Annotated in this window: 52 protein-coding genes (2 of these 52 cut by a window edge); 22 read left to right on the top strand and 30 right to left on the bottom strand. The window is 65.3% G+C overall.

The features are described 5' to 3' along the window. Window positions 1-223: the end of a substrate-binding periplasmic protein gene (locus LRS11_RS06915; protein ID WP_260496127.1), read on the top strand. The gene continues 527 nt to the left of window position 1, outside the view; 223 of the gene's 750 nt are visible here — the last part of the coding sequence; the start codon falls outside the window, past its left edge; it ends in the stop codon at window positions 221-223. Here LRS11_RS06915 and LRS11_RS06920 read toward each other — a convergent pair. The 5 genes from LRS11_RS06920 to LRS11_RS06940 all read right to left on the bottom strand — a co-directional run bounded on the left by LRS11_RS06920 (window position 220) and on the right by LRS11_RS06940 (window position 5,854). Continuing rightward, window positions 220-1,029: a hypothetical protein gene (locus LRS11_RS06920; protein WP_260496128.1), complete on the bottom strand. Its 810-nt coding sequence runs from the start codon at window positions 1,027-1,029 to the stop codon at window positions 220-222. The two genes, LRS11_RS06915 and LRS11_RS06920, sit on opposite strands and share 4 nt — an antisense overlap. A 57-nt stretch (window positions 1,030-1,086) precedes the next feature. Further along, entirely contained in the window at window positions 1,087-1,560 is a 474-nt protein-coding gene (locus tag LRS11_RS06925; protein WP_260496129.1) for a GNAT family N-acetyltransferase, read from the bottom strand. Window positions 1,561-1,636: 76 nt separating this feature from the next. Further along, the gene (locus tag LRS11_RS06930; protein ID WP_260496130.1) at window positions 1,637-2,158 is read right to left on the bottom strand and encodes a demethoxyubiquinone hydroxylase family protein; all 522 of its coding nucleotides are present in this window, start codon (window positions 2,156-2,158) and stop codon (window positions 1,637-1,639) included. Window positions 2,159-2,480: 322 nt separating this feature from the next. Further along, on the bottom strand, window positions 2,481-4,823 hold the full coding sequence (locus LRS11_RS06935) for an AAA family ATPase (protein ID WP_260496131.1): 2,343 nt from the start codon (window positions 4,821-4,823) through the stop codon (window positions 2,481-2,483). Next, window positions 4,772-5,854: a metallophosphoesterase gene (locus LRS11_RS06940; RefSeq protein ID WP_260496132.1), complete on the bottom strand. Its 1,083-nt coding sequence runs from the start codon at window positions 5,852-5,854 to the stop codon at window positions 4,772-4,774. Before LRS11_RS06940 ends, LRS11_RS06935 begins: the two co-directional genes overlap by 52 nt. Before the next feature lie 548 nt (window positions 5,855-6,402). Between LRS11_RS06940 and LRS11_RS06945 the strand changes: the two genes are divergently transcribed. Further along, entirely contained in the window at window positions 6,403-7,263 is an 861-nt protein-coding gene (locus LRS11_RS06945; RefSeq protein ID WP_409519786.1) for an HDOD domain-containing protein, read from the top strand. A 107-nt stretch (window positions 7,264-7,370) separates the two neighbouring features. Continuing rightward, window positions 7,371-8,273, top strand: a complete 903-nt coding sequence (locus LRS11_RS06950) for a type 1 glutamine amidotransferase domain-containing protein (protein ID WP_260496134.1) — start codon at window positions 7,371-7,373, stop codon at window positions 8,271-8,273. 135 nt (window positions 8,274-8,408) lie between these two features. Here LRS11_RS06950 and LRS11_RS06955 read toward each other — a convergent pair whose 3' ends face one another. The 3 genes from LRS11_RS06955 to yccS form a co-directional block, all read right to left on the bottom strand. Beyond that, on the bottom strand, window positions 8,409-10,205 hold the full coding sequence (locus LRS11_RS06955; RefSeq protein WP_260496135.1) for a diguanylate cyclase: 1,797 nt from the start codon (window positions 10,203-10,205) through the stop codon (window positions 8,409-8,411). Between the two features lie 196 nt (window positions 10,206-10,401). Continuing rightward, window positions 10,402-11,586 (bottom strand): NAD(P)/FAD-dependent oxidoreductase, encoded by a 1,185-nt coding sequence (locus tag LRS11_RS06960; RefSeq protein WP_260496136.1) that lies wholly within the window; start codon window positions 11,584-11,586, stop codon window positions 10,402-10,404. Between the two features lie 291 nt (window positions 11,587-11,877). Next, the gene (gene yccS, locus LRS11_RS06965; protein ID WP_260496137.1) at window positions 11,878-14,070 is read right to left on the bottom strand and encodes a YccS family putative transporter; all 2,193 of its coding nucleotides are present in this window, start codon (window positions 14,068-14,070) and stop codon (window positions 11,878-11,880) included. A gap of 249 nt (window positions 14,071-14,319) precedes the next feature. Here yccS and LRS11_RS06970 point away from each other — a divergent pair, with 249 nt between their 5' ends. Beyond that, on the top strand, window positions 14,320-15,057 hold the full coding sequence (locus LRS11_RS06970; RefSeq protein ID WP_260496138.1) for an ABC transporter substrate-binding protein: 738 nt from the start codon (window positions 14,320-14,322) through the stop codon (window positions 15,055-15,057). Window positions 15,058-15,083: 26 nt separating this feature from the next. Here LRS11_RS06970 and dbpA read toward each other — a convergent pair whose 3' ends face one another. Further along, window positions 15,084-16,460 carry an ATP-dependent RNA helicase DbpA gene (gene dbpA / locus LRS11_RS06975; protein WP_260496139.1) on the bottom strand — a complete coding sequence of 459 codons (1,377 nt, stop codon included), beginning with the start codon at window positions 16,458-16,460 and terminating at the stop codon, window positions 15,084-15,086. 130 nt (window positions 16,461-16,590) lie between these two features. Here dbpA and torT point away from each other — a divergent pair, with 130 nt between their 5' ends. After that, window positions 16,591-17,622 (top strand): TMAO reductase system periplasmic protein TorT, encoded by a 1,032-nt coding sequence (gene torT, locus LRS11_RS06980; protein WP_260496140.1) that lies wholly within the window; start codon window positions 16,591-16,593, stop codon window positions 17,620-17,622. A gap of 8 nt (window positions 17,623-17,630) precedes the next feature. Here the strand turns inward: torT and LRS11_RS06985 are convergent, their stop codons facing one another. Next, window positions 17,631-18,518, bottom strand: coding sequence for an acyltransferase (locus tag LRS11_RS06985; protein WP_260496141.1), 888 nt, complete (start codon window positions 18,516-18,518; stop codon window positions 17,631-17,633). Between the two features lie 170 nt (window positions 18,519-18,688). Between LRS11_RS06985 and LRS11_RS06990 the strand changes: the two genes are divergently transcribed. The 9 genes from LRS11_RS06990 (at window position 18,689) to LRS11_RS07030 (ending at window position 25,671) form a co-directional block, all read left to right on the top strand. Further along, entirely contained in the window at window positions 18,689-19,933 is a 1,245-nt protein-coding gene (locus LRS11_RS06990; protein WP_260496142.1) for an HD-GYP domain-containing protein, read from the top strand. Between the two features lie 69 nt (window positions 19,934-20,002). Next, window positions 20,003-20,683 carry a two-component system response regulator CreB gene (gene creB, locus LRS11_RS06995; RefSeq protein ID WP_260496143.1) on the top strand — a complete coding sequence of 227 codons (681 nt, stop codon included), beginning with the start codon at window positions 20,003-20,005 and terminating at the stop codon, window positions 20,681-20,683. Between the two features lie 166 nt (window positions 20,684-20,849). After that, window positions 20,850-22,274 carry a two-component system sensor histidine kinase CreC gene (gene creC / locus LRS11_RS07000; RefSeq protein WP_260496144.1) on the top strand — a complete coding sequence of 475 codons (1,425 nt, stop codon included), beginning with the start codon at window positions 20,850-20,852 and terminating at the stop codon, window positions 22,272-22,274. Window positions 22,275-22,423: 149 nt separating this feature from the next. Next, window positions 22,424-22,858 (top strand): CBS domain-containing protein, encoded by a 435-nt coding sequence (locus LRS11_RS07005; protein WP_260496145.1) that lies wholly within the window; start codon window positions 22,424-22,426, stop codon window positions 22,856-22,858. A gap of 209 nt (window positions 22,859-23,067) precedes the next feature. Beyond that, window positions 23,068-24,417, top strand: a complete 1,350-nt coding sequence (gene creD, locus LRS11_RS07010) for a cell envelope integrity protein CreD (protein ID WP_260496146.1) — start codon at window positions 23,068-23,070, stop codon at window positions 24,415-24,417. Between the two features lie 42 nt (window positions 24,418-24,459). After that, window positions 24,460-24,762 (top strand): hypothetical protein, encoded by a 303-nt coding sequence (locus tag LRS11_RS07015; protein WP_409519787.1) that lies wholly within the window; start codon window positions 24,460-24,462, stop codon window positions 24,760-24,762. After that, window positions 24,759-24,890 carry a hypothetical protein gene (locus tag LRS11_RS07020; protein WP_260496147.1) on the top strand — a complete coding sequence of 44 codons (132 nt, stop codon included), beginning with the start codon at window positions 24,759-24,761 and terminating at the stop codon, window positions 24,888-24,890. Before LRS11_RS07015 ends, LRS11_RS07020 begins: the two co-directional genes overlap by 4 nt. After that, window positions 24,881-25,150, top strand: a complete 270-nt coding sequence (locus tag LRS11_RS07025; RefSeq protein ID WP_260496148.1) for a hypothetical protein — start codon at window positions 24,881-24,883, stop codon at window positions 25,148-25,150. Before LRS11_RS07020 ends, LRS11_RS07025 begins: the two co-directional genes overlap by 10 nt. Next, entirely contained in the window at window positions 25,126-25,671 is a 546-nt protein-coding gene (locus tag LRS11_RS07030; protein WP_260496149.1) for a hypothetical protein, read from the top strand. Before LRS11_RS07025 ends, LRS11_RS07030 begins: the two co-directional genes overlap by 25 nt. Here the strand turns inward: LRS11_RS07030 and LRS11_RS07035 are convergent. From LRS11_RS07035 to LRS11_RS07060, 6 genes are all read right to left on the bottom strand, one after another. Next, the gene (locus LRS11_RS07035) at window positions 25,668-26,291 is read right to left on the bottom strand and encodes a glutathione S-transferase (protein WP_260496150.1); all 624 of its coding nucleotides are present in this window, start codon (window positions 26,289-26,291) and stop codon (window positions 25,668-25,670) included. The two genes, LRS11_RS07030 and LRS11_RS07035, sit on opposite strands and share 4 nt — an antisense overlap. Before the next feature lie 146 nt (window positions 26,292-26,437). After that, window positions 26,438-27,910: a flavin-containing monooxygenase gene (locus LRS11_RS07040; RefSeq protein ID WP_260496151.1), complete on the bottom strand. Its 1,473-nt coding sequence runs from the start codon at window positions 27,908-27,910 to the stop codon at window positions 26,438-26,440. A 66-nt stretch (window positions 27,911-27,976) separates the two neighbouring features. Continuing rightward, complete coding sequence (locus tag LRS11_RS07045; protein ID WP_260496152.1) at window positions 27,977-28,141, bottom strand: hypothetical protein; 165 nt, start codon at window positions 28,139-28,141, stop codon at window positions 27,977-27,979. Beyond that, window positions 28,138-29,265: a PepSY-associated TM helix domain-containing protein gene (locus LRS11_RS07050; RefSeq protein ID WP_260496153.1), complete on the bottom strand. Its 1,128-nt coding sequence runs from the start codon at window positions 29,263-29,265 to the stop codon at window positions 28,138-28,140. Before LRS11_RS07050 ends, LRS11_RS07045 begins: the two co-directional genes overlap by 4 nt. Window positions 29,266-29,612: 347 nt before the next feature. Beyond that, window positions 29,613-30,320: a PolC-type DNA polymerase III gene (locus tag LRS11_RS07055; RefSeq protein ID WP_260496154.1), complete on the bottom strand. Its 708-nt coding sequence runs from the start codon at window positions 30,318-30,320 to the stop codon at window positions 29,613-29,615. Further along, entirely contained in the window at window positions 30,317-32,245 is a 1,929-nt protein-coding gene (locus tag LRS11_RS07060) for a DUF294 nucleotidyltransferase-like domain-containing protein (RefSeq protein ID WP_260496155.1), read from the bottom strand. The genes LRS11_RS07055 and LRS11_RS07060 overlap by 4 nt, the downstream gene beginning before the upstream one ends. 389 nt (window positions 32,246-32,634) lie before the next feature. Here LRS11_RS07060 and LRS11_RS07065 point away from each other — a divergent pair, with 389 nt between their 5' ends. Beyond that, a complete protein-coding gene (locus LRS11_RS07065) occupies window positions 32,635-33,684 on the top strand; it encodes a nitronate monooxygenase family protein (protein WP_260496156.1) in 1,050 nt (349 codons plus the stop codon). Window positions 33,685-33,740: 56 nt separating this feature from the next. Here LRS11_RS07065 and LRS11_RS07070 read toward each other — a convergent pair whose 3' ends face one another. Further along, entirely contained in the window at window positions 33,741-33,947 is a 207-nt protein-coding gene (locus LRS11_RS07070; protein ID WP_160491784.1) for a tautomerase family protein, read from the bottom strand. A 33-nt stretch (window positions 33,948-33,980) separates the two neighbouring features. Then, the gene (locus LRS11_RS07075; RefSeq protein WP_260496157.1) at window positions 33,981-34,721 is read right to left on the bottom strand and encodes an SDR family NAD(P)-dependent oxidoreductase; all 741 of its coding nucleotides are present in this window, start codon (window positions 34,719-34,721) and stop codon (window positions 33,981-33,983) included. Between the two features lie 143 nt (window positions 34,722-34,864). On the opposite strand from LRS11_RS07075, the gene LRS11_RS07080 reads away from it, so the two are divergent. Then, window positions 34,865-35,788, top strand: coding sequence for a LysR family transcriptional regulator (locus tag LRS11_RS07080; protein WP_260496158.1), 924 nt, complete (start codon window positions 34,865-34,867; stop codon window positions 35,786-35,788). Window positions 35,789-35,847: 59 nt separating this feature from the next. Here LRS11_RS07080 and LRS11_RS07085 read toward each other — a convergent pair whose 3' ends face one another. From LRS11_RS07085 to LRS11_RS07095, 3 genes are read right to left on the bottom strand one after another with little or no spacing between them, the layout of a single operon-like run. Next, the gene (locus tag LRS11_RS07085) at window positions 35,848-36,252 is read right to left on the bottom strand and encodes a phosphate ABC transporter substrate-binding protein (protein WP_260496159.1); all 405 of its coding nucleotides are present in this window, start codon (window positions 36,250-36,252) and stop codon (window positions 35,848-35,850) included. Window positions 36,253-36,263: 11 nt separating this feature from the next. Beyond that, a complete protein-coding gene (locus tag LRS11_RS07090; RefSeq protein WP_260496160.1) occupies window positions 36,264-37,403 on the bottom strand; it encodes a porin in 1,140 nt (379 codons plus the stop codon). A gap of 23 nt (window positions 37,404-37,426) precedes the next feature. After that, window positions 37,427-39,049, bottom strand: a complete 1,623-nt coding sequence (locus tag LRS11_RS07095) for a methyl-accepting chemotaxis protein (protein WP_260496161.1) — start codon at window positions 39,047-39,049, stop codon at window positions 37,427-37,429. 262 nt (window positions 39,050-39,311) lie between these two features. Between LRS11_RS07095 and LRS11_RS07100 the strand changes: the two genes are divergently transcribed. Genes LRS11_RS07100 through LRS11_RS07110 form a run of 3 tightly spaced genes read left to right on the top strand, consistent with a single transcriptional unit; the run spans window position 39,312 to window position 42,495 of the window. After that, window positions 39,312-40,991 carry an ABC transporter substrate-binding protein gene (locus tag LRS11_RS07100; RefSeq protein ID WP_260496162.1) on the top strand — a complete coding sequence of 560 codons (1,680 nt, stop codon included), beginning with the start codon at window positions 39,312-39,314 and terminating at the stop codon, window positions 40,989-40,991. Then, window positions 40,978-41,688 (top strand): ABC transporter substrate-binding protein, encoded by a 711-nt coding sequence (locus LRS11_RS07105; protein WP_260496163.1) that lies wholly within the window; start codon window positions 40,978-40,980, stop codon window positions 41,686-41,688. The genes LRS11_RS07100 and LRS11_RS07105 overlap by 14 nt, the downstream gene beginning before the upstream one ends. A gap of 54 nt (window positions 41,689-41,742) precedes the next feature. Beyond that, on the top strand, window positions 41,743-42,495 hold the full coding sequence (locus tag LRS11_RS07110; protein WP_260496164.1) for a glutathione S-transferase family protein: 753 nt from the start codon (window positions 41,743-41,745) through the stop codon (window positions 42,493-42,495). Here the strand turns inward: LRS11_RS07110 and LRS11_RS07115 are convergent. The 4 genes from LRS11_RS07115 to LRS11_RS07130 all read right to left on the bottom strand — a co-directional run bounded on the left by LRS11_RS07115 (window position 42,492) and on the right by LRS11_RS07130 (window position 46,395). Beyond that, window positions 42,492-43,583: a M14 family metallopeptidase gene (locus LRS11_RS07115; protein ID WP_260496165.1), complete on the bottom strand. Its 1,092-nt coding sequence runs from the start codon at window positions 43,581-43,583 to the stop codon at window positions 42,492-42,494. The genes LRS11_RS07110 and LRS11_RS07115 overlap by 4 nt on opposite strands. A 161-nt stretch (window positions 43,584-43,744) precedes the next feature. Beyond that, window positions 43,745-43,900, bottom strand: coding sequence for a hypothetical protein (locus LRS11_RS07120; RefSeq protein ID WP_260496166.1), 156 nt, complete (start codon window positions 43,898-43,900; stop codon window positions 43,745-43,747). Between the two features lie 17 nt (window positions 43,901-43,917). Then, window positions 43,918-45,216 carry an MFS transporter gene (locus LRS11_RS07125; RefSeq protein WP_260496167.1) on the bottom strand — a complete coding sequence of 433 codons (1,299 nt, stop codon included), beginning with the start codon at window positions 45,214-45,216 and terminating at the stop codon, window positions 43,918-43,920. 3 nt (window positions 45,217-45,219) lie between these two features. Beyond that, entirely contained in the window at window positions 45,220-46,395 is a 1,176-nt protein-coding gene (locus LRS11_RS07130; RefSeq protein ID WP_260496168.1) for a M20 aminoacylase family protein, read from the bottom strand. Window positions 46,396-46,552: 157 nt separating this feature from the next. On the opposite strand from LRS11_RS07130, the gene LRS11_RS07135 reads away from it, so the two are divergent. Next, complete coding sequence (locus LRS11_RS07135) at window positions 46,553-47,020, top strand: OsmC family protein (protein ID WP_260496169.1); 468 nt, start codon at window positions 46,553-46,555, stop codon at window positions 47,018-47,020. 87 nt (window positions 47,021-47,107) lie between these two features. On the opposite strand, the gene LRS11_RS07140 is transcribed toward LRS11_RS07135, so the two are convergent. From LRS11_RS07140 to LRS11_RS07155, 4 genes are all read right to left on the bottom strand, one after another. Further along, window positions 47,108-48,034 carry a LysR family transcriptional regulator gene (locus LRS11_RS07140; protein ID WP_260496170.1) on the bottom strand — a complete coding sequence of 309 codons (927 nt, stop codon included), beginning with the start codon at window positions 48,032-48,034 and terminating at the stop codon, window positions 47,108-47,110. A 154-nt stretch (window positions 48,035-48,188) separates the two neighbouring features. Further along, the gene (locus LRS11_RS07145) at window positions 48,189-49,565 is read right to left on the bottom strand and encodes a DUF1329 domain-containing protein (RefSeq protein ID WP_260496171.1); all 1,377 of its coding nucleotides are present in this window, start codon (window positions 49,563-49,565) and stop codon (window positions 48,189-48,191) included. A gap of 11 nt (window positions 49,566-49,576) precedes the next feature. Continuing rightward, window positions 49,577-51,394, bottom strand: coding sequence for a DUF1302 domain-containing protein (locus tag LRS11_RS07150; protein WP_260496172.1), 1,818 nt, complete (start codon window positions 51,392-51,394; stop codon window positions 49,577-49,579). 431 nt (window positions 51,395-51,825) lie between these two features. Beyond that, a complete protein-coding gene (locus LRS11_RS07155; protein WP_260496173.1) occupies window positions 51,826-54,003 on the bottom strand; it encodes a malate synthase G in 2,178 nt (725 codons plus the stop codon). Window positions 54,004-54,182: 179 nt separating this feature from the next. On the opposite strand from LRS11_RS07155, the gene LRS11_RS07160 reads away from it, so the two are divergent. Next, a complete protein-coding gene (locus LRS11_RS07160; protein WP_260496174.1) occupies window positions 54,183-54,632 on the top strand; it encodes an N-acetyltransferase in 450 nt (149 codons plus the stop codon). Between the two features lie 102 nt (window positions 54,633-54,734). Then, window positions 54,735-55,253, top strand: coding sequence for a glycine cleavage system protein R (locus LRS11_RS07165; protein WP_260496175.1), 519 nt, complete (start codon window positions 54,735-54,737; stop codon window positions 55,251-55,253). Between the two features lie 653 nt (window positions 55,254-55,906). Here LRS11_RS07165 and rarD read toward each other — a convergent pair. Beyond that, on the bottom strand, window positions 55,907-56,239 hold the 3' portion of the coding sequence (gene rarD, locus LRS11_RS07170) for an EamA family transporter RarD (protein ID WP_260496176.1). Its footprint extends 561 nt past the window's final position; only the last 333 of its 894 coding nucleotides appear in the window; the start codon falls outside the window, past its right edge; the stop codon is at window positions 55,907-55,909.

Below are 56,239 nucleotides of genomic sequence, written 5' to 3' on the forward strand. Positions count from 1 at the left end.
CAACGTCACCCTGGTCAGCCTGCTCGCCCTGGGCGAACTCAAGCCGGAGGATGTCGAACCCTTGCACAGTTTTCTGCATAGCTATGCCTACATCGCCTTCTCACCATCGACCGACGATGCGCTGATTGCGCAGTGGCAGGCGACACTGAATGCGATGAAGGCCGACGGCAGTTTCGCCACGATCTACCAACGCTGGCTGCCAGGGCAGGAGATGCCGGACTAGCCCTTGCAGTCGCGCAGGCGCATGAACTCGGCGCGGCTGATGCGCTGGAAATCCTGGCTCCCGTAGTCATAGTCGTCGGCCGGGCTGAAGCTAAGCGTCACGCGGTAGAAGCCAAAACGCGGGGAGATGGTCAGCGGATGATGCGCCTTGGCTGTCAGCGTCAGGCTCAGGCCCCGTGGCTGGGCGCTGTAGGCGCTGAGGCAGCGCTGGTGCAGACGAACCTCGCCACGCTGCGGCTGCGACCAGTTGGCCTGCAGATCCTGCAGCTCGGTGGCGTAGGAGTCGCGGCTCTGCACGCTGGCAATCAGGCCCATATCCGCGCGGTCGGGGGCGATGACCTGCTCATCTTCCAGGGCGTAGTCATACTGCGGGCTGCCATGCACATCGAGCACCACCACCCGATCGGGCAGGCGCACCTGGTAGTCGGTGTCGCCCAGCAGCTTGTCCCACACCGTGATGCGTTCTTCGAAGCGCCAGTTGTCCCAGTAGCTGACCGAGGGGCGGAAGCGGGCATAGTCATGGCGCAGCTCGCCCAGGTCGGCATACACCTGCGGGTAGGCATAGGCCACGGCGGTATTGGCCAGCTCGACCTGATTGACCCGGCCGAGATGGCGCCAACTGAAACCATAAAGGGCACCCAACTCCCACACCGCCACACTGACGCACAGCAGCACGCTCAGGCCATAACGGCGCAGAGCCAGCGCCCAGCCGCGGCGGGCCCCGCACCAGGGGAACAGCAACAGCCCGCGCACCAGTACGGCAAGCGCCAACAGCGCACACAGCAAGAGTCCCAACATCATCAGCATTGCCCGTCCTCCTCGGTGAAGGCCGGCAGTCTGCGGCGCCAGGATGGAGGTGCTGGGTCAGGCCTGTGGAGATTGTGTGGAGCTACGGCGCATGCCGATATGCGGGATGCCGTCGTCCAGATAGACCTCGCCGACCGGGGCGAAGCCATAGCGGCCGTAGTAGCCCTGCAGGTGCGCCTGGGCCGATAGATAAATTGGCCGGCCCGGCCAGTGCTCGGCGCAGGCCAGCAGTGCGCGCTCCATCAGTGCATGACCGAGGCCCGTGCCGCGCGCCTCAGGCGCGACCGCCACGCGGCCGATCACCACATCACCGCCCTGCGTCGCTGGGTCGAGCAGGCGCAGATAGGCCACCAGCACATCGCCCTGCCAGGCCAGCAGGTGGCAGGTAGCACCGAGCAGGTCCTGCCCATCCACATCCAGATAAGGGCAGTTCTGCTCAACCACGAACACCTGCGCGCGCAAGGCGAGCAGGGCGTAAAGCTCGTGGGTGGAGAGGTCGGCGTGATGGCGGACAAACCAGGTGATGGGCATGAGGGTGGCTCTGTGGTGCAAGGTTGCAACGGGGTGAAGGTGCGTAGCGAACGACTTTAACCGGTTGCTGGGCAGTTCATAACTTCCGCGAAAGCCAGATAGCCATGGATGTACACGAAGAGACCACGGCCCAAATAAGCCAATTGGCTCTAACTGGCTCACCACCATTGTCCAGCGCGTGCTCAAGGTGGGATTTCTCGTCTGCCTCAATCGCCTTGACGGCCAGCCAGGCCGCCTGGTCATGCTGCTCTAGAAAGTGAAGCTGCTCTTGCAGGTGCTTGTAGACGGTGCTTTCGACGGCGGCCGTGCATGACCAGATGGCTTTCGGCCCGAGCAGGGCTGTGATCAGGCCCAGGGTTGCACCGCCCAGGTTCCACAGGGGGAGGGCATAACAGGTGCGCGCATGCCTTTTTCGCAGTTCTGACTCGAATGTCCGGTAGTGCGATTTCTCATGCGCCAACATTTCTTCAAGGGCAGGAACACAGCTTGGCCACAGGCGCCTGGAAACAGCGATTTGAGTTGTATAGATACTGATAGCGCCACGCTCTCCGGCATGGTCGACGCGCAGGATGCGTTCGACTTCTTTTTGCGTAGCCACTGAAACTCCTATAAGGGATTAGCGTTTTGCTTAAGGGGCCGCGGGATGTGGTCCGGAACGATCGAGGCGGGTGACTTAAACCCGTTGTTAGAGGCGGGCAGATGCTTCCCATTGAGGCGTGTCCCGACTGCGGAGCTAATGAATGAGCTGTACATAGCTAATCACGAGAGCTACTGGGATGACATACGCGCCACTGACTAGTGCGGCCCAGAACGCTGGACGGGGCCGGCTCCGAGACAATGCGAGCAACAACCCGGAGAGCGCCAAAGCGGCAAGTGCGAGCTACCACTCACTTTTTTGATGTTTGTGATAACTCGACAGGTTAGCCATGCGTGGTCTGCTGCAACATGCTGGCTCGGATGGTTTGCGTGTAGTCATCGGTGGCGCCGTTCTTGTCTGCCAAATCAAGAATTTCCAGTGCGCCCTCGGTGTCGCCCGCATGTAGCCGCGCCTTGGCCTCATCGTTGTAGAACACCGCACTACGGCTGCGGGCGTTGATCTGCGCCATGCGCAGGGAAGCGGCTTGGGCGGGATTGCTTATCTGCAGCGCGGTGGCGCGAATAGCTAGCGTGTAGTCACTGGCGACGCCGTACTTGTCAGCCAAATCAAGGATTTCCATTGCGCCCTTGGTGTTGCCCGCATCTAGCCGCGCCTTGGCCTCATCATTGTAGAACGCTGCATTGCGACTGCGGACGTTGATCTGTGCCATGCGCAGGGAAGCGGCCTGAGCGGGATTGCTTATCTGTAATGCCTTGGCGCGAATAGCTAACGTGTAGTCATTGGCGACGCCGTACTTGTCAGCCAAAGCAAGTATTTCCAATGCGCCCTCGGTGTCGCCTGCATCTAGCCGCGCCTTGGCCTCATCGACGTAGAACACAGTATCGCGGCTGCGGGTATTGATCTGCGTCATGCGCAGGGAAGCGGCCTGGGCGGAGTCGCCCACTCTCTGAAGACAATCCGATTGGATTGCGCGTACGAAACCATTTATGGCTTGCGGGCAATTTTGCTCGAGCGCGGTCAGTCGCTGGAGAAAATCCCGCGCTCCAGCCTCGCCTTGCGCTAGCAGGGTGCGCCCGAGGTTCGCCCAGTATTGCGGGAAATCGCGGCGCAGCGCACAGGCTGCTTCAAAACACCTGAGCGCTTTGGCGCTTGAATTTCCTTCTTTTTTTGCCCAGCACTCGCCCAGAAAGCGTTGCACTGTGTGATTCTCTGGATCAAGCACGGCCCGGTATTCGAGCACTTTAAGGAGCTGGTCATTGGGCGCCTTGGCTCTATGCAGATGATCCCCCAGCGTTTTCATTCGCTGCTTCGCCCACTCCAGATTTCCGGTGATCAGTTCTACCGCAATCCTGTGTATGCGGTCAGCATCGCCCGCCGAGATTAGATGATGGAACGCCTCCAGTGCGCGCTCGATATTAAGGTTTGTGGCTTTTTGGCTGGAACCAAGTTGTTGCAGCCAACACGTGGCGATCATGGCGTGCAGATGGTGTGCGTGTTGCTGTACGTCTTCACTGGTCGCCTCGGCAAATTCGGCTGCACTGTCTTCGCTGTGACCGACATAGCCGAGCTGGTGGGTGCGCAGCCAGGCGGCGATAAAGCTGTGCAGGTAGAACTTTGAATGATCGGCGCTCGCGGAAAGCAGACAGCGGCGATCCAGGCCATCCCATGCACCGAAAACTTCCAGGTTCTTCTCCAGTTGTTCCAGATGATCATGCGGGATCGCCGACCGATATAAAGCCAGAGTCTGGATCAGCTGCCGTTCCGTAGCACACAGAACATTGCGATAGAGGTCGTCTATCAATACATCTTCGACCTTTTTCTCAAAGTCTCCGATATGGCGTTCAAGTACATTGAGAGGCGTTTCGTTGCGTCCGCGTGCAACTTCGATTAAGAGCTGGATGGCAAGCGGGTGAGCCTGATTGCCATGACCACCGCCCAGCCAGCCGTAAATGCGCTTCAGCTGACCACCGCTGTAGCGCCATTCAGCTGTTTGATCTTGCGGTGCAGCTTCAGCTAAGCATGCGCGCAGACTATCCTTGTCAAGACCGGGTATTTCGATCGGGGCAGCAAGGCTACCAAACAATCCTTTTGGTGGGCGTTCGCGCAGTTCGAGAACCCAATGCCATCGTGTTCCCAAGGCGGTTTGCAAGCCGGTCAGCAGATGGTAAATGTCGCTGCGAAATCCATCTGCGCCGAGCAAATGATGTGCTTGGTCAAGCCAAATCCAAGCCGGGCGCGGGTTCGGATAGCGGCGCTGGATTTCCGTAGTGATCGCCTCCGTATTGCCTTGTGGCGCCTTGGGCAGTTCGGTGGTATCGCCCAGTAACCTGGCAACCTGGCGAAACAAATAATCCGGGGTGATTGCCGGGTCGAGCACGATGCGGATCAGCTCGGTCCCTTGCAATGGCGCATTCTCTCCAAGCGCTTTGATGAATTCGGTCTTGCCGTTGCCGCGCATTCCATAAATCAGCACGAATGGGTAGTTATGTAATTGCTTTGCTGCTTCCTGCAGCAGCTTTTCACGCCCGTACAGTTTGATTGTGCGCGGGGCAGCCTGCGGTAAGGTTGTCCGCGTGACGAGGGCCGGACTGGGGGCAGCAACCGGGGGGGCTTTCAGCGTGCGTAGTGCAAGAGCTTCTGCTGCGGTGCCCTCATCTGCTTCCAAATGGCAGTTTTGGTTGTCGGAAACAAACCGCCAGCCGCTGGGCTTGTTGGTGGCGACACGCGGCCAGACTCTGAGGTTGGCCCCCCCCCCTGTGCAAACTCAATCTTGCCAACGGCGTATCCGTGGCTGCGCATCAGCGTTGGCGGGTCACCGAACTTTTCCATACCGAAAACAGAGCTGCCTTGGCACAAGCGGCTGGCGTGGGGGCTTCCGCCGTTGCGGATGTACTGGAGAGAGTGTTCATGCATGTGCCCAAACAGATGAAGAGCGAAGCGCCCGGCGGGTGAAATTTCACTATCACCATGTGTTCGGGCGGCAGGCGTCAGCCAGTCCGGGCCCTGATGGGTCAGTAACAAGCATAGCGAATGGCGCTTCAGCCAATCGTCCACCGCGCCACCACACACTGTGCTTAATTGCTGCACATTCCAGATCAGCTTGCCTTTAAAATTGCCGGCCTTTAGCTGCAGGAACGCGGTGTTCAGGCCGATGATGCCGATGCGGTGTGGGCCGCGTTCCAGTGTAAACGCAAAATCTCCGGGGAGTTCCCCTGCGATTAACTCCTTGGGGCGATATGGTGAGGTACTCCACCATTGCGTGTATCCGGCGAATGCATCGTCAATGACCTTGCGATAACCGTTCGCTGAATTGGCCCAGAACTTCTCTGCGATAGCGCTAAAACCGTGGTCAGCCAAGAGCGTATCCGCAGCCGGGTTGTCGGCCTTTGGATCGGGGCGACACAAGTCATGATTGCCAGGCACGGCTAATAATCTGGCATCGCCTGAGCCAAGTTCGGTGAGCTTCTCCCAAAGCCTGTCCAGAACTTCCTTCTGCAGCTCCTCGAACTCTTTCGACTTGCCTTGTTGAACCAGGTCGCCGGTAAAGAGCACGGTATCCCAGGGGCCTGTTTTTTCGTGCAGATTCGCCAGGTCGTCGAGAAATGGCTGGCGTAGGTTCGGCCAGAGATTTTTTTGCCCCTGAAGGCCGAAATGAAAGTCTGTGAGATGGAGCCATGAGAAGGAGAGAGTTGTCATAATTGTCCGCTGCTAACTCAAAAAGGTATGCTCGATAAAAATTAAAAGGCATGTAAGCAATAAGCCCAGATGGCTTGTCTTTCTAAAAACCCAATATAACCAACTTCCGCAAATAAATACCCCTTGTTTTCCCTGGTTAAACCTGCCAGGGGTGCTGGGTAAAGTCTATAGAGTGATGACTCAAAACTCTCGTAATTACACCCGGGTGGAAGCTAGGCCAAGCATGATTTATATATTTAAATGGCAGTCAGTAAAGTTTTCCTAACGGTAAATATGCGCCATAAGTTTCGTTATATTTTGCGCCGTTATTGTTGGTTACTATTCCTTGCCAGACCTTGATCGTTTTCTGTCTAGCGGCTGCCATAGTTAATGCGAAAGCCTTGGGAGAAGCCGCGACGGGATCAGCGCCCTCGGCTCCCGAGCATCGCCCCGAGCAATTCAGCCGAAGCTACTGACTCCCCCCTGACCTGTCCACCGCGTAACGCTGTGCCTTTGTCTCACCACCCGCCGAGCGCCACCTACACTGCAACGGAAGTGCGCGGAGGTGTGTGTTGGTCAATGAGACGTCCGATTATTCGATCTACCGCCGGGTGGTGTCGCAGTTGATGCAGGGTCAGGAGCAGTTGCCCAGCCTGCCGACCATTACCCTGGATATTCGCCGGGCCCTGAGTGACGAGCGGATGACGGTGCCGGCGCTGGTGCGCCTGGTCAGCCGTGATCCGGCGTTGAGTGCGATTCTGATGAAGCATGCTTCCTGTGCGCTGTACCGGCATGCGCTGGTGCCCAAGACGCTGCATGAGGTGATCACCCTGCTCGGCATGGCCGAGGTGGATCGCATCACCATGGTGCACAGCATTCGCAGCCTGTTCACCCTGCACAGCGCGGCGCACAAGCGGTTGTTCGTCGAGGTGTGGGAGCGCCTGGTGCTCAAGGCCAGCACCAGTGCCATGCTCGCCCGCCTGCTCGGCCATGTGGCGCCGGAGCATGCCTTGCTGGCCAGCCTGCTCAGCGAGGTGGGCACCCTGGCAGTGTTGTCGGCGTTCAAGGATGAGGCGCAGATTCCTTCCGGCGAGCTGTATTACAAACTGTGCCGCGAGTACAGCAAGTCGCTCGGGGTGATCGTGCTGAAGAAGTGGGCGGTGGACGACGAGTACATCGGGGTGATCCGCAACGCCGGCAACTGGAGTCTGTGTGAAAGCCGCGAGCTGGGGCTGATCGATCTGGTCAACCTGGCGCTGTTCCATGCGATCAAGGAGCAGAACCCGCAAGCCGAGCTGCCGCTGCTGGTGGAGCTGGCGGCTTACCACAAGCTGTTGCCGCCGCTGAATTTCGTCAGTGCCAATGGCGAACTGGAGCTGGTGCTCAATCACCAGGCGGATATCCATGCGATTGCTGCCACGCTGCGCTGAGTGGCCGGATTGGCAGCCCTGGCCGTGATCGCTGGCACGCTAGGCCACGGTTTGGCGTGCGCTGAGCTGCTATGGTCGAGCCTTCGCCGCCTACCGTGAGACCGCGCATGCCCGCACCCTGTGTCGTTATTCCCCTGCCGTGCCGTGACTACGACCCCAGTGAAGCCGCCCTGAGCTGGCGCCTGCTGCGCCAGGCCGGCTACCGCGTGTGTTTCGCCACCCCGGACGGCCTGCCGGCACAGCCGGACCCGCTGATGCTGAGCGGTGAAGGGCTCGATCCCTGGGGCCGGATTGCCGGCCTGCGCCGCTTCAAGCTGCTTGGCCTGCTGCTGCGCGCCCGTGGCGATGCGCGCGAGGCCTGCGCGCAGATGTTGGCCGATCCTGATTATCGTCAGCCGCTGCGCCACGAGCGTCTGCGCGTCGAGGACTTCGCCGGGGTGGTGGTGCCGGGTGGGCACTGGGCGCGCGGCATGCGCGAGTACCTGGAAAGTCCGGCGCTGCAGGCCTTTATCGCCGCCTGGATGGCCGCCGACAAGCCGTTGGCCGCGGTCTGCCATGGCGTATTGCTGGTGGCGCGCAGCCGCGCGGCGGATGGTCGATCGGTGCTGCACGGGCGCAAGACCACCGGGCTGACCTGGCAGATGGAGAAGACCGCCTGGGACCTGACGCGCTTCTACGGGCGTTGGTGGGATCGCGATTACTACCGCACCTATCGGGAGGCGCCGGGTGAGGCGGCCGGGCATATGAGCGTGCAGGGCGAGGTCGGGCGCCTGCTGGCCAGCCCGGCGGATTTTCTCGATGTGCCCAAGGATGCCGCCGACTACTGGCGCAAGACCAGCGGCCTGCACCGCGACAGCGCCAGCGACAGTCGCCCGGCCTGGGTGGTGCGGGACGGTAACTACGTGTCGGCGCGTTGGCCGGGCGATGTGCACAGCTGGACGCGGAGCTTTATCGAGTTGCTGCCGCAGAGTACGGGGGCGCCACCCTCTCCCCCGGCCCCTCTCCCGTAAACGGGCGAGGGGTGACTAATCTTTCGCTCCGGGGACTAACGGCGCCGTAGCGCGGCTTGTAGACCCCATTCCTACACCGGGGAGAGGGGGATTTTCGCGATTACGGGGGGACGCTTGGCCGCGTCCCCGCGCCCTTCAGGCCGGCATGACCTCATGCAACTGCACGCGGTTGCGGCCGCTGGCTTTGGCGGCATACATGGCGGCGTCGGCGCGGCGGATCAGCAGGGTGCCGCTTTCCTCGCCGCGACTGAGGGCGATGCCGATACTGGCGCCGACCTGCACGGTCAGCTGATCCAGTTCGATGGGCAGGCTGATCTGCTCGAGAATCCGTTGCGCCACCTGCTCCGCGTGCTGGGGCGAGCTGATGGTCTCGCACACCAGGACGAACTCATCGCCACCCAGGCGCGCCGGCAGGTCGGTTTCGCGGGCGCAGTGCTGCAGGCGCCGGGCGATGGCGGTGAGCACCTGATCGCCGAGGGCATGGCCGTGCTGATCGTTGATCGGCTTGAAGCCGTCCAGGTCGATCAGCATCACGGCCAGCAACTCCTGGCGCCGCTGCGAGCGACGGATGGCCAGCTCCAGCTGGGTCTGCAGGGCGGTGCGGTTGGCCAGGCCGGTGAGCGGGTCTTTCATGGCCAGGCCGCGCAGGCGCTGGTTGGCCTCTTCCAGGGCCTCGGTGCGCTCGGCCACGCGCAGCTCAAGCTGCCGTTCCTGTTGCTGCTGGGCCTGCTCCTTCTGCCGCTTGAGCTCGTTGAAGCGTGCGGCGAGGGCGAAGGACAGCAGGATCATCTCCAGCGACGAACCGATCTGCATGGCGTGGATGGTGAAGAAGTTCGACGGAATCAGAGCGAAGTTGCGCAGCGCCAGCAGGGCGGCGCCGACCAGCAGCATGCTCCAGGCCAGGGCGAAGATGCCGGCGCTCGGCACACGATTCTTCAGGCAGACAAAGGCGGTGCCGAGCAGGGTCAGGCACATGGAGATCCCGGAAATCGACATGATCTGCAGGGCCAGTTGCACTGGTAGCAGCAGGGTAGCCAGGGCGCAGCAGGCTTCGACGACGAAGGCCAGGCGCAACCAGCGGTCGCCACGCGGCAGCCATTTAGGTGTATCGAGGAAGCTGCGCGCGAAGAGGATGCCGATGGCCGCTGCGCCATTGATGCCGAACGGCAGGGCGCGGTTGGTCCACCAGCCGGCCTGCGGCCAGAGGAACTGCGCGCCGAGGCCGTTGAGGCCGAGGATGCCGATGGCGAACACGCCGACGAACAGCACGTAATAGAAGAATGGGCGCTCGCGCAGGGCGAGGAACAGCAGCAGGTTGTAGCAGCCGAGGGCGAGCAGGGTGCCGCCGTAGAGCGCCTGCGCCACGTAGCCCTGGATGCTGTGCAGTTCGTGGGCCTGCCGCGAGTAGAGGCTGGCGCCGAGGGTCATGCTGCCTTCGGAGCTGGCGCGCAGGTACAGGGTGCGGCGCTCGCCGGGTTGCAGATGCAGGTCGAACACCGGGTTGCGGTTGCCGACGCTGCGCTCCGTGAAGGGCAGCATGTCGCCGGCCTGGCTGTGGCGCACGCCGTCTGCGCCGACATCGTAGAGGTCGACCCGATCCAGCGAGGGATAGCCGATTTCCAGGCGCCAGTCGCGTGCCTGGCTGGCCGCGGACTCGACCTGCAGGCGCAGCCAGATGGCGCCGTGGACATAGCCGAAGCTCAGGTCGCGGCGCCCGGCGCTGCTGTGGAAACGCTCGGGGCTGGCGAGCAGCGCCTGCAGTTGCAGCGCGCCGGTCGGATCGGTGAGGTAGTCGACCTGGCCGAGCAGGGCCGCGGGCGGGCTGGCATCGTGCAGCACCAGGGCGGCCCGCGCAGGCAACGTCAGCAGGCTCAGCAGCAGGGCGAGCAGCATCAGCAGGGGCAGCGAAGGATGGTGACGGGCGCCAGGCATCGGGATACTCGGGTGATCTGCGCCGCGTGGCGCCATCTGCCAATACTGGCAGAGTGCCAATAAGGCTGCCCAGCCTTGCTCCACGTTTTTAAGGTCTTTTGGCGGCTTGTCGGTCTGCTGTTCAGGCTGATGAGTGCGCCTTTTCCCCCTCTCCCACACGTGGGAGAGGGGCGTTTTCGCGCTCCGTGGCTGGTGCTTAGACGAACTGCGCCGCCGCATGGGCCGAGGCCCAGGCCCACTGGAAGTTGAAGCCGCCGAGGTGGCCGGTGACGTCGAGCACCTCGCCGATAAAGTACAGCCCCGGCGATTTCAGCGACTCCATGGTCTTCGACGATACCTCGCGGGTGTCCACGCCGCCGAGGGTGACTTCCGCCGTGCGGTAGCCCTCGGTGCCGGCCGGGATCAGCGTCCATTCGGCCAGGCGCGTGGCCACCGCATTCAGCTCGGCCGGGGTGTACTGCTTGAGCGGCTTGGAGGCGAACCACTGCTCGGCCAGCAGGTTGGCCATCTTCTTGGTGAACAGCTCGCCAAGCACGGTCTTCAGCTCGCTATTCGGCCGCTCGCGCTGCTGTTCGGCCAGCCACTCGGGCAGGTCGAGGTGCGGCAGCAGGTTGATCTGCACGCTGTCGCCGGGCTGCCAGTAGGAAGAAATCTGCAGGATCGCCGGGCCGCTGAGGCCGCGGTGGGTGAACAGAATGTTTTCCTTGAAGCTCTGGCCATTGCAGCTCACCAGGCAATCTTCCACCGAGGTACCGGACAGCTCGGTGCACAGCTCTTTCAGCTGTGGCTCGGTAATGGTGAACGGCACCAGGCCGGCGCGGGTCGGCAGCAGCTCGTGGCCGAACTGGCGCGCCACCTGGTAGCCGAAGCCGGTGGCGCCGAGGGTGGGGATCGACAGGCCGCCGGTGGCGATCACCAGCGATTCGCAATCGAAGCTGCCGGCGCTGGTGAGCAGGCGGTAGCCGGCATCCAGCTTATCGATCTGCTCGATCTTGGTGTCCAGGCGCAGGTCGACGCCGACGGCATCGCACTCGGCCAGCAGCAGGTTGAGGATGTCGCTGGCCTTGTTGTCGCAGAACAGCTGGCCGAGTTTCTTCTCGTGGTAGGGCACGCCGTGCTTGGCCACCAGGCCGATGAAGTCCCACTGGGTGTAGCGGGCCAGGGCCGATTTGCAGAAGTGCGGGTTGCCGGAGAGGAAGTTGCCCGGCTCGCTGTACATATTGGTGAAGTTGCAGCGCCCGCCGCCGGACATGAGGATCTTCTTGCCCGCCTTGTTGGCGTGATCGAGCAGCAGCACCTGACGCCCGCGCGCACCGGCTTGCGCCGCACACATCAGGCCGGCGGCGCCGGCGCCAATGATGATGACCGGGAAGAAGGACACGGGTGAACCTCGGATAAGTCGCAAAGGCGCGCATTCTAGCGGAAAGCGCTGGCGGGCTTGTGGGCGGTCGTCGGGCGAGCGAGGCAGGCGCGGTCGTAGCTCGGATGCAATCCGGGAATGCAGGCAGCTCCGGCCCCGGATTGCATCCGGGCTACGGCCCTCTCCCCAGCCCTCTCCCATAAATGGGAGAGGGGGCAGGAGCGGCTCCGTGCATCCGCCAGTTTGCGGCGCTGTGGGTTAGTCACCCCTCGCCCGTTTACGGGAGAGGGGCCGGGGGAGAGGGGCTTTGTATCAGGCCACCTTAGCCACCACCGCCTCCGGCTGCTGCTTCTGCAGGTGTGCCACCAGGGTGCGCAGCGGCGCCAGCTGGCGGCAGATCAGGCCGAGCTGCACTTGCACCAGGCGGTGGCCTTCGTCGATCTCTTCCGGCAGCTGTTCCAGCTCCTCGGCCAGGGCCTGGTCGGCTTCGCTGTACACCGCTATCGGCTGGTTGTCGCGCAGGCTGCTGGCGATGCTGTCGAGGGTCGCGCTGATATGCGCCACGGCGCGGTCATGTAGGGCGTCGCTGGCATCGTCGGCCAGGCTCTCACGGTGCGCGCCGAGGGCTGACAGGTAGCTGAGCAGGGTGTTCGACAGCACCAGGAAGCGGAAGCCGGTCTCGGCGTCCTTCCTGAAGTGGCCGGGCTCCATGAGCATGTTACTCAGGGTGGTCGACAGCGCCGCATCGGCGTTGTGCGCGTTGCGCCGGGCCAGGCGGTAGCTCAAGTCGTCGCGCTTGCCGGAGCTGTACTGCTGCATGATCTGCAGCAGGTAGCGGCTGTTGCTGCTCAGGGTACTGGCCAGCACCTGGTTGAGCTTGCGCCCCTGCCAGTCGGGCATGATGAAGAACACCGCCAGACCGGCGATCACCGTGCCCAGCACGGTATCCACCAGGCGCGGCCAGATCACCGCATAACCGTCGCTGACCTGGTTGAAGCAGAGCACCACCACCAGGGTCATGGCGCTGGTGGCCAGGGTGTAGCGGTCGACCCGGTTGGTGAAGAAGGCCACCCCGGCGACCACGGCGAACAGCGACTGCAGCAGCGGATCGGGGAACAGGCTGATCAGCGCCCAACCGACCACCAGGCCGAGCAGCGTGCCGCTGACCCGCTGCACCAGGCGCAGGCGGGTCGCACCATAGCTGGGCCGGCAGACGAACAGGGTGGTCAGCAGAATCCAGTAGCCCTGCTGCGGATGAATCCAGTGCAGCAGGCCGTAGCCAGCGAGCAGAGCAAGCGACAGGCGCAAGGCGTGGCGGAACACCAGCGAGGTCGGCGAGACATGCTGGCGCAGGCGCTCGAAAGCGTCCTTGAGGCTTTGCGGCGAGCGGTCGAGCAGCGTGCTGTCCTGCTCGTCGGCCAGGGCGTCGGGGTTGCTGGCGCTGGTCAGCTTGCGTTCCAGGGTTGCCAGGTTGCCGGCCAGGGCGGCCAGTGAGCGCAGCAGGCGGCGCCAGGCCGGGTTGTTCTGCTCGCGCAGATAGGCCATGGAGGCGTTGAGATCGGCCATGGCCTGGCTGTTGTCGTTGTAGTCGAACGGCTGGCGCATGCGGATGGCCGTGCCGAGGGCCTGGCAGGCCTTGCCCTGCTGGCTGAGCAGGCGCCCGCAGCGGAACATCACGTCGCTGTGGAAGAAGGCCTCGGCCAGGGCGTTGTACGGGTGGTGCGAGGAACTGGCGCGCTCGTGGATGTCCTGGGCGATGAAGTACAGCTTGAGGTAGCGGTTGGTCTTCTGCCCGCTGCGCTTGCGGCTCATGCGGTTGAGGATGATGTCCTTGGCCTGGTTCAGGGCCTGCACCACCTGGCCGTTCTGCTTGGCCACGGCCAGGCGCCGGCCCTCCACATCCAGCTGGCGCAGCGGCTCGAACAGCGCGGCTTTCAGGCGCAGGAACGCGCCCAGCTCGATGAACACCCGCGCCAGCGCCTGCTGCACCGGCTGCTGGCTGAACAGCGCGCTCCAGATCACCCCGAGCAGGCCGTACCAGGCGGCCCCGGCGATCAGCAGCAGCGGCTCCTGCCAGAAACTGCCCATGCCGCCGCCGCGGTGTTCCAGGCCGATGGCCGTGTAGATCGCCAGGATCAGGGTGGCCGAGGCCACCGCCGCATAGCGCTCGCCGATGCCACCGAGCAGGGTCATGGCGAAGGCGGCCAGAGCCAGGCCGATGCCGAACAGCCAGGGGTAGGGGAACAGCAGTTGCACCGCGGTGGCGGTGGCGGCGAAACAGGCCAGGGTCACCAGCAGCGCCTGCAGGCGGCCGCGCCAGTGGTCGTCGCTCTCGGCCAGGGCGCTGGCGATGCAGCCGAGGAACAGCGGGATGACCAGGGCGATCTTGTCCAGGTACCAGCACAGCGCCATGGAGCCGGCCAGGGCGATGAACACGCGGATGCCGTAGGTGAATTTTTCGCGGGCCCACAGGCTGCGCAGGGTGAAATCGAGCGATGAAGGCATGGGCGAACGGCTACCCGCCGGGTGATGAAGTAAAAGGATGGATACCGGGGAAAGACGGTTGCACCCGCGCGTGAGGCACGCGGTTGTCGACCGACTGATCAAAAATAGCAGGTCGCGGCTGCGGCTTCTGCAGCTGAATGGGCGAGCCGCGGCGCTGGAAGGAAATTGTCACGTTTTCCGCGTGCCGGTTTGGCGAGAAAACTGCAGTGGCTGACTACGCTTGAATGATTCGCTGCGCCAGAGGCAGGCATGAGCCGAGTTCGTCGTATTGCATTGCTGCTTGTGCTGCTCACAGGGATGCCCGCCAGCGCCGAACACCTGCGCCTGGCCGGTGACGCCTGGCCGCCGTTCACCGATCAGAAACTGGCCGACAACGGCCTGGCGGTGGATCTGGTCAGTACCGCCCTGCGCCGCGCCGGTTACTCCAGCGAGTATGTCGAGGTGCCCTGGGCGCGGGTGTTGCGCGGTCTGGAACAGGGCGACTACGACATCATCGTCGCCGCCTGGTACAGCGCCGATCGTACCCGTTTCGGCCTGTTCTCCGAACCCTACCTGGTCAATCGTATCCGCTTCCTCAAGCGCAAGGGCGCGCCGCCACAGGCCTATACCAGCCTGGCCGAGCTGCGTCCGTACAGTATCGCGGTGGTGCGCGGTTACAGCTATGCGCCGGCGTTCGACCAGGAACCGGGGTTGACCCGGGTGCCGGTGCTGGAGTTCGGCATGGGCGCGCGCATGCTGGCCGCCGGGCGGGTGCAACTGACCCTGGAAGATGAACTGGTGGCGCAGTACCACCTCAATCGCGAACTGACGGAAGTGCACAACGCCCTGGAGTTCCTGCCGGGGGCGCTCAGCGAGAGCCCGCTGCATATCCTGGTGCGGCGCAGCCATCCGCAGCACCAGCAAATCGTCGAGGACTTCAACCGGGCCATCGAACAGATGCGTACGGATGGCACCTACCAGCGCATCTACCAGCGCCACGGCTTGTAGGTCGGGGCGGGCTGAACGGCCGTCTGCTAGAGCGGACGCACGCGCAGCGAACGGCCCTTGATCTTGCCTTCGCTGAGGCGCTTGAGCGCCAGCTTGGCCACGTCGCGCTCGACGGCGACGAAGGCCTGGTAGTCGAACAGGGCGATCTTGCCGATCTTCGCCCCGGGCAGGCCGGCCTCGCCGGTGAGGGCGCCGAGGATGTCGCCGGGGCGCAGCTTCTCCTTGCGTCCGGCACCGATGCACAGGGTGACCATCGGCGGTTGCAGCGGCTCGCCGCTCTGCACCTTGAGGCTGCTTAGCGGGTGCCAGTTCAGCGGGCTCTTCTGCAGGGTTTCGATGGCCTGGGCGCGATGGCCTTCGGCCGGGGCGACCAGGCTCATGGCCATGCCCTTGGCACCGGCGCGGCCGGTACGGCCGACGCGGTGGATGTGGATTTCCGAGTCACGCGCCAGCTCGACGTTGATCACCATGTCCAGGGCGTCGATATCCAGGCCGCGGGCCGCCACGTCGGTGGCCACCAGCACCGACAGGCTGCGGTTGGCGAACATCGCCAGCACCTGGTCACGGTCGCGCTGTTCCAGGTCGCCATTCAGCGCGGCGGCGGAAATGCCGTTGGCCGTCAGGTGATCGACCAGCTCCTGGCACTGCTGCTTGGTGAAGCAGAACGCCACGCAGGACTCCGGGCGATAGCTGTGCAGCAGCTTGAGCACGGCATCCATGCGCTGCTCGGGGGCGATCTCGTAGAAGCGCTGTTCGATCTGCGCATCGTCGTGCAAAGCCTCGACCTTGACCTGCTGCGGGTCGCGCATGAAGGTCGCGCTGAGCTGCTTGATACCGGTCGGGTAGGTGGCGGAGAACAGCAGGGTCTGCCGCTTGGCCGGGGTCTGGTTGATGATCTCGGCGATGCTGTCGTAGAAGCCCATGTCGAGCATGCGGTCGGCTTCGTCGAGCACCAGGCAGTTGAGGCCGTCGAGCTTGAGGGTGCCTTTCTTCAGGTGTTCCTGAATGCGCCCCGGGGTGCCGACGATGACGTGGGCGCCGTGCTCCAGCGAGCCGATCTGCGGGCCGAACGGCACGCCACCGCAGAGGGTGAGGATCTTGATATTGTCGGCGGCGCGGGCCAGGCGGCGCAGTTCCTTGGCCACCTGGTCGGCCAGCTCGCGGGTCGGGCACAGCACCAGCGCCTGGCAGCCGAAGAAGCGCGGGTTGAGCGGGCTGAGCAGGCCGATGCCGAAGGCCGCGGTCTTGCCGCTGCCGGTCTTGGCCTGGGCGATCAGGTCCATGCCCTTGAGAATCACCGGCAGGCTCTGCGCCTGGATCGGCGTCATCTCGGCATAACCGAGGGCGTCGAGGTTGGCCAGCATGGCGGCGGAAAGGGGCAAGGAGGAGAAAGCGCTGTTCACGGGAGAAGCCTGCAAGAAGGAATGAGGCGAAGTGTATCAGGCGCGCTTGCCCTCCCTCGTAGGAATATCCAGCACCAGCGCCTAAGCTGCTGGGAAACCACTCGGCTGTCACCGGCTAAGGCTCGTCTCGATGCGCGCGCTCAAGGGGCTGTTGCTCTGTCTCTGCCTGACCAGTCTGCCGGCTGCGGCCGACTGGTATCCGGTGGCTGTCGAGGCCGACGGTCAGCCCCAGCAGTACCAGCCATTGCCCCGCGCAGCGCGGCCCTGGCGCATCTGTGCGTTGCTGCCGCACGGCAAGGATCGCTACTGGTGGGGCGTGGCCTGGGGCCTGGATGACGAGGCAGCGCGCCAGGGCGTGCGACTGGGCATCTACGAAGCCGGTGGCTACGAGAATCCGCAGACGCAGATTGCGCAGCTGCAGGCGTGCCGCGAGCAGAAGGCCGATGCCTATGTGATCGCTTCGATCAACACCACGGATCTGTGCCCGCAGATCGCCCAACTGCGGAGCGAAGGCAAGCCGGTCATCGACCTGGTCAACCGCCTGGATTGCCCGGACCTCACCGCCCGCTCGCAAATAGACTTCGCCGAGATGATGCGTGCCGTGCTGGCCTATATCGAAGGCAGTCGCGCGCCCGGCCCGTTCAGTATCGGCTGGCTGCCGGGACCACAGGGTGCCGGCTGGGTGGCAGATGGCGAGAACAGCCTGCGCCAGGCTTTGCAGAACCAGCCGGTGACGCTCTATCACGGCGGCTACGGCCCGGTGGATCGCGCCAGCCAGGCGCAATTGGTGCGCCGTTTGCTGAGCGAGCATAGCGAGGTCGACTACCTGCTGGGCAATGCCGAAGCCGCCGGTTTTGCCGCGCAGCTGGTGCAGACCTCCGGCAACCGCTATCGCGCCCAGGTGCTGGCGACCTACACCACCGAGCGCATCATCGAGCAGATCCGCGACGGCTTCATCCTTGCCGCCCCTACCGATTCACCCGTGCTGCAGGCGCGCATTGGCATCGACCTGGCGGTGCGCGCCCTGGAGGGCAAGCCGCATCCCGCGCTGGTCAGGCCGCTGATCGAGATGCTCGACCAGCGCAGCCTGCCGCGCTTCGATATCAGCCGGCTGATGCCGCCGGAAGGGCACTGGATGATCCGCCGCGACCTGCCGCAGTAGCCATTCACTCACAGCTGGCGCTTCAGCTCGACGATCCGCGCATCTTTCTCTGCCCATAGCCCGCTGACCCAGCCCTGCACCAGTTGGCGGAATTCGGCGTCGCTCTCGTAATCGCCGGCCCACAGCTGCGGGTCCAGCTCCAGGGTGCGAATATCGACGATGACCTTCTCCAGTTGACCACTGAGCAGCGCCCAGAAACCCGGTGCGCGGTGGCCGGGATAGACCACCGTGACATCCAGCAAGGCATCCAGTTGCGGGCCGAGTGCGGCCAGAGTGAAGGCCACGCCGCCGGCCTTGGGTTTGAGCAGGTGCTGGTAAGGCGAGCCTTGCTGGGCCTGCTTGGTCGGGGTGCAGCGGGTGCCTTCGAGGTAGTTGACCACGGTCACCGGCAAGTCCTTGAAGCGCTCGCAGGCGGCCTTGGTGATCTCCAGATCCTTGCCTTGCATATGTGGATGCCTGGCCAGGTAGGCCTTGGAATAGCGTTTCATGAAGGGGTAGTCGAGGGCCCAGAAGGCCAGGCCGAGGAACGGCACCCAGATCAGCTCCTGCTTGAGGAAGAACTTGAAGTAGGGCGTCTTGCGGTTGAAGGCCTGGACCAGCGCCGGGATGTCGACCCAGGACTGGTGGTTGCTCACCACCAGGTACGAGCGATCGCTGCGCAGCCCGGCGCCGCCACGGATATCCCAGACGGTGGGGGTGAGCCAGGCGAAGATCAGCTTGTCGATTTCCGCCCAGGTCTCGGCGACCCACATCACCCCGCGCGAGAACAGGGTGCGCAGGCGCCGGTTTGGCGCGGTCAGCTTGAGCAGGGCGATCAGCAGCAGCGGGCCGATCAGGGTCAGGGTATTGAGCAGAAGCAGCAGGATGATGCTGCTGGCGGTCAGCAGTCGACGCATGGCAAGTCCTTGTCGCCCTCGTGGAGGGTGGATGATAACCGCTCGTCTGTTGGCTGCATCCGTCCCGACTAAAGACGTTGCCATTGACTGATGTCAATGTGCCTCTGCGGCGATCTATCGCATATGCTGGGTAGGTCGTTGCATTTCTCCTACCTGCCCTGGTTTCTACCGTGCTGAAGCGCATTGCGGTTTCCGAGCTGTGTCTCGGTATGTATATCCACGAATTCTGCGGCTCATGGATGGACCACCCCTTCTGGAAAGGCCGTTTCCTGCTCGACAGCGAACGTGACCTGCTGCGTATCCATGCCAGCGAAGTCAGCGAGGTGTGGATCGACGTCGGCAAGGGCCTCGACCTGGCGCCTGGCCAGGCCAGCAAGACGGTCGAGGAAGTCGCGGCGGAAACCGAAGCGCGCCTGCTGGCCGCCGAGAGCAAGACGCCGCCGGCGCGGGTCAGCCTGGAACAGGAAGTGACCCAGGCACTCAAGCTCTGTGCGCGTTCCAAGGCGGCCGTGGTCGAGATGTTCAGCGATGTGCGCATGGGCCAGGCGGTCGAGCTGGAACATGTGGCCGAGCTGGTGGAAGAGATTTCCGACTCGGTGCTGCGCCACCCCAATGCGCTGATCAGCCTGGCACGGCTGAAGACCTCCGACGAATACACCTATATGCACTCGGTAGCGGTGTGTGCGCTGATGATCGCCCTGGCCCGCCAGCTCGGCATGGCCGAGGAGCAGGTGCGTGAGGCCGGCATGGCTGGGCTGCTGCACGACATCGGCAAGATGGCGATTCCCGATGCCATCCTCAACAAGCCGGGCAAGCTCACCGACGCCGAGTTCGGCACCATGCGCCGCCATCCGGAGGCAGGCGGCAAGATGCTGCGCGACATCCAGCAGGTCAGCGCGCTGGTGCTGGATGTGTGCCTGCACCACCACGAGAAATTCGATGGCACCGGCTACCCGCATCGCCTGGTTGGTGAGCAGATCAGCCTGTTCGCGCGCATGGGCGCGATCTGCGACGTGTACGACGCGATCACCTCGGACCGCCCCTACAAACAGGGCTGGGACGCCGCCGAGTCGATCCGCAAGATGGCCGAATGGAAAGGCCATTTCGACGAGAAGGTGTTCCAGGCCTTCGTCAAATCGGTCGGCATCTACCCGGTCGGCGCCCTGGTACGCCTGGAGAGCGGTCGACTCGGCGTGGTCATGGAGCAGCACGAGAAATCGCTGCTGACGCCACGGGTCAAGGTGTTCTTCTCCGCCCGCTCGAAAGTACCGATCGCCCAGGAAATCGTCGATCTGGCCAAGCTGGTCGGCCGCGACAAGATCGTCGGCCGCGAATCGGCCGAGGACTGGGGCTTCAAGAACATCGAGGAACTCTGGTCGGGCATCCCGGCGCGCAGGGGCTCGTACTTCGACTGAGAAGCGGATTGACGCAGCGCCCGTTGCTGCGGCACCGTGCCGGCATCAGCCCCTGCCCGCACGGACGCCATGCCGCACATCCTGATTGTCGAAGACGAAGCTGCCATCGCCGATACCCTGGTCTACGCCTTGCAGGCCGAGGGTTTCACCACCACCTGGCTGCAACTGGCCGAACCCGCCCTGGCCCTGCAGGAACGCAGCCCGGCCGATCTGCTGATCCTCGATGTCGGCCTGCCGGATATCAGTGGCTTCGAGGCCTGCAAACGGTTGCGGCGCTTTTCCGAGGTGCCGGTGATCTTTCTTACCGCACGTGACGCCGAGATCGATCGGGTGGTCGGCCTGGAAATCGGTGCCGACGACTATGTGATCAAGCCCTTTAGTCCGCGCGAAGTGGCGGCGCGGGTCAAGGCCATCCTCAAGCGCATGGCGCCGCGTGTGAGCGCTCCGGTCGAGGCGGCGAGCGGCCCGTTCCAGCTGGATGCCGAACGGGTACAGATCCATTACCACGGCCAGTTGCTGGCCCTGACCCGTCACGAATTCCGCCTGCTGCAGACCCTGCTCGGCCAGCCGCAACGGGTGTTCTCCCGCGAGCAGTTGCTCGATGGTGTTGGCGTGGCGGCGGATGCCGGCTACGAGCGCAATATCGACAGCCACATCAAGAGCCTGCGCGCCAAGCTGCGCCAGGTGGCCGCCGATGTCGAGCCGATCCAGACCCATCGGGGGTTGGGCTATAGCCTTAAGCTGGTTTAACAAGCTGTTGCGTATCTTTTTGCAGCGCCATAACGGCGTGTAGAGCGGGTAAGGAGCGCTTCTGCCCCCTCTCCCGTTTACGGGAGAGGGTTGGGGAGAGGGGAGTTGCCGAGGCCCGCGACAGACTCTGGCTATGGCGTCACAACAGTTTCCAAGGTGCTCAGCAATGCCTCTAGGCGTACGGATTTTCCTGGTCTACTTCCTCTTCGTCGGCCTGGCCGGCTGGTTCGTGCTGAGCACGGTGATGGACGAGATCCGCCCTGGCGTGCGCCAGAGCACCGAGGAAACCCTGGTCGACACCGCCAACCTGCTGGCGGAAATCCTGCGTGACGAGGTCAAGGCTGGCAGCCTGGCGCAGGGTCGCCTGCCCGAGCTGCTCAAGGCCTACGGCCAGCGCCAGCCGCAGGCGCAGATCTGGGGCGTGGAGAAGAGCGCGGTCAATCACCGCATCTACGTCACCGATGCCCGCGGCATCGTCCTGCTCGACTCCAGCGGCGCGGCCCTGGGCCAGGACTACTCGCGCTGGAACGATGTCTACCTGACCCTGCAGGGCCAGTATGGCGCCCGCTCGACCCGCGAAGACCCGGCCGACGAGGACAGCTCGGTGATGTACGTGGCGGCGCCGATCAAGGATGGCGAGCAGATTATCGGCGTGGTCTCGGTGGCCAAGCCGAACAAGTCGCTGCAACCCTATATCGAGCGCTCGCAGCGTCGCTTGGGTTGGCTCGGCGCCGGGCTGATCGTGCTCGGCCTGCTGATCGGCGGGGTGCTGTCCTGGTGGCTCAGCGGCTCGCTGCGCAAGCTGACCCGCTACGCCCAGGCGGTCAGCCAGGGCCAGCGCGCCGAGCTGCCGGCCCTGCGCGGTGGCGAGCTGACCCAGCTGGCGACGGCGGTGCAGAAGATGCGCACCGAGCTGGAGGGCAAGGATTATGTCGAGCGCTACGTGCACACCCTCACTCATGAACTGAAGAGCCCGCTGGCGGCCATCCGTGGCGCCGCCGAACTGCTCGAAGGCGAGATGCCGGCCGAGCAGCGCCAGCGTTTCGTGGCCAATATCGCCAGCGAAGGCGCGCGCCTGCAGCAGCTGATCGAGCGCCTGCTCAACCTGGCCCTGGTCGAGCAGCGCCAGGGTCTGGAAGAACGGGTGCCGGTGCTGCTGCACGAGCTGGTCGAGGAGCTGCTGCAAAGCCAGGCGGCGCGTATCGAGGCGGCCGGGTTGCAGGTGGAAAACCGTATCGACGCCGGGTTGAGTGTCAGCGGCGAGCGTTTCCTGTTGCGCCAGGCCCTCGCCAACCTGCTGGACAACGCCCTCGACTTCACCCCGCCCGGCGGCCTGCTGCGCTTCTCTGCCGAGGTGCAGGGCGCGGTCGTACAGCTCAGCCTGTTCAACCAGGGCGAGGCCATTCCCGACTACGCCCTGCCACGCCTGAGTGAGCGTTTCTACTCGTTGCCGCGCCCCAGCAATGGGCGCAAGAGCACAGGTCTGGGGCTCAATTTCGTGCAGGAAGTGGCCGGCCTGCATGGCGGCTCGTTGCAGGTGGGCAATGTGCCCGGCGGTGTAGAGGCGCTGCTGCGGCTGGCATTGAGTTAGCGGTGCCGGCGCGCGCGCGGGCCCGCTTGTTGCATTTGCCCAGGTGTCGTGGCGAGGCAGACGGGCTTCGCTTTCGCCGTGCCCCGGTACTCGTTAAACCCACCGGGCTCTGCTAAAACATTGGGTAACTGCCAGGGAGTAGAACTCGAGTGAGATCAGTCGCGGAAATTCTCAGAACCAAAGCCAATGCCCATATCTACAGCGTCGGCCCTGATGACACGGTGCTCGCGGCCGTGCAGCTGATGGCGGAAAAAGGTGTCGGTGCGCTGGTGGTGATGGCCGGCGGACGTCTGGTCGGTATCGTCAGTGAGCGTGACTATGCGCGCAAGGTGGCCCTGCTGGAACGTTCCGCGTTTGGCGCCAAGGTCAGTGAAATCATGACCGCCGAGGTGCTCACCGTCGGTCCGCGCAATACCACCCAGGAGTGCATGCAGCTGATGACCGATCGCCACCTGCGCCACCTGCCGGTGGTGGCCGAAGGCGAGCTGATCGGCCTGCTGTCGATCGGTGACTTGGTCAAGCAGACCATCGCCGACCAGGCCAGCCTGATCCAGCAGCTGGAAGGGTACATCCGCGGCGAATAAGCCGGACCTGCTACCGGCTAGGCAAACGCCGAACCCGCTCGTGTGGGAGCGGATTTATCCGCGATGTGCTCTAGCCATCGCGGCTGAAGCCGCTCCCGCAGAGTCCCTCGCACCACACAAACTCCACGCGCTCTCCATACTCCGCGCATTCGCCGCCCACTGACGCGCCGCAGACTCTCCCCCATATTCACCACCCGGAGAGTCTCACCATGAATCGAAGCCTTGCCATCAAGCTGGGGTTGATCGCCCTGCTGATCTTCCTGCTGATGATCCCGATCATCATGATCGACGGCATGATCGAGGAGCGTCAGGGCCTGCGCGACGAGGTGCTGCAGGACATCGCCCGCAGCTCCAGCTACAGCCAGCAAATCACCGGCCCGCTGCTGGTGCTGCCGTACCGCAAGACTCTGCGCGAGTGGAAGACCCACGCCAAGACCGGCCAGCGCTACCTCGAGGAAAGCGAGGAACGCGGGCGCCTGTACTTCCTGCCCGAGCGTTTCGTCATGGGCGGCGACGTGACCACCGAGCTGCGTGCCCGCGGCATCTATGAGGCGCGCCTGTACCACAGCAACAACCGCATCAGCGGCCACTTCGAGCTGCCGGCGCAGTTCGGCATCAGCGAGGATTTCGCCGACTACCGCTTCGACGCCCCGTTCCTCTCGGTCGGCATCAGCGATATCCGCGGCATCAAGAACGACCTCAAGCTCAAGCTCAATGAGCAGACCCTCGGCTTCCAGCCGGGCAGCGCCGACAGCCTGCTCGGGGCCGGCGTGCATGCGCCGTTGCCGGCACTCGATCCGTCCGCGGCGCAGCGCCTGGAGTACGCGTTCGATCTGCAGCTGCAGGGTACCGGCCAGCTCGACGTGACTCCGGTCGGTCGCGAAAGCCAGGTCGAACTCAAGGCCGACTGGCCGCACCCGAGCTTCGTCGGCGAGTACCTGCCGAGCGAGCGCGAGATCCGCCAGGATGGCTTCAGCGCGCGTTGGCAGACCAGCTTCTTCGCCACCAACCTGGAAGAAGCGCTCAGCGACTGCGCCGGCCAGGGCTCGTGCGAGGCGTTCAATGCCCGTCACTTTGGCGTCAGCTTCGTCGACCCGGTGGACCAGTACCTGAAGAGCGACCGGGCGATCAAATATGCCCTGCTGTTCATCGCCCTGACCTTCGCCGGCTTCTTCCTCTTCGAAGTGCTCAAGCGCCTGGCCGTGCACCCGGTGCAGTACGGCCTGGTCGGCCTGTCGCTGGCGTTTTTCTACCTGTTGCTGCTGTCGCTGGCCGAACACATGGACTTCGCCCGTGCCTACGCCCTGGCTGCCTCGGCCTGCGTGCTGCTGATCGGCTTCTACGTCAGCCACGTGCTGCACAGCTGGCTGCGCGGCGCCGCGTTCACCGCCGGTTTGGCCGGGCTCTACGCGATGCTCTATGCCCTGCTCAACGCCGAGGATTACGCCCTGCTGATGGGCTCGCTGCTGGTCTTCGCTCTGCTGGCTGCCGTGATGGTGCTGACCCGCAAGCTGGACTGGTACGGCATCGGTAAAACCCCTTCCGTGACGCCAGCCTGATCACTGCGGGCGCGGCCCCGGCCGCGCCCCGAGGAGCCTCTGATGATTCGCCTGATGATGCAGTTTTCCGCCTGTTTCGCCCTCGGCCTGGTGGTCGCCGGGGTGCTCCTGATCGGCCTGATGTTCGTCGGCCAGTTCAGCCTGATCGATGGTCTGATGCTGACGGGCAAGCCGCTGGCCAGTGTCGGCCTGCTGCTGCCGGAGGCCTTCTGGAGCGCCCTGACCGGTATTCCCGATGCCGCCGCCAATAGCCATGTGCAGTCCTTCCTGCAGCTGTGCGTGGCCCTGGCCCAGGTCGCCCTGTTGCTGGCGTTGGGTTTCTTCCGCCTGTGGTACGTGCGATGAGCGGCCATGTCGGCTTGCGCGAGGATGCGCGCCAGGGGCATCTGCTGGCGCGGCGCATCGCCCGCCTGTTCGCTGTGCAGCGCGGTCAGGAAAAACCGCAGCACAAGGAACTGCCGAAATGTCGCTAAGCCGTTTTTACGCATGGGACTTCAGCGTAGGCCTGATGAGCGGCAGCACCCTGGCTTACCTGCTGGCGGTACTGCTCGGCCTGTTGCTGCCGTCCTGGCCGTTCAATGCCTTCTTCACGCCGTTGGCGCTGCTCAGCCTGGCCCTGCAAGTGCCGTCCTGGTCGGTGAGCGATGCCGAGCGGGGTGCCTTCCTGCGCCGCGGCCTGCAGGTCGGCGGAGTGCTGGTGGTGGCGCTGTGGCTGGGTTATTTCCTGTGCTGAACGTGCGCCTGGTACAGGCTGCCCGCTGGCTCGGCCGCCTGCTCTATCGCGGCCTGCTGCTGTACTGCTGGTTGCTGCTGGTGCTGTACCTGGGGTTCAAGGTCGCCGAACGGCAATCTGCGATCGCTGCCTTGCCGACGAACATCGAACCGGCCGGTGTCGTGCTGATCGGCGGTGAGAGCGGCTTGCGCGAAGGGTGCGGTGTGGCGGTGTGGCGCATGTCGACGGCCATGCGGCAGCGTCTGGCCAGCCATGGCCTGGCCGCATTGACCCAGGCCCGCCAGGCCCGTGGCCATGCCGACGAGCCTTATTACCGCTATGCGCCCTGGCAGCCGACCCCGGTGGGAGAAGGGATTTCGCCGGTGGAACTGGGCTTGCAATGTGCTGACAGCGACCAGGCCCTGACTCGGCGTATCCACCAGGCGATGCACAGCCCCGGCGCGTTCTACAGCCACAAGGACGAAGGCCTGCTGCTGGTGATCCCGGCCGAGGGGCTGATTGTGTTCGGCTACTTCGGTTAGGCCGGCGGCACTGTCGCCAGCATCGACGGCCGTTGGCTGACATCGGCGTACCAGGTGGCCAGCCCCACATAGCGTTCACGCCAGCCCAGCGCGGGTTGGCGCAGGTCGAGGTAGCCAAGGGCGCAGGCCAGGCTGAGGGCGGCGATGTCGAAGTGGCTGCTCAGCTCGGCCAGGCAGTCCTGCTCGAAGTAGGCCAGGGCCCGTTCGATCTTCTCCTGTTGCCCGGCCAGCCATTCATCCCAGCGTTTCTCCGGCGGTCGCAGGAAGGTCTCGTAACGCATCAGCACCGCCGCATCGAGTATCGCATCGGCCAGCGAGGCCAGGGTCAGGCGCCGCCAGCGTGCACTGCCGCTGGGCGGGATCAGCGGTGCGCCGACATGCTGCTGGTCGAGGTAATCGAGGATCACCCGGCTGTCGTGCAGCACCGAGCCATCGGCCAGGCGCAGGGCGGGAATCTTGCCGGCCGGGTTGCTCGCGACGACACCTGCGTCCGGATTGAGCGGCGTCAGCTGCGCCGCCTGCAGGGCCACACGCTCGCTCTGGCCGGTCTCGTGCAGCAGCACCAGCACCTTGCGCACGAAGGGCGAGGCGGGCGAATGGAACAGGGTCATGGTGCTCATAGGGGCTCCTCAGCAGGTGAGCAAGCGTAGCCCGGATGCAATCCGGGAGCGGAATTTCCCGGATTGCATCCGGGCTACGGTTGGGGCGCTCGTGCTCGGGTAGCACGCAGCGCCGATTTTGCCTTGCCTGGGGTGCTGCGCAGAACTCAGGCCTGGCTTTCCAGGGCAAATTCACTGGCGCGCCAGTGCCGGGTGCGGCGCCAGTAGGCCAGGGTGCTGGCCGGCCACAGGGTGGTGTTATGGCCGGTGGCGTCCAGGTACCAGCTGCGGCAGCCGCTGGCCCATACCGAGCCGGCCATGCGTTGGCGTACGTCGCGGGCGAAGGCCTGCTGCACCTCGCGGCGCACTTCGAGGCTGCGCAGGTTGCCGCGGCGCAGGTGCAGGATGGCTTGGCGGATGAAATGGATCTGCGCCTCGATCATGAAGATCATCGAGCTGTGGCCCAGGCCGGTATTCGGCCCGGTGAGCATGAAGAAGTTGGGGAAGCCGGCGCAGGCGATGCCCAGGTAGGACTCGGCGCCCGCCTGCCAGGCCTCGCTCAGAGGCAGCCCGGCGCGGCCGCGGATGTCCACGCCACTGAGGTATTCGGTGGCACGAAAGCCGGTGGCGAAGATCAGCGTATCGACCGGGTGGCGCACGCCGTCGGCGCTGTCGATGCAGTCCGCGCCGACCCGGCTGATGGCGCTCTGCACCAGCTGCACATTGGGCCGTTGCAGGGCCGGGTAGTAGTCGTTGGCGATCAGGATGCGCTTGCAGCCGATGCGGTAGTCCGGGGTCAGTGCGGCGCGCAGGGCCGGGTCGGCTACCTGGCGTTGCAGATGGTGGCGGGCCATGGCTTCGGCCGGCTTGAGCAGCCAGTCGCTGCTGCGGGTGAAGCCGGGCGCGCGGGACTCGTTGATCCAGTAGATCAGCGCGCGGTAGGCCTTCTGCCAGGGCGCCAGCTGCAGCAGGCGCTGCTCCGTGGTGCTGAAGCGCCGGTCGGCCTTGGGCAGGATCCACGGCGGCGTGCGCTGGAACAGCAGCAGCTGCGCGGCCTGCTCGGCGATCTGCGGGACGAACTGGATGGCGCTGGCGCCGGTGCCGATCACCGCCACGCGCTTGCCGCGCAGGTCGTGCTGATGATTCCACTGCGCCGAGTGGAACTGCACCCCGCGAAAATCCGCCAGCCCAGGCAACGGCGCAATGCTCGGCTCGCTGAGCGCGCCGACGGCGCTGATCAGCACCCGTGCGCGCAGCGTCTCGCCATCGGCCAGGCGCAGGCACCAGAGGCCGGCCGCCTGGTCATAGTCGGCGGCGGCGAGCGCGGCATTGCAGCGGATGCGCGGGGCCAGGCCGTAGCGCGCCACGCAGTGCTGCAGGTAATCGAGGATTTCCGCCTGCCCGGAGTACTTGCGTGACCAGTGGGCGCGCGGCTCGAAGGAGAAGGAGTAGAGGTGCGATTCGACATCGCAGGCCGCGCCCGGGTAGTGGTTGTCGCGCCAGGTGCCGCCGATGCTGGCGGCCCGTTCGAGAATCAGGTAGTCGTCGATGCCGGCCTGTTGCAGGCGGATTGCCATGCCGATGCCGGAGAAACCGGCGCCGATGATGGCAACGCCGAGAACGGGGGATTCGTTGACCATGAACTCACCTGCTGGGGCTGGTGCGCCCACTCTAGGTGATCATTCCGGGCCGCGCGAGTGCAGGTTTCAGCCGCGTCGTGGCAGCAGCGGCCAGACGCCGAGCACGGCCGGCAGGCCCAGGCCGAGCCAGGCCAGGGCGTCCCACCAGCCGTCGCCGAGCAGGGCGGCGAACAGTCCGGCGGCGCCCAGCAGGGCCAGCACGGCGGGAATGGCGAAGGTCGCTTGCCTCATGCCACCACCTCGTCGCGCAGGGCCGCGCGCGGTGCGCGGCGGCGCACCCACCAGAGGTACAGGCCGCTGCCCAGGACGATGATGGTCAGCACATCCAGCACCGCCCAGAGGATCTGCATCGGCCGGCCGCCGTAGTCGCCGAAGTGCAGCGGCTGCGACATGGCCAGGGCGTCCATGTACCAGGGCCGGGTGCCGACGGCGGTCACGGCCAGGGTCTGCGCGTCGATCAGCACCGGGGTCCACAGGTGCGCGGTGAGGTGCGTGCTGCCTTTCATGAACACCGCGTAGTGATGTTCGCTGGAGAAGCGCGTGCCGGGGAAGGCGATGAAGTCCGCCTGCATGCCGGGTGCGGCCTGGCTGGCGATCTGCAGCAGGTCGCTGGCCGGGGCGCGCTGGGTCAGCGGCGGAGCGTCGCGGTAGGGCGCGACCATCGCCGCCAGGGTGTCATTGCGCCAGGCCTCGATCAGCAGGTCGGCGGTGGCGCTGATCACCCCGGTGACGCCGACCACCAGGGCCCAGGTCAGGGTGACGATACCGATCAGGTTATGCAGGTCGAGCCAGCGCAGGCGCGTGGACTTGTCGCGGCGCACGGCGGCGAAGGGCAGGCGGCGCATGAACGGGGCGTAGAGCACCACGCCGGAAATGATCGCGACGACGAACAGGATGCCCATAAAGGCCAGCAACAGCTTGCCCGGCAGGCCGGCGAACATATCCACGTGCAGGCGCAGCATCAGCATCATGAAACCGCCGTTGGCCGCCGGCATGGCCACGGCCTCGCCGCTGCGGGCGTCGAGCATGAAGGTGTGCGAGGAGTTGGGCTCGGTACCGGCGGTGGCGGCCATGATGGTCACCACGCCGTTGGGTTCGTCCGCCTCCCAGCCGAGGTATTGCACCACCTCATGGGGACGTGCCCGTTCGGCCGCCTCGACCAGCTGCTGCAGATCCAGTCGCGGGCTGTCGGCCGGCAGCTCGCGCAGCTGCGGCGCCTCGCCAAGCAGGTGTTCCAGCTCATGGTGGAAGATCAGCGGCAGGCCGGTCAGCGCCAGCATCAGCAGGAACAGGGTGCAGACCAGACTGCTCCAGGTGTGAATGACGGACCAGCGGCGGATCGTGCGTGAATGCATGGGGTTCGGGTGCGCAAAAGCTGTCGGCAGGAGAAGTGCCGCCATTCTAGTGAGCGCCTGGCGTGAGGGGAATCGAGAATTGTTTACTGATGAGATTTAGTCAGGCTATGGCCTGTTAGAGCCTGTTTACGATCTTTTCAGCATCGCTTTAGCGGCGTATGGAGGCTGATGCGGAGTGCTTTTGCCCTCTCTCCCGTCACGGAAGACGACTGCATGGATGCAGGAGTTAGGGCGATGCAGGAAGCCAAAGCCGAGGGTTGGGGAGAGGGCGTGCTTGCCAATACCCTCTCCCCCAGCCCCTCTCCCACAAGTGGGAGAGGGGAGTTTCCGGGGTCGTAGACAGCTTCTTAGAGCGACGGCGCGCGCTGGCGCCGGCGGTGGCCCTGCAGGCGCTGGTCGAGGGCGAGCAGGCTGTCCAGCTGCTGGCGGCGCGCCTTGCTGAACAGGATCAGCGCCAGCTCGGCGGTGGCCAGGGCGTCGGCGCTGGCGTTGTGGCGCTCGGCGGCCTGCAGCTGGAAGTGCGCCAGCCAGGCGTCCAGCCCGGCGTGGCGCAGGCTGACCTCGGGGCACAGCAGCGGCGCCAGCTCGGCGACATCGAGAAACGGGTGGCGCAAGCGGTAGCCGAGGCTTTCGCGCAGGGCGCGGCCGAGCATGTGCTGGTCGAAACCGGCGTGGAAGGCCAGCAGCGGGCTGTCGCCGAGAAACGCCATAAAGGCCAGCAGCGCCTCGACCGGCTCGGTGCCGGCGGCGATGGCGCTGGGCGCGATGCCGTGGATCAGGGTGCTGGCGCTGGCCCGGTGCCCGGCCCGGTGCAGGGTGCATTCGAACTGCTGGCTGAAATCGATGGCGCCGTCTTCGATCACCACCGCGCCGATCGCCAGCAACTGGTCGCGCTGCAGGTTGAGGCCGCTGGTTTCCAGATCCAGCACCACCAGGCGCTGCTGCTGCAGCGGCGCGTCCTGCAGCGGCGCGGCGGGTGGCAGGGCGGCCAGGCGCTGCTGCTGGGCGGCGCTCAGGGGCGGGCTGTCGCGGCGGAGCCAGTGGAAGATGCTCATAGCTGGTAGCGCAGCGCCAGGCTGGCTTGCAGGCGCTGGGCCTGGCGGAAGGATTCGCGCAGGATGCGTCGGTCCAGCTGGTTGAGGCTGTCCGGGTCGAGGCGGTTGGAGAACGGCAGGCCCTGCAGCGCCTGCTGCTGGTGCAGTTGCAGGCGGGTCTGCTGAATGAAGTGGTAGGCCTCCTCATAGGCGGCGCCGTCGAGGGCATCGATCACGCCTTTTTCGACCAGCTCGGCGAAGCGCCGCTGGGTGTTGCAGTCCTCGACGCCGTGGACCAGGGAGAGCAGGCGCGCGCCGTCGACGAAGGGCGTGAGGCCTTCGGTCTTTAGGTCGAGGGTGTGTTTTTCTGCACCGCTGCGGGCCACCACGAAGTCGCGGAAGCGCCCCACCGGCGGCCGGTGCTGCAGGGCGTTGGCCGCCAGCATGCGCTGGAACAGGCTGTTGTCGCGGATCTCGGCGAACAGCTGCTCGCGCAGTTGCTCGCCGCCGTCCTCGGCGCCCCAGATCACCCGCAGGTCGAAGTAGATGCTGGAGCCGAGCAGATTCTCCGGGCTGGCCTCGCGCACGAAGCTGCTGAAGCGCCGTGCCCACTCGCTGCGCGACAGGCACAGCGCCGGGTTGCCGGCCATGATGTTGCCTGGGCAGAGGCTGAAGCCGCATAGCGCCAGCTGCTGGTTGATGCGTTTGGCCAGGGGCAGCAGGCGCTGGCGGATGGCCTCGGATTCCTCGGTGCTGGTCGCGTCGAAGAGGATGCCGTTGTCCTGGTCGGTGTGCAGGGTCTGCTCGCGGCGGCCCTCGCTGCCAAAGCACAGCCAGCTGAACGGTACGCCGGGGTCGCCGAGTTCCTCGATGCACAGCTCGATCACCCGGCACACGGTGTGGTCGTTGAGCAGGGTGACCAACTGGGTGATCTGCGTCGAGCTGGCGCCGTGGGCCAGCATGCGCTCGACCAGCAGGCGGATGTCGCTGCGCAGGGCGGCCAGCGTCTCGACCTTGCCGGCATGGCGGATGGTGCGCGCCAGGTGCACCAGATCGACCCGCTGCAGGGAGAACAGGTCGCGCTCGGAGACCACGCCGACCAGCTGGCCGTGCTCGACCAGGCAGACGTGGGCGATATGCCGTTCGGTCATCGCCAGGGCGGCGTCGAAAGCACTGGCCTGGGGCGACAGATGGAAGGGGCGCTGGGTCATCAGCGCCTCGATCGGCTGCTCCAGCGAGCTGCCATCGGCGACCACCCGGCGCAGGTCGCGCAGGGTGAAGATGCCCAGCGGGCGGTTGCCTGCATCGACGATGACGATGCTGCCGACATGCTGCTCGTGCATGCGCCGCACCGCCTCGCGCAGTGGTGTTGCGGCACTGCAGCCGACCGGCTGCTGCATCGCCAGTTCGCGCAGCGAAGTGTCCAGCGAGTACTGCGCGCCGAGGCTTTCCGCGGCGCGCAGCTGCACCTGCTGGTTGACCTGGTCGAGCAGGCTGCTGACCCCGCGCAGCGCGAAGTCGCGAAACGGCGCGGACTGGGAAAACAGGCGGACGAAGGCCTCCTTGCCCAGCAGCAGGCAGAAGGTGTCTTCGCCGGCCAGGTGTTCGGTGCGGGTGGCGCGTTCGCCGAGCAGGGCGGCCAGCGGGAAGCACTCGCCGCTGGCGATCTCGAAGGTGGTCTCGCTGCCGCGTTTGGCCGAGTGCGGGCGCTCGCCGACCACCAGGCCCTGCTTGACGATGTAGAAGTGCTGCACCGGGCCGTCGGCGGGCTTGATGATGCTCTCGCCGGCGCCGTAGAAGCGCAGCTGGCAGTGCTCGACCAGATAGGCCAGCTGGGCGCTGTCCATCTGGTTGAACGGCGGGTACTTGCGCAGGAACTCCATGGTGCCGTGGATGTTCTGCAGCACGGCGGTCTTGCCGGCGGCGCTGCTTTCCTTGGACTGCATGCGGGCTGCCCTGATGGCGGAGGTGTCAGCATGATCGGCGCTTGCCGCGCATTTGCCCATTGGACCTAGGTCGCAGGCGGCCGATCAGGCTGGCGGCACGGCGTGGATTGCGGCAGATTGGCGGCTCCCTTGGGTGGGAGCTTTTGAGTAGCTGCGATGTAGCCGGACTTCAGTCCGGGAGCTGGCAGGCGTGCCCCGGACTGAAGTCCGGGCTACCGGCTCACGCCCCAACACCGGCCATGGCCTGGTGGTGGACAATGCAGCGCAGTTTTCCACCCTGCTCAAGCCTGCCAGCCCAGCAGGGGAGGGCGCTGTGCTTATCCGCCGGCTTGTTCGCCAGCGGCGAGAGCGCGGAAAGATCGTAAACAGATTCTCAGGAGCCCTTTGCCATGTCTGTTGCACTCACCCAACTGCTGGGTATCCGCCATCCGCTGATCCAGGCGCCAATGGTCGGCGTGTCCACCCCGGCGCTGGCGGCCGCGGTGTCGGATGCCGGTGGCCTGGGCTCGCTGGGCATCGGTGCCAGCACGCCGGAGCAGGCGCGCGCGTTGATCAGTGCGACCCGCGCGCTGACGGCCGCGCCCTTCAACGTCAACCTGTTCTGCCACCGCCCGGCGCTGGCCGATGGATCCCGCGAGGCGGCCTGGCTGGAGCAGCTGCGGCCGTTGTTCGGCGAATTCGGCGCCGAGCCGCCGGCCCGCCTGACGGAAATCTACCGCAGCTTCCTGGCCGATCCGGCCATGCTGGAGATGCTGCTGGAGGAGCGCCCGGCGGTGGTCAGCCTGCACTTCGGGCTGCCGCCGCAGACGTGGGTCGTGGCGTTGCAGCAGGCTGGCATGCGCGTGCTGGCCTGCGTCACCAACCTGGCCGAAGCGCGCCTGGCCGAGGCGGCGGGCGTCGATGCGCTGGTCGCCCAGGGCATCGAGGCCGGTGGCCATCGCGGGGTGTTCGAGCCAGAAGCGGGCGACGCGGCTATCGGCACCCTGGCCCTGGTACGCCTGCTGGTGACGCAGACCACGCTGCCGGTGATTGCGGCGGGCGGCATCATGGATGGCGCCGGGATCAACGCGGCGCTGGCCCTGGGCGCGGCCGGCGTGCAGCTGGGCACCGCCTTCGTGCTCTGTCCCGAGTCGGCGGCCAATGCGCCGTACCGGGCGGCGCTGCGCAGTGAGCAGGCTCAGCGCACGCAGATCACCGCGAACATCTCCGGGCGCCCGGCGCGCGGCCTGCCCAATCGCCTGTATGGCGAGTTCGCCGCGGCGCTGCCGGATTACCCGATCGCCTACGATGCGGCCAAGGCCCTGCACGCGGCGGCCAGCGCCCAGGGCTGCCATGACTTCGCCGCGCAGTGGGCCGGGCAGGGCGCGCCGCTGGCCCGCGAGCTGCCGGCGGCCGAACTGGTTGCCGTGCTGTTGGCGGAGATGCAGGCCAACCACTAAAAGCAAAAAGGCCCGGGTGGATAATCCACCCGGGCCTCATGCAACCCTCGGATCAGTCAGCCAGGTTGCTGGCTGCGGTACTCGGTGGTGGTCATGCCGGCGTAGCCCCAGTTATCGGTATCCACTTCCTCGATGACGATATGGGTCAGTTCCGGGCGCTTGTTCAGCACCCGTTGCAGGGTTTCGGTGATTTCGGCGATGACCTGGGCTTTCTGCTCGCGGCTGACGCCGTCCTTGGTGATGCGGACGCTGACGAAGGGCATGTTGTGGTTCCTCGTGGGTGATGATTTAGGGGCTTACCAGGTGCCGCTGCTCATGCCGCCGTCCACCGGCAGCACGGCGCCGGTGGTGAAGGCCGCCTGGCTGAGATAGAGCACGGCGTCGGCAATTTCACTGGCGCGGGCGATGCGCCCGGCCGGTTGCAGGGTATTGAGGAAGGCGTGCTGCTCGGCGCTGTACATCGGCGTATCGACGATGCCCGGCGCCACCGCGTTGACCTGGATATTGTGCGGCGACAGTTCCAGGGCCAGGGCGCGGGTGGCCTGGTTGAGGCCGCCCTTGAGCAGCACCGGCAGGGTCGCCGGCACCTTGATGCTGGGCTGCAGGGCGATGCTCGCGGTGATGTTGACGATATGCCCGCGGCGCCGCGGGATCATGTGTGCTGCCACCGCCTGCGAGGCGTACACCACGCCCTTGAGGTTGGTGCTGATCAGCGCGTCGATCTCCTCCACGGAATAGTCGGTGAATGGCTTGGCGTTGAAGATGCCGGCGTTGTTGACCAGCACGTCGATCTGGCCGAAACGCTGCACGGCGGCGTCGACCAGCTGGCGTGCGGTGGCCGGCTCGCCGATATCACCGGCCACGCCGAGAAAGCGTTCGGGGCGCTCCAGTTGCACGGCGGCTTGTTGCAGGCGCGCGGCGTTGCGCGCATTGCCGACCACGTTGTAGCCGTGGTCGAGGAAGGTGCGGGCAATGGCCAGGCCGATGCCGCTGGAAGCGCCGGTGACGATTGCGGTTTTCGCGTTGTTGCTAGGCATGATCTCGCTCTCTCGCAGGGAAGTTGGAAGTCCGCAGGGCCGGTCGCAAGCACCGCGACCTGTTGCGAGACACTGTATTCATGCGCAATAAGCTGATAAATCTGCTGCTGATCACTTCACTTGATACCTGGTGTAACTAATCCATGAAGCGCAGCTTCGACGAGGTGCAGCTCGGCAGCATCGAGCTGTTCTGCCTGGCGGCCGAGCTGGGCGGTTTCACCGCGGCGGCCCAGGTCGCCGGGGTGACGCCGGCGGCGGTCAGTCGTTCGGTGGCACGCCTGGAGGCGCGTCTGGGCGTGCGCCTGTTCGTCCGCACCACTCGGCATATCCGCCTGACCGAGGGTGGCCGGGGCTACTTCGAGCAGTGCCGGCAGGCGCTGAGCCAACTGATCGAGGCCGAGCGCCAGGTCAGCGGGCAACAGCTGGAGGCGGCCGGCACACTGCGCATCAGCCTGCCCACCACCTACGGCCATCACCGTGTGCTACCGCTGCTGCCGGCGTTTCGCCAGCGCTATCCGGGGGTGAAGGTGGAAGTGCACCTGAGCAACCGCAATGTCGACTTTGTCGAGGAAGGCTACGACCTGGCCATTCGCGTACGCGCCCAGCCGGACTCGGGGCTGATCGCCCGGCCGCTGGAGGAGGCGGCGCTGGTGGTAGTGGCGACGCCGGCCTATCTGCAGCAGGCCGGCACGCCGCAGGGCCTGGATGAGCTGGCGCGGCACGAGTGCATCCAGTTCGAGCTGCCCAGCAGCGGGCGGAAGATTTCCTGGCTGTTCAACGAACAGGGCCGCGAGCGAGAGCTCTTCACTGCGGGCAGCTACTGCTGTGCCGACGATGTGCTCGGCGGCGTGACCCTGGCCAGCAGCGGCGCCGGGCTGTTCCAGACCTACCGCTTCATCGTCGAGCGGCAGCTGGCCAGTGGCGAGCTGGTGGAAGTGCTGCAGCCTTTTGCCGGGCGCTCGCGGCCGTTCACCTTGCTCTATCCCCACGGCCGCCATGTGCCGATCCGCGTGCGGGTGTTCGTCGAGTTTCTCCTGCAGGCCGCGCATGAGTGGCGCGGCGCCTGATCAACCGGCAATAAAAAACCGACGGGTCGCCCCGTCGGTTTTTTTACCACGACCCCCGTTTACGGCAGGGTCAGCAGCACTTTCACCTGGTCGGTGACGGCGGCCTTGTCGACATAGCCGATGGCATCGGCTTCGGCGGCGACCTTGGCCACCACCTCGGCATCGCCGGCCACGCTTGGCAGCGGCTGGCCTTTGCCGGTGAACACCAGGCCGGACCAGTAGGACTTCAGCTGCGCTTCACTCTTGCTGGCGACCGTGGCGTAGAACTTCTCCTTGGTCGGGTTCCAGTCTTTCTGGTCGACGCCTTTCAGCGACTTGTTCTTGCCCAGGAAGATGTTGGCCACGTCGGCCTGCGACGGGCTGGCCGTGGCGGCCGGGTTGACGATCACGGCGACTTCAGCCTGGACCAGGCCGGTTGCAGCCAACAGAACGGTGGTGCACAGAACACGGATGGACACTTTCATCGATGCTCTCCTCAGAACACGAAGTCAACGCCGACACTGAAGATGTCGCCGTCGAAGTTGTGAGCGGGAGCCAGGCCGAGACGGTCGTCCACGGTTTGCTGGGCATCGCGTACGAATACGCCTTCGTAGCTATCGCCACTGGTCTCGACACGCTTGTACTCGCCCTTGAGCACCACGGTGGGCATCAGGTTGTAGTTCAGGCCGAAGGTCCAGGAATTCTGCCGGCCGGCATCTTCGTCCAGCTGGGCATAGGTGACGTGCGGCAGGAACTCGCCGAAACGACGGCCGCCCATCAGGTAGAAGGCATCGGTGCTGCCCGAACCATCGGCCTCGATCACGCGGCTGGTCCACTCGTTGGCGGTCAGCCAGGTACCGTTGTCGTACTGGTAGCCAAAGCTGGTGAACTTGCCTTTCTGGTGATCCAGCGGGTTGAGGCTGACGTTGATAGTGCCGAAGAACGGCAGGGTCACGTCGTCTTCGATGTTGGCCTTGATATCGGCCTCGACGTAGCCGGCGCGGAAGGTACCGAAGTCGTTGGTGGACAGGCTGATGTTGCCGCCGAAGATGTCGTTGTAGTCGATGTCGTGCATGTCATCGACGGCGAAGATGTCGCGATTCTTGGCCATGCCGCCAGCGACCTGGAAGGACACTGTGCCGAAGGAGACCGGCAGGTTGTAGACCACGTCGGCGCCTTCGTAGTTGGACAGCTGGACCTGGCTGTAGACCTCGTCCGGCAGGCGCAACCAGGGGTAGCTGAAGCCCACGTCGATGCTTTCCGAGTACATGTACACCGGCGTGCGCAGGCGGCCGGTGCGGACCATCAGGTTGTCGCTGGCCTGCCAGGACAGGTACAGCCACTCGACATTGGCCTGCCACTCGTCCTGGGCGGGCTTGATGGTGCCCTGGGCGGTGAAGCCGATGGTGTCGGTGATGCCGTACTGGAATTGACCACCCAGCTTGCTCAGCTGGTCGCCGCGCCAGGAGTCGGTGGTCTGGCCGTTGACGCCGTAGCCCTTGCTATCGTCTTCGCCGCCCAGGTAGGTGAGGCCGGCCGTGCCGAAGCCGTTGAGCCGGTATTCGCCTTGCTCCAACGCCAGGGCTGGGGTACTGGCCAGGCAGATGGCCAGACCAAGGACGCGTGCTGTAGTCATGTAAAGGTGCTCCGTTAGCAGTTTTAAACGCGGAATTGGGCCGTCGCCGAGCGCAGGTGATCCCCTGTGCTGACCAGTTGCTCGCCTAGACGGGCAGTGGCCTCGGCCCCCTGTGCGGTTGCTTGTGCGTCCTGCTGCAACACTTGGGTCTCTTGTTGGATCGAACTCGACAGGCCGATCTGTTCATGGGTGAACTGGGCGATGCCGGCGTTTAGCTGGTTGATCTGGCCGACGGCCTGGGCAATCGCTTCGAGCACCTGGGTGGCCTGTACCGAGCGCTCGATGCTGGCCTGGGCCTTCTCGCCGTTGCTGGTCATCACGTTGAGCACGCCATTGGCGCTGCTCTGCAGGCGCTGGATGATCTGCTGGATCTCGGCGGTGGAGGCGGCGGTCTTCTGCGCCAGGTTGCGCACCTCGTCGGCGACCACGGCAAAACCACGGCCCTGCTCGCCAGCGCGGGCGGCCTCGATGGCGGCGTTGAGGGCGAGTAGGTTGGTCTGTTCGGCGATGCTGCGGATCACGGTAAGCACCGAGCCGACCTGCTGGGTTTCTTCTTCCAGTTGCTCCATGGCCTGCACGGCGCTCATCACGCTGCTGCCCAGGTCGCTGATGCTGGTCGACAGGCTGCCGATGTTCTGCCGTGCGGTCTCCGCCTGGCGGGCCGCCGCATTGGCTTCTTCGGAGGCCTGCTGGGAGCGGTGGGCGACTTCCTGGATGCTGCTGGTCATGGTCTGAATGTCGCGGCCGATCGAGTCGGTGTGGTGCTGCTGCGACTGGGCGTTCTGCTTGGCGCCCTGGGTCAGCTGATACAGCTCCTGCGACATCTGCCCCAGCGGGCTGGCGGCATCGATGGTCTGGCGGATGGTGCCCTGGAGTTTTTCCAGGAAGCGGTTGAACAGCTGGATCATCTCGCCGATCTCGTCATTCGAGTCGACGTTGACCCGCCGGGTCAGGTCGCCTTCACCGCGGGCGATGGCTTTCAGCGAGTCGATCACGCCATGCACGTTGCCCATGATGCCGCGGATCACCAGCACCGAGCCGATGCTGACCAGCGCCACCAGCAGGATCGACAGGCCATAGCCGACGCGGGTGGTGGTGGCGTTGTCGGTGCGCGCCTGCGCCAGGGTGGTCTGGAAGTCTTCGTAGGCATGGGCGCGGAAGGTGTCGCCGAGCTGCTGCGCCTGGCTCAGGTCAGTGGCCATGCGGTCGAGGCTGGGGCGCAGATCCTCGAAGCTGGCGCTGCCCTTGACCAGTTGCTCGGAGGCGGCCAGGGCATTGTCGGCATAGCGCTGGATGGCGCTGCGCCAGCCCTGCAATTCATCGCTGCGGGTCGGATTGTCCTTGGCCAGGCCCTGCAGCTCCTGCTGCTTGCTGGCGATTTCGGCGAGCACCTTGCGCGCATCGTCGAGGGTCGCCAGCTCGCCGGCGGCCACCGCGCTGTTGAACAGGCCGGGCAGGCGCGAGAACTGGAAGATCACCGCGTCGGCTTTCTCCAGGGTAGGGAAACTGTGGGTTTCCAGCGTCACCAGGCGCACATCGTTATCCGCCAGCTGCAACGAGCTGTAGCCCACATAGAGCAACAGTCCGCACAAGGCAACGGCAGGTAACAGCGACAACTTCAGGGTCAGCGACAGATTCTTCAACATGGCAGGTGTACCCAAATGGGGGCGCGAAGTGTACAGGAAGCCAGTTAGTGGCTAAAGGCCACTTATTGGTCATGGTTTGACCATGCATCTTTTGGATGGTCTGCCCTAACTGTCGGCCGACCTCCGTATTGCTATAGCCAGAAAACCGCGTTTCTGCCCGCCAACAGGGGCAAATCGCCATATTTGCGCCTGTATAGGTTGCTTGGAGGGACGAACGGCCGATGCCGCACTAGAATGGCCAGATAAGAAAAAGGAGAGACGAATGCGCTCCGTGATGTGGCTCGTCTTGCTGTTCAGTACCCTGACCCACGCTGCCAACCCTCTGCAGGAAGCCATCGCCGAGCTGCAACCCAGTTCATTGCCGGCCGCCGAGCAGCGCGCGGAGCTGGCCTGGTTCGCTGCCGCGGGCAAGCCGTTTGCGGGGGTGCAGGTGCGCGTCATCGCCGAGCACATTCCTACCCACTGGTACGAGGCGACGGTGCTGGCACCGCTGTTCAGCAAGCTCACCGGCATCCGCGTGATCCATGAGATCAGTGGCGAAGACGACGTGGTGAACAAGCTGCGCACTCAGCAGCAGACCGGTCTGCCCCTCTACGATGCCTATGTCAGCGACAGCGACCTGCTCGGTCAGCACTTTCGCGATGGCCAGGTGCTGGTGCTCTCCGACTTCATCGCTGGCGACGGTGCCGGCGTCACTTCGCCGACCCTCGACCTTGCCGATTTCATCGGCCTGCCCTTTGTCACCGCGCCGGACGGCAAGCTCTACCAGCTGCCGGATCAGCAGTTCGCCAATCTCTACTGGTATCGCCAGGACTGGTTCGAGCGCCCGGAGCTGCGCCAGGCATTTCACGAGCGCTATGGCTACGAACTGGATGTGCCACAGAACTGGTCAGCCTATGAGGACATCGCGGCCTTCTTCACCGAGCAGGTCGGTGAGATCGATGGTCAACGTGTCTATGGCCACATGGACTACGGTGGCTACGACCCCTCGCTGGGCTGGCGCCTGTCCGATGCCTGGCTGGGCATGGCCGGGGTGGCCGACCTCGGTTTACCCAACGGCCTGCCGGTGGACGACTGGGGCATTCGCGTCGAGGGCTGTCGCCCGGCGGGTGCCAGCATGGCCCGCGGCGGCGCGCTGGACAGCCCGGCGGCGGTCTATGCGCTGCAGCAGTATGTCGACTGGCTCAAGCGCTATGCCCCGCCGGAGGCGCAGCAGATGAGCTTCAACCAGGCCGGCAATATCGCCGCCCAGGGTCATGTGGCTCAGCAGATCTTCTGGTACACCGCCTTCACCGCCGACTACACCAAGCCCGGCACGCCGGTGGTGGATGCCGAAGGCAAGCCGAAGTGGCGGGTCGCGCCGTCACCGCGCGGCGCCTATTGGCAGGACGGCATGAAGTCCGGCTACCAGGATGTCGGTGCCTGGACCCTGTTGAACACTACGCCGCTGCGCCAGCGCCAGGCGGCCTGGCTGTACGCCCAGTTCGTTACCGCCAAGAGCGTGTCGCTGCGCAAGACCCTGGTCGGGCTGACACCGATCCGCCGCTCCGACCTGGATTCTCCGGCCCTGCTCGCCGAGGCACCGCGTCTCGGTGGCTTGGTCGAGTTTTACCGCAGCCGCGCGGCGCGGCGCTGGACGCCCACCGGCGCCAACGTGCCGGACTACAGCGGCATGGCCAGCCTGTGGTGGCGCCAGTTGCACCCGGCGATCAGTGGCCAGCTCAGCGCGGCGCAGGCCCTGCACAACCTGGCGGGCACCTTCGACCAGCACCTGCAAGGCGTGGCTCGGCGCCAGCAGAATCCTTGTGCACCGCAGCTCAACCCGCCGCGCGGGGCGCAGTACTGGTTGGCGCAGCCGGGTGCGCCCTGGCCGCAACTGGCGGATGAACGTCCGCCGGGCCGGACCCTGAAGTACGAGGAGGCCTTGCGTGCGTGGGATTAGCCTGTTGTTGCTGGGCCTGCTCAGCCTGCCGAGCGCAGCGGCCGAGATCGAGCTGTTCGCCTGGGAGCGCCCACCGCTGGTGCAGCAGACGCTCGATGGCCAGGGTGCCGGACTGGTGCCCGAACTCACCCGCGAGCTGTTCCGGCGGGCCGGAATCTCCTACCAGTTGAGCTTTCTGCCGCTGCAGCGGGCGCTGGTGAAGGTCCAGCAGGAGGCCAACGGATGCGTGTTGCTGGTCGAGCGGCGGCAGGAGCGCGAGCCCTACTATGCCTGGGTCGGGCCGCTGCTGATCTCGCGCCTGGGGCTGTACGCCAAGGCCGACGACGATCTGCAGCTGGACAGCCTGGAGCAGGCGCGCGGCCTGCGCATCCTCAGCCATCAGGGTTCCGGCGCGGGTGACTACCTGCAGGGTGTCGGGCTCGACGTGCTCTATTCGAACAAGGAGTCGCTCAACCTGAGCATGCTGCAGCGCAGCCGGGCGCGCCTGTGGGCGACCAGTGCGGCGGTGGTTCACGCGCTGGGGGCCAAGCCCGAGCCACGTGAGGTGTTGCCCTTCCTGACGCTGATGGAAGACATCGCCTGCCACCCGCAGGTCGATCCGGCGCTGCTGCAGCGCCTGCAGACAAGCTTGCAGCAGATGTACCGCGAAGGCTGGGTGCAGGCGCTGTACCAGCAGCATGGCGTGAGTCTGGAGTAAGCGCGCCGGTATATCCTTGCTGTCACTCGGTATTCCCGCACCACGAGGCCCCCTATGCCGCAACCTCTGCTGATCATCGGTTCCTACCTGTCGCCCTATGTGCGCAAGGTGCTGGTCCTGCTGGAACTGAAAGGCGTGGCCTACCAGGTCGATCCCATCGTGCCGTTCTTCGGCGACGACGAATTCACCCGCCTCAGTCCGCTGCGCCAGGTGCCGGTGCTGGTCGATGGCGACCTGGTGCTCAACGACTCCTCGGTGATCTGCCAGTACCTGGAGGAGCGTTACCCCGAGCCGCGCCTGTATCCCGAGGACCTCGGTCAGCGCGCCCAGGCCCGCTGGCTGGAGGAATACGCCGACAGCCGCCTGGGCCAGGTGATCATCTGGCAACTGTTCAACCAACTGGTGATCGGCCGCTCGGTGTGGGGCCGCGAGCCGGACCCGGAGGTGCTGCGGCAGACCTACGAGGAAGACCTGCCGGGCATCTGCGACTACCTGGAGGCCCAGCTGCCGGAGCGCGGCTGGCTGTTCGGCACGCTGTCGATCGCCGACATCGCCCTGGCCAGTTTCTTCCGCAACGCCCAGTTCGCCCGCTACCGGGTCGATGGCCAGCGCTGGCCGCGCCTGGCCGCCTGGGTCGAGGCGGCGCTCGCCGAGCCGGCCTTCGCCCACCTCGGCGCCTACGAGGCGGTGGCCGCGCGCGTACCGATCGCCGAGCAGCGCGCCGCCCTGCTGGCCGCCGGGGCGCCACTCAGCGAGCGCAGCCTGTTGGGTGCCCAGCCGGTGCGCGGGCCGATGAGTCGCTGCTAATCGGTCAACGGCGAGGCCAGCCCTGCCAGGGTTTGCTCCAGCACCTCGCGGCCTTGCGCCAGCACCTGCTGTTTCCAGTCGTCGGCATCGACATAGAAGGCATCGCGCAGCTGGCGCTTGATCCGCCCGCTCTGGGCGGCGGGCACCTGCGGGTTGCGCTGCAGCCAGTGCTCGGCGCGCAGTGCGTTGAGCACCTTGAGTCCCGGCAGGGTGCCGTACTCCAGGGTCAGGCCGTTGTACTCGGCCTGCGGGCAGGTCTGCATGACCACCAGCTCGATGGTGCCATTGAGCCTGGCCGACACCGAGTTGCCCTCGGCACTGTTGGTCACCCCTGCGCCCCACCAGCGCCGGGCGCGGGCGATGTCCGCCGCGACCTGCTGTCCCTTGTAGATGCGCTCGCCGACGCCGCGCGGGCCGAGGCCGGTGTGCACATCGACCCAGCCGATGCGCTGACACTGCCGACCATGCTGGCGCAGCACCTGGCGCAGGGTCTGATTGCTCCAGGTCGGTGCGCTGCCGGCGAAGAACAGGCCCGTGGCATCGCTGTGCTGGCCGCGCGAGATGGCGCCCTGCAACGCCATACGGCCATGGCGCAGGGCGTAGCCGAGCAGGCCGAGGGTGCTGCGCAGGGTCGGTGGCTGCTGCCTGGGCAGCAGCAGGTGGGCGATGGCGCGGTAGTCGGGGTTGTCCGGCAGCGGCTGGCTGAAGTCGATGAAGTTGCGGTTGAGGTCGACGTTGTCCTCGGTCACCCGGCGCAGCCAGGAGAAACCGTAGGGATTGAGCGCATGCAGGAACAGCACGGCCAGGTCGTCGCGCTTGCAGCGTTCGATCCAGGCACTGTCGCGCAGCCGATCGATCTGCAGACCCGAGCCGCAGAAGCCTTCCACACCGTGGCAGGCGCTGCTCAGGATCAGCAGATTGGTGGCATCCGGCGCGCCGAGGCGGGCCACATCGAGGGCCAGCTCTTCGCCGTCACGACCTTGCAGCGGGTGGATATGCGACTCGACCAGCAGTCCGGCGGCAGCGCTGGCGTCGAGGAATTTCTGCCGGGCTTCGGCATAGCTTTGCGAGAAGCAGGAAAGGTCCATGGTGCATTCCGTGTGGTGGGGTGGAGCGCCCGCGCGGTTTCGCAGGCGCGGCCGGGCCCGCGGTGCGGGCTTGTGGCCTGTACCGGGCGGCGGCAAGGAGGGTTGGGGTGGGGCTTTGCCCCGGGTTGGCGGCCTTGTGGGCCGCCTGATTTAGCTGTGGATCATGAGGCGATCACCACGCGGCCGATGCTGCTCAGGCGCGCGCCGTACTCCACCGTTTCCACCACGATCTGCGTGCCGAACTCGGCGCGGCGCCAGGTCGGCTGCAATTCGCGGGAGTCCGGGCGGTGCTGCGGGGTGTTGACGCGTTGCTGCATGGCAGGGAACTCCTGACTCAGGCCTGGCTCGGGGCCGGCACGTTGACGGGATCGCTGGAGGCCTGGGTGATGACGGCAATGTCGCCGCGGCTGCGCTCCGGGTCGATCAGGCGCAGGGCGAGCAGGCCGCCGCCGATCAGCACCAGGCCGAACAGGCCGACGGCCAGCTCGAAGCCCCGCACCAGGTCGCCGCCTTGCCAGCCGATGGCCTGGCCGACCACATGCGGGGCGAGCATGCCGGCGCTGGTCATCAGGCCGATGTGGATGGCCAGCATGCTGCCGCGCTGCTTGGCCGGGGCGATGTAGGCGACGGCGGAGTTGGCGAAGGCCGGCACCAGGTTGACGATGGCGCCGCCGAGCAGATAGAGCGCGATGGTCATGCCCACGCCCTGCTCGACGAAGCCGAGCAGACTCATCGCCACACCGCCGATCAGACAGGCCGCGGCTATCGGCACGGCCATGGCCAGGCGTACGCTGGCGCCGCGCTTGAGGGCGCGTTGCGACAGGCTGGAGACCAGCAGGTTGAGGATGATCACGCCGAGGGTGGCGGCCATCACCACGTAGCCGGACTGCATCGGGCTCATGCCTAGCCCCTTCTGCAGGTAGGTGGGAATCCAGCTGTAGATCAGCGCGGTGGGCAGGTAGGTGCAGAAGCCGGCCAGGGTGACGAAGACGAAGGTGCGGTTGAGCAGCAGCTGGCTATAGGGCGCGGTGCCGCCGCCGGCCTCGCCCTGGGTGTCATCATGCTGGCCTTCGCGGCCGACCAGCAGCCACAGCGTCAGCCAGAGCAGGCCGACACCGGCGAGGAGCAGGTAGCCGGCGCGCCAGCCCAGGTGCTGGATCAGCAGCGGCAGCGACAGCGCGCCGAGGATGGCGCCGGACATGATCGCCACCTGGATCCAGGCCGCCGGCAGTACGCGCTCACGCGGGGCGTACCATTTGAACGCGGCGTGCTGGGTCACCGCGGTGCCCGGGCCGCAGCCGGCGCCGAGCAGCATGCGGCTGGCGACCAGGGCGTAGAAGCTGGTGCTGATGGCGGTGAGGATCTGCGCAGCCATCCACACCACCGACATGCCGGACAGGATCCAGCGAGTCGGCAGGCGGTTGGCGAGAAAACCGACCAGCACGCCGGACAGCGAATAGAGGAAGAAGAATGCGCTGCCGATAAAGCCGAACTGTTCGGGGCTGAGTTTCAGCTCGTCGATGATCTGCGGGCCGGCGAAGGCGAAGATGGTCTTGTCCAGCACGCTGATGACCATCACCGCCATCAGCATGCAGATGATCAGGCTGCGGCGGTTGTGGGAAGGGGACTGCATGGCTCAGGCCTCGCTCAGATAGGTTTCCACCAGGCGACCCCAGAGGCTGGCGCCGAAGGGGATGGCCTGGTCGTTGAAGTCGTAGCCGGGGTTATGCACCATGCAGCCGCTCGGGCCGCTGTTGCCATTGCCCGTGACGATGTAGCAGCCGGGGCGCACTTCCAGCATCGAGGCGAAATCCTCGCTGCCCAGGTAGCCGCTCGGCACGCTGGTCAGCAGCGCCTGGCTGCCGACCAGCTGGCGCGCCACGTTCTGCAGCAGGGTCGTTTCTGCCGGAGTATTCAGCAGCACGCCGATGCGCTCGTCGTAGTCCAGCTCGACGTCCAGGTCATGAGTCTGCGCCACGCCCTGGGCGATCGCGCTGATACGCTTGCGCAGCAGTTTACGGATATCCGGGTTGGTCGAGCGCACGCTGAGCTTGAGCGTCGCCACATCGGGAATCACGTTGTGTGCCTCGCCGGCCTGGATCGCACCAACCGTGACCACGCCCACTTCGCCGGCCGGCACATTGCGCGCGACGATGCTCTGCAGGGCCAGGACCAGCTCGGCGGCGGCCACCACCGGATCCTTGGCCTTGTGCGGCATGGCACCGTGGCCACCGACGCCGATCAATTTGATGGTCGCTACGTCCGACGAGGCGCTCATCGCCCCGGCCTGGGTGACGAACATGCCCACCGGCAGGCCCGGCATATTGTGCAGGGCGTACACCGCGTCGCAGGGGAAGCGCTGGAACAGGCCGTCCTCGATCATCCGCTTGGCGCCGCCGAGGGTTTCTTCGGCGGGCTGGAAGATCAGGTTGAGGGTGCCGTCGAACTGCCGGGTCTCGGCCAGGTAGCGCGCCGCGCAGAGCAGGATCGCGGTGTGGCCGTCGTGGCCGCAGGCGTGCATCTTGCCGGCGTGCTGGCTGCAGTGGGCGACGCCGCTTTCCTCATGGATCGGCAGGGCGTCCATGTCGGCGCGGATGCCGATGCTGCGGCTGCCGCGACCGTTGCGCAGTACGCCGACCACGCCGGTGCCGCCGATGCCTCGGTGTACTTCATAGCCCCATTGGCGCAGGTAATCGGCGACCAGCTCGCTGGTGCGCTGCTCCTCGAAGCCGAGTTCGGGATGCTGGTGGATCTGTCGGCGAATCGACGCGAATTCATCCTGCCAGGCGAGGATCTGCGGGATCAGCTGCATTTTTTGTCCTTGTGGTGATACCCAGATTGCCGCGCAGCATGCCGCAGGCCGGGGTGGCCGAGATAATCACCTCTGCGCATGTGTATCGACTTTGGTTATGTGCCAGGTGCGCAGCCCTTGGTTATGCTGCAACGCCCTGTCCGTTCGGAAGATAGTGATGGCCCTGTATAGCGCTGAAATCCTCTGGTCGCGTGGCGATCAGGACTTCCTCGACAACCGCTACAGCCGTGGCCACCTGTGGCGTTTCGACGGCGGCATCGAGGTGCCGGCATCGTCCTCGCCGCAGGTGGTGCCATTGCCGGGCTCGCGCGAAGACGCGGTGGACCCGGAAGAGGCCTTCGTCGCCGCGCTGTCCAGTTGCCACATGCTGTGGTTCCTGTCCCTGGCCGCCCGCGACGGCTGGCGCGTGGATGCCTACCGCGATGCAGCCGAAGGCCGCATGGGCAAGAACGCCGAGGGCCGCCTGGCCATGACCCGCGTCACCCTGCGCCCGGCGGTCACCTTCGCCGGCGCCGCACCCAGCCGTGAGCAGCTCGATGCCCTGCACCACGAGGCCCATGAGGCATGCTTTATCGCCAACTCGGTGAAGAGCGAAGTGCGCTGCGAACCGCAGGGCGTCATCTGATCGCGGACAGTCCCCTCTCCCGTTTACGGGAGAGGGCTAGGGAGAGGGGCTTTTCCAGCGTCCCATAAGTGGGCGAGGGGTGCCGACTCACTTGCCCGGCAGCAGCTCGCCCAGCTTCGGCGCATGCGGGCTCTTGTAGGCGTACACCAGCTCGTCGGCCAGGGCCTTGGCCTCGCGGGTCATCAGCTCCTGGTCGCGGCAGACCAGGGAGATGTTCATCGGCGGCACCTGTTCCGCCAGGTCGAGGATTTCCAGCTCCTGGCCGAGCCGCTGCACGTGCTCCAGTACCCGTAGCGACCAGTAGCTGACCGCGTCGGTGTTGAGCGCCAGCTCGCAGCACAGCACCACCGAGGCGCATTCGATGACGCGCTGGGGCGGTGCTACGCCGTAGTTTTCGAACATCAGGCCGACCCGCGACTGCTCCAGCGAATCCTGCAGCAACCACTCCTGCTCGCGCAGCTCGTGCAGCGTGCGCGCACCGCGCAGGGGGTGGCCCTTGCGCACGGCCAGCACGGTGGGCTGCTCATACAGTTCGGTCCAGCTGAAACCCTCGCTGTTGCGGCTGGCCGGCAGGGAGGTCAGCACCAGGTCGAGCTGGCCTTCGCGCAGGCCTTCCATCAGTTTCGACGGGCGCAGTTCGTGGATCTGCACCTGCACGTCGGGGTAGCGCTTGCGGTAGCGGTTGAGGCTATTGATGAACTGGGCGCCGGGGGTAACCGGCGACACGCCGATCGAAACCCGACCATCCATGGTGCCCTTGAGCGTTTCGATTTCCTCGCGGGCGCGGCGCACCTCTTCGAGGATCAGGCGCGCGCGGCGCACCAGGCGTTCGCCGTATTCGGTGGCGGTGATGCCACGGTTGGAGCGCAGCAGCAGAGGCACGCCGAGCTCGGCCTCGAGTTCCTTGATGCCCTTGGACAGGGCCGGCTGGGAGATATGCAGCAGGCGCGAGGCTTCCTGAATGCTGCCGCTTTCACAGATGGCGACGATGGCGCGGAGCTGGTGCAACTTCATGGGCAAGGCCGGGCTTGTGTAGGTAAGGGACGGAATCTAAAGCAAAAAACGCACCTCGTGGCTGAATGCCGATGGACAGCCCCAGACGATTTGTAAGTTAAAAAAACGGCGACCCGCAGGTCGCCCAAGGAGTAGTACGTGGCGCCGCTGTTGCTCAGCGGATCCCCGCCGCGCGCAGGGCGCTGGGGGTGAACTGTTTGCGGCTGTACGGCACGCCGAACTGGTAGGCGTTGGGCTGTTCGTTGTACAGCGCGTTGACCGCGTAGCGCCCGGAGAGCACGTCGTAGTGGGTCTCGGCGCTGAACTGCGGCGCCTGCTGGTCGTAGAAGAAGCTGCCGTGGCCCTCGGAAACGCGCCACAGCTGGCCGCGGCCGTCGTAGGCATCGGCTTCGGCGGCCTGCCAGCTGTCCTCGTCGATGAACAGGTCGCGGCGCGAGTAGACGTGGCGCTGGCCCGGCTTGAGGGTGGCGCTGACGTGCCAGACGCGGTGCAGCTCGTAACGGGTGTGTGCGGGGTTGATATGGCCCGGCTGGATGATGTCGCTGTACTTCAGCTTGGGCGAGCCGAGCTGGTAGCTGTTGTAGGGGATGTAGATCTCCTTCTTGCCCACCAGCTGCCAGTCGAAGCGATCCGGCGAGCCGTTGAACAGGTCCAGGTCGTCCATGGTGCGCATGCCTTCGGCGCCGGGGCTGTCGTAGGCGATCTGCGGGGCGCGGCGTACGCGGCGCTGGCCGGCGCTGTACTGCCAGGCCATGCGCGGCTCCTTGACCTGGTTGATGGTCTCGTGGACCAGCAGCACGCCGCCGGCCATGCGCGCTGGGGCGAGGAATTCCTCGCGGTAGAAGTACAGGACGTTGGCCATTTCCGCCGGGGCATAGTCGGAGAGCCCGGCTGGGTAGGCCAGCTGCTGCTTGATCAGGCTCGGGGTGAAGGCGCCGCCCGCCTGCGGCGAGGCCTGCACCACCATGCGCTGGAAGGTCAGGCCACGGTAGCGGCCGATATGGTTCCAGATCACTTCCAGGCCGTTCTGCGGGATGGCGAACGGCAGGCCGCCGCTGCGGTAGTTGAGCAGGCCGTTGCCGCCCTCGGCCAGCTGGGTGTCAGCGGCGTTGAGGCGGCTGGTGTCCAGGTAGGCCTTGGGCATGATCACCGAACGGCGGCTCGGGTAGACCGGGATGCGGTAGGTCTGCGGGTAGCGCTTGAACAGGGCGAGCTGGCCGGGAGTCAGCTTGTCCTGGTACTGCGCGAGGTTCTCGGCGGTGATGGTGAACAGCGGCTGGTCGGCGCTGAACGGGTCGCTGAGGAAACCGTTGGCGTCGCGCTGGCCGGCGTCCGGGCCGATGCCGCCGGTCCAGGCCGGGATGCTGCCGTCGGCGTTGCCGGCCTGTTCGGCGCCGATCGGCGTGAGGTCCTGGCCGAGGCGGGCGACCTGCTCGGTCGGTACCGCCGCCAGCGTCTGGCCGGCAGCGAACAGGCCGAGGCTGAGGCAGCCGGCACGCAGCAGTTGGGTATGAAGCAGGGAAAACGTCATGTGCAGTGCCCTCAAAAACTCATGCCGAGACTGAACGCGAGGAAGTCGCGGTCGGTGTTGGTGTTGAAGTCGCCGCCGAAGTAGTCGGTGTAACTCAGGCTGGCGGTGTATTTGGACAGGTAGTCGGCGTCGAGGCCGACGCTGAGCGATTGGTTGCCCTCGGTGAAGGTCGGCCCGTAGCCCTCGACGTCGTGGGCGAAGGCCAGGTTGGGCTTGAGGTTGATGCCGGCGATGGCGTCGTTGAAGTCGAGCATGGCGCGCAGGCGATAGCCCCAGGAGTTCTCGGTGTAGAAGCCCTTGTCGCTGCACTGGTCCGGGTTGGCGCTGTTGAGCAGCGCCTGGCACAGCTGGTTGCCGGTCATGCCCAGGGCTGCGGCGGCATCGCTGAGCTGGCCGTAGCCGAACACGCTGCTGCGGCCGAAGCGCAGGTCGGAACCGTCGGTGGAGCCGAGGTTGCCGATATGGCTGTAGCCGACTTCGCCGACCAGGGTCAGGCGGTCGCCACCGAGTACCTGGTCGAAGGTACGTACGGCGCTGACCTGGGCCTGGCTGAACGGCATGCGTTTGTAGCCCTGCACCAGGCTGCCCTGGCTGGCGTCGGCCCAACCCTGGTCGAAGATCGCCAGGCCGTCGATGCCGAGCATGTCGACCAGTCCACCGACGCCGGCGGCGGTGGACACCTCGGTGCCGTTGAGCGACAGCGGCATGTTCGGCCGGTGGCTGATCTCGCCGGAGAGTGCGGTGCCATCCGGGGTGGTGGTGGCGAAGCTGATGCCGTACAGGCGGATGTCTTCCGGGTATTCCAGGTAGTAGCGCGACGTCGCCGGGCCGGGTTCGCCGGTCAGGCTGGCCAGGCTCGGCGCGCCGACCAGCCACATGCTCTCCGGCGTGCGGCTGTGGTAGTTCATGGCGTAGAAGCCGAACTCGGTGTCGTTCAGCTCCGGCACCAGCCAGCGCATGGCCACGCCGAACTGGCCGCTGTCACGCGCTTCCTGGTCGTTCAGGCGCGGCACGTAGCCGTAGGCGGTCGGGTCATCGCGGTCGACGTCGCTGCCGAAGCTGGTCATGCCGATGTCGCAGCCCTTGGCCGCAGTGTCGGCGCCGAAGAAGGTGCCGCAGTTGTCGAGCACGGTCTTCTCCCATTCCAGCTGGTAGAAGGCCTCGATGGACAGGTTGTCGCTCAGGCCCTGGGTGACGTAGAGCATGTTCACCGGGATCAGGCCTTCCTTGAGCTCCGAGCCGGGGCGGCGGAACGCGGCGACGTCGGCCGGGTTGATGGCGTTGATGCTGTTGCCGATGAAGGTGCTCTCGCCCCAGCTCACCACCTGCTTGCCGGCGCGCACGCTGCCCGGCAGGTCGTTGATCAGGTAGTTGTGGTAGACGAAGGCATCCAGCAGCTCGAAGCCGGACGACTGCGCGGCGTTGTCGCGGCCACTGTCGTCGATGTCGTAGAGCAGGCGGTGTTCGTCCTTCAGCTCGAAGTCGTACCAGTACTTGCCACGCAGGAACACGCCGGTGTCGCCGTAGCTCAGCTCCAGGTCGTGGATGCCCTTGAAGATCTTCGAGAAGGTCTCGCCCTGCTTGAAGTTCAGCCGCCCGTCGTCGCTGGTGCGGGTCGAGGCCGTGCCGCCGTTGGCCTTGCCGATGAACGTGCGGTCGGCATCGTCCATGGCCCAGCTGGCGCCGATGGACAGCGACGAGTCGAAACGCCCCTCGATTTCCCCGATGTTGAAGCTGGCGGCCTGGGCCGGTAGCGCGCTTGCCAGTGCTACGGCCAGTGCCAGGGCATGGGGGTACATGGCCCCTGCGCCTTTTGTTGTTCTATTCATGCTGCTCTCCGCCTGGGAACTGCTGATCAATGCCCGCCGCCGGCCATCGCCGTGCGGCGCATCGTTAGGTGACTGCCTGATGACAGCTGCCGGGGCATCCTAGGGGGCTGCCGGGGTCCTGACTTCTGAATAATCCTTATGCCTATAGCCAAAGGTGAGAGCTGCTCGTGGGGGCGTCGCTGAATGCGCTGCAAAGCCCGCCAGCCGGGGCTTGCCCGTGTGCAGGGCACATAACCTGGGGTTATCTCGATAAGCAGGATTCGCCCGGCGCACCAGGTGTGGGCATGGGTTTGCCGTTGTTGTGCAGGGGGGAGGGTGTTGCCGTAACGCAGCCTGCCGCGGCAGTTGTGGTGTTGTCGCCGGCAGAAATGCTCGGGGCGCAGGCATAAAAAAACCGCCCCGGAGGGCGGTTCTTTCACAGCAGCAGCGAATTACAGACCGTTGGCGGCCTTGAACTCGCGGCGGCGGCGGTGCAGGACCGGCTCGGTGTAGCCGTTCGGCTGCTTGGTGCCTTCGACCACCAGTTCCAGGGCAGCCTGGAAGGCGATGTTGCTGTCGAAGTTCGGCGCCAGCGGACGGTACAGGGCATCGCCCGCGTTCTGACGGTCGACTACCGGCGCCATGCGCTTGAGGCTGGCAACGATCTGCTCTTCGCTGACGATGCCGTGACGCAGCCAGTTGGCCAGCAGCTGGCTGGAGATGCGCAGGGTGGCGCGGTCTTCCATCAGGCCGACGTCGTTGATGTCCGGCACCTTGGAGCAGCCGACGCCCTGGTCGATCCAGCGCACCACATAACCGAGGATGCCCTGCGAGTTGTTGTCCAGTTCGTTCTGGATCTCTTCCGGGGTCCAGTTGGTGTTCGGCGCCAGCGGGATGCTCAGGATGTCGTCGATGGACGCGCGCTCGCGCTTGGCCAATTCGGCCTGGCGGGCGAACACGTCGACCTTGTGGTAGTGCAGGGCGTGCAGCGCGGCGGCGGTCGGCGACGGGACCCAGGCGGTGTTGGCACCGGCCAGCGGGTGCATGATCTTCTGCTCGAGCATGCCGGCCATCAGGTCGGGCATGGCCCACATGCCTTTGCCGATCTGGGCGCGACCTTGCAGGCCGGTGGCCAGGCCGATGTCGACGTTCCAGTTCTCGTAGGCGCTGATCCACTTCTCCGCTTTCATGGCGGCCTTGCGCACCACGGCGCCGGCTTCCATGGAGGTGTGGATTTCGTCACCGGTACGGTCGAGGAAGCCGGTGTTGATGAACACCACGCGCTCGCTGGCGGCTTTGATGCACGCCTTGAGGTTGACGGTGGTGCGGCGCTCTTCGTCCATGATGCCGACTTTCAGGGTGTTGCGAGTCAGGCCGAGGACGTCTTCGACGCGGCTGAAGATTTCGCTGGTGAAAGCGACTTCTTCCGGGCCGTGCATCTTCGGCTTAACGATATAAACCGAGCCGGTACGGGTGTTCTTGCGGCTGGTGTTGCCATTCAGGTTGTGGATGGCGATCAGGCTGGTGAACAGGCCGTCCTGGATACCTTCCGGGATTTCGTTGCCCTGGGCATCGAGGATCGCCGGGTTGGTCATCAGGTGACCGACGTTGCGGATGAACAGCAGGCTGCGGCCGTGCAGGGTCAGCTCGCTACCGTCGGCCTTGGTGTAGACGCGGTCCGGGTTCATGGTGCGGGTGAAGGTCTTGCCGCCTTTGGCCACTTCTTCGGCCAGGTCGCCCTTCATCAGGCCGAGCCAGTTGCGGTAGACGATGACCTTGTCATCGGCATCGACGGCGGCGACCGAGTCTTCGCAGTCCATGATGGTGGTCAGCGCGGCTTCCATCAGCACGTCTTTGACGCCGGCGGCGTCGGTCTGGCCGACCGGGGTGCTGGCGTCGATCTGGATTTCGAAGTGCAGGCCGTTGTGCTTGAGCAGCACGGCCTTCGGCGCGGCAGCTTCGCCCTGGAAGGCGATGAACTGGGCGGCGTTCTTCAGGCCGGTGCTGTTGCCGTTTTTCAGGCTGACGGACAGTTGGCCGTTCTTCACTACATAAGCAGTGGCGTCGACGTGGGAAGCACCTTCCAGCGGCGCGGCTTCGTCGAGGAAGGCGCGGGCGAAAGCGATGACCTTGTCACCACGGACCTTGTTGTAGCCTTTGCCTTTCTCGGCGCCGTTTTCTTCGCTGATCACGTCGGTGCCGTACAGGGCGTCGTACAGCGAGCCCCAGCGGGCGTTGGAGGCGTTCAGGGCGAAACGCGCGTTCATCACCGGTACCACCAGCTGCGGGCCGGCCAGACGGGCGATTTCTTCGTCGACGTTCTGCGTGGTGGCCTGGAAGTCAGCCGGTTCCGGCAGCAGGTAGCCGATTTCCTGGAGGAAGGCTTTGTACGCGGCGGCGTCATGCGCCTGGCCGGCACGGCCTTGATGCCAGGCGTCGATCTTGGCCTGGAAATCATCACGCTTGGCGAGCAGGGCGCGGTTTTTCGGGGCCAGATCGTTGATCACGGCTTCGGCGCCAGCCCAGAACTTGTCGGCAGCGATGCCGGTACCGGGGATGGCTTCATTGTTGATGAAGTCGTAAAGGGCTTTGGCGACCTGCAGGCCACCGACTTGAACGCGCTCAGTCATTGCTTGCCTCACTTGATTCCAGACAGCTCTAAATCCGGGCCGGACGGCCATGTAGTACGAGCCGCGGGATACTACATGACTCAAACGAAAAAATCAGTCACGGTCTGTCAGCGCCTGCCAGGCGGCGCTGGACGGCGATCTATCTATACTGGCGCGATCAACTGACAACGGAGGTTGCAATGCGCGTGGTACAAGCGGGTGTAAATGATCTGGATGAATTGGTCGGCCTGTTCGCTGGCTACCTGGAGTTCTACGAGGTGCCCAGGGCGGCCGGGGAGATCGCCAAGTTCATCGGCGCGCGCCTGCAGCGCGGCGATTCGACCCTGTTTATCGCCCGCAATGAGCAGGGCGTGGCGCAGGGCTTCGTGCAGCTATATCCCTTGTTTTCCTCGCTGAGTATGGCGCCGGCCTGGCTGCTCAACGATCTGTATGTGGCACCCAGTGCGCGCCGCCAGGGCGTCGCCGAGGCGCTGATGAATGCCGCCCGCGCCCACGGCGTGGCCACGGGCGCCTGTGGCCTGCAGCTGGAGACGGCAAAGACCAACCTGGGCGGCCAGGCCCTCTATGAAAAGCTAGGCTATGTACGAGATGAGGTGTTTTATACCTATTGGCTGAGCCTGGCGGATTGAAGGCTTGCAGTCTCAGGAGCGAGCTCCGCTCGCGAAGCATTGCGCTGATTGGTTTCGCGGGCAGAGCGCGCTCCTACATTTAAATACAACAGGGGGTTTTCCATGAATCATCTGGTACTCACGGTAATCGCCCCGGACCAGCCGGGCCTGGTCGAGCGCATCGCCCAGTGCATCGCCGGCCATGGCGGCAACTGGCTGGAGAGCCGCATGTCGCGCATGGCCGGGCAGTTCGCCGGCATCCTGCGCGTGGCTGTACCGGCGGAAGGCTACGACGAACTGGTCGAGTCGCTGCAGGCCCTGAATGCCCAGGGCATCCGCGTGCTGGTGGCGGAAAGCGGCATCGAGCCGTCCTGCACCTGGAAACCGATCCTCCTCGACCTGGTCGGTAACGACCGCCCCGGCATCGTCCGCGACATCACCCGCCTGCTGGCCGAGCAGGGCGTCAACCTGGAAAGCCTGACCACCGAAGTGGCGCCCGCGCCGATGAGCAGCGAACCGCTGTTTCACGCCGAAGCGGTGCTCGCGGTACCGCTGACGCTGTCGCTGGATGTGCTGCGCGACAAGCTGGAAAACCTCGCCGATGACCTGATGGTGGAGCTGAATCTGCGCGTCGACCCATGAGAATCTGTCTACGATCAAGAGATCGTCGGCAGATTCTGATATCCCCGAATTCCGGGGATGGACCTGTGGATAAACTGGGGAGCCCCGGCGCACGCACTAGTGCCCCGGGGCTTTTCTTTAAGTGCCTAAAAAACCAGCAGATTCAGGATGTTGTGCACAAAGGCCGGGGATGCTTCTGTGGATAACCACGGGATGAACGGCGCCAGGCAGCGGCTGCTGTGGCTTACGTGGGATTGAGCGTTTTCTGAGCGACTGCGCCACCGACCTGGCCTTGGCCATCCCGCCTTTGGCGCACTTGTGTCCGGCGCAGTTGAGCATCCGGCGATATCCCCGATTAACGGGGATGGCCTTGTGGATAAGCTGGGGAGTGGCGGCGCCACCCCTAGTGCCCCGCAGCTTCTCGGTTGTTGACTAAAAAACCAGCAGTTTCAAGGCGTTGTGCACAAAGACCGGGGATGCTTCTGTGGATAAGGTCGGGATGACTGGCGCCAGGCCAGGCGTGCTGCAGTCTGTGGCCGTTTGGTTGTTTTCTGTGCAAGACGGGGCGATACCTAGCCCCTAGCCAGGCAGCCGCATAGTTGTAGGGTGCGCCGTGCGCACCACCACCCCCGCAGGACCCTCTGCTGCGCACAGGGCGCACCGATGGACTCCCCTCAGGCCACCTGCCGGCGCCGCAGACTGATCCAGATATCCAGGCTATACAGCGCCAATCCGGCCCAGATGCAGATAAAGGCCAGCAGCTTGCTCGGGTCGAGATGCTCGTCGAACAGCAAGATCGCCTGCAGCATCACCAGGGTCGGCGCCAGGTATTGCAAGAAGCCCAGGGTGGTGTAGGGCAGATGGCGCGCGGCGGCGTTGAAGCACAACAGCGGCACCAGGGTGATCGGCCCGGCGGCGATCAGCCACAGCGCCTGCGAGGTGCTCCAGAATGCACCTTGCGTGCTCATCGCCGCCGGATGCCAGAGCAGCCAGCCGAGTGCCAGCGG

Source organism: Pseudomonas sp. J452, from assembly GCF_024666525.1.
Lineage (GTDB): Bacteria > Pseudomonadota > Gammaproteobacteria > Pseudomonadales > Pseudomonadaceae > Aquipseudomonas.

Coding starts and splice junctions, on each gene's coding strand:
- LRS11_RS06920 (WP_260496128.1), bottom strand. CDS start 1,029: ATGCTGATGATGTTGGGACTCTTGCTGTGTGCGCTGTTGGCGCTTGCC.
- LRS11_RS06925 (WP_260496129.1), bottom strand. CDS start 1,560: ATGCCCATCACCTGGTTTGTCCGCCATCACGCCGACCTCTCCACCCAC.
- LRS11_RS06940 (WP_260496132.1), bottom strand. CDS start 5,854: ATGACAACTCTCTCCTTCTCATGGCTCCATCTCACAGACTTTCATTTC.
- LRS11_RS06950 (WP_260496134.1), top strand. CDS start 7,371: ATGCCCGCACCCTGTGTCGTTATTCCCCTGCCGTGCCGTGACTACGAC.
- LRS11_RS06955 (WP_260496135.1), bottom strand. CDS start 10,205: ATGCCTGGCGCCCGTCACCATCCTTCGCTGCCCCTGCTGATGCTGCTC.
- yccS (WP_260496137.1), bottom strand. CDS start 14,070: ATGCCTTCATCGCTCGATTTCACCCTGCGCAGCCTGTGGGCCCGCGAA.
- LRS11_RS06970 (WP_260496138.1), top strand. CDS start 14,320: ATGAGCCGAGTTCGTCGTATTGCATTGCTGCTTGTGCTGCTCACAGGG.
- torT (WP_260496140.1), top strand. CDS start 16,591: ATGCGCGCGCTCAAGGGGCTGTTGCTCTGTCTCTGCCTGACCAGTCTG.
- LRS11_RS06985 (WP_260496141.1), bottom strand. CDS start 18,518: ATGCGTCGACTGCTGACCGCCAGCAGCATCATCCTGCTGCTTCTGCTC.
- creB (WP_260496143.1), top strand. CDS start 20,003: ATGCCGCACATCCTGATTGTCGAAGACGAAGCTGCCATCGCCGATACC.
- creC (WP_260496144.1), top strand. CDS start 20,850: ATGCCTCTAGGCGTACGGATTTTCCTGGTCTACTTCCTCTTCGTCGGC.
- creD (WP_260496146.1), top strand. CDS start 23,068: ATGAATCGAAGCCTTGCCATCAAGCTGGGGTTGATCGCCCTGCTGATC.
- LRS11_RS07015 (WP_409519787.1), top strand. CDS start 24,460: ATGATTCGCCTGATGATGCAGTTTTCCGCCTGTTTCGCCCTCGGCCTG.
- LRS11_RS07020 (WP_260496147.1), top strand. CDS start 24,759: ATGAGCGGCCATGTCGGCTTGCGCGAGGATGCGCGCCAGGGGCATCTG.
- LRS11_RS07025 (WP_260496148.1), top strand. CDS start 24,881: ATGTCGCTAAGCCGTTTTTACGCATGGGACTTCAGCGTAGGCCTGATG.
- LRS11_RS07035 (WP_260496150.1), bottom strand. CDS start 26,291: ATGAGCACCATGACCCTGTTCCATTCGCCCGCCTCGCCCTTCGTGCGC.
- LRS11_RS07040 (WP_260496151.1), bottom strand. CDS start 27,910: ATGGTCAACGAATCCCCCGTTCTCGGCGTTGCCATCATCGGCGCCGGT.
- LRS11_RS07045 (WP_260496152.1), bottom strand. CDS start 28,141: ATGAGGCAAGCGACCTTCGCCATTCCCGCCGTGCTGGCCCTGCTGGGC.
- LRS11_RS07050 (WP_260496153.1), bottom strand. CDS start 29,265: ATGCATTCACGCACGATCCGCCGCTGGTCCGTCATTCACACCTGGAGC.
- LRS11_RS07055 (WP_260496154.1), bottom strand. CDS start 30,320: ATGAGCATCTTCCACTGGCTCCGCCGCGACAGCCCGCCCCTGAGCGCC.
- LRS11_RS07060 (WP_260496155.1), bottom strand. CDS start 32,245: ATGCAGTCCAAGGAAAGCAGCGCCGCCGGCAAGACCGCCGTGCTGCAG.
- LRS11_RS07065 (WP_260496156.1), top strand. CDS start 32,635: ATGTCTGTTGCACTCACCCAACTGCTGGGTATCCGCCATCCGCTGATC.
- LRS11_RS07070 (WP_160491784.1), bottom strand. CDS start 33,947: ATGCCCTTCGTCAGCGTCCGCATCACCAAGGACGGCGTCAGCCGCGAG.
- LRS11_RS07075 (WP_260496157.1), bottom strand. CDS start 34,721: ATGCCTAGCAACAACGCGAAAACCGCAATCGTCACCGGCGCTTCCAGC.
- LRS11_RS07080 (WP_260496158.1), top strand. CDS start 34,865: ATGAAGCGCAGCTTCGACGAGGTGCAGCTCGGCAGCATCGAGCTGTTC.
- LRS11_RS07085 (WP_260496159.1), bottom strand. CDS start 36,252: ATGAAAGTGTCCATCCGTGTTCTGTGCACCACCGTTCTGTTGGCTGCA.
- LRS11_RS07090 (WP_260496160.1), bottom strand. CDS start 37,403: ATGACTACAGCACGCGTCCTTGGTCTGGCCATCTGCCTGGCCAGTACC.
- LRS11_RS07095 (WP_260496161.1), bottom strand. CDS start 39,049: ATGTTGAAGAATCTGTCGCTGACCCTGAAGTTGTCGCTGTTACCTGCC.
- LRS11_RS07100 (WP_260496162.1), top strand. CDS start 39,312: ATGCGCTCCGTGATGTGGCTCGTCTTGCTGTTCAGTACCCTGACCCAC.
- LRS11_RS07110 (WP_260496164.1), top strand. CDS start 41,743: ATGCCGCAACCTCTGCTGATCATCGGTTCCTACCTGTCGCCCTATGTG.
- LRS11_RS07115 (WP_260496165.1), bottom strand. CDS start 43,583: ATGGACCTTTCCTGCTTCTCGCAAAGCTATGCCGAAGCCCGGCAGAAA.
- LRS11_RS07120 (WP_260496166.1), bottom strand. CDS start 43,900: ATGCAGCAACGCGTCAACACCCCGCAGCACCGCCCGGACTCCCGCGAA.
- LRS11_RS07125 (WP_260496167.1), bottom strand. CDS start 45,216: ATGCAGTCCCCTTCCCACAACCGCCGCAGCCTGATCATCTGCATGCTG.
- LRS11_RS07130 (WP_260496168.1), bottom strand. CDS start 46,395: ATGCAGCTGATCCCGCAGATCCTCGCCTGGCAGGATGAATTCGCGTCG.
- LRS11_RS07135 (WP_260496169.1), top strand. CDS start 46,553: ATGGCCCTGTATAGCGCTGAAATCCTCTGGTCGCGTGGCGATCAGGAC.
- LRS11_RS07140 (WP_260496170.1), bottom strand. CDS start 48,034: ATGAAGTTGCACCAGCTCCGCGCCATCGTCGCCATCTGTGAAAGCGGC.
- LRS11_RS07145 (WP_260496171.1), bottom strand. CDS start 49,565: ATGACGTTTTCCCTGCTTCATACCCAACTGCTGCGTGCCGGCTGCCTC.
- LRS11_RS07150 (WP_260496172.1), bottom strand. CDS start 51,394: ATGAATAGAACAACAAAAGGCGCAGGGGCCATGTACCCCCATGCCCTG.
- LRS11_RS07155 (WP_260496173.1), bottom strand. CDS start 54,003: ATGACTGAGCGCGTTCAAGTCGGTGGCCTGCAGGTCGCCAAAGCCCTT.
- LRS11_RS07160 (WP_260496174.1), top strand. CDS start 54,183: ATGCGCGTGGTACAAGCGGGTGTAAATGATCTGGATGAATTGGTCGGC.
- LRS11_RS07165 (WP_260496175.1), top strand. CDS start 54,735: ATGAATCATCTGGTACTCACGGTAATCGCCCCGGACCAGCCGGGCCTG.